Annotated in this window: 51 protein-coding genes, 1 tRNA gene and 1 rRNA gene (1 of these 53 cut by a window edge); 34 read left to right on the top strand and 19 right to left on the bottom strand. The window is 71.9% G+C overall.

What is annotated here, in order from left to right; genetic code table 11:
• From A5481_RS00665 to A5481_RS00645, 5 genes are all read left to right on the top strand, one after another.
• Positions 1-805, top strand: partial view of a GGDEF domain-containing response regulator gene (locus A5481_RS00665; protein ID WP_048433254.1) — the 3' portion only. The gene continues 98 nt to the left of window position 1, outside the view; the window shows 805 of its 903 coding nt (coding positions 99-903); the start codon falls outside the window, past its left edge; it ends in the stop codon at positions 803-805.
• Positions 806-1,243: 438 nt separating this feature from the next.
• On the top strand, positions 1,244-2,419 hold the full coding sequence (locus tag A5481_RS00660) for an extracellular solute-binding protein (RefSeq protein WP_048433253.1): 1,176 nt from the start codon (positions 1,244-1,246) through the stop codon (positions 2,417-2,419).
• Positions 2,420-2,468: 49 nt separating this feature from the next.
• Positions 2,469-3,536 carry an ABC transporter ATP-binding protein gene (locus A5481_RS00655; protein ID WP_048433252.1) on the top strand — a complete coding sequence of 356 codons (1,068 nt, stop codon included), beginning with the start codon at positions 2,469-2,471 and terminating at the stop codon, positions 3,534-3,536.
• Positions 3,533-4,456 carry an ABC transporter permease gene (locus A5481_RS00650; RefSeq protein WP_082173041.1) on the top strand — a complete coding sequence of 308 codons (924 nt, stop codon included), beginning with the start codon at positions 3,533-3,535 and terminating at the stop codon, positions 4,454-4,456. Before A5481_RS00655 ends, A5481_RS00650 begins: the two co-directional genes overlap by 4 nt.
• Positions 4,453-5,295, top strand: a complete 843-nt coding sequence (locus tag A5481_RS00645) for an ABC transporter permease (protein WP_048433251.1) — start codon at positions 4,453-4,455, stop codon at positions 5,293-5,295. Before A5481_RS00650 ends, A5481_RS00645 begins: the two co-directional genes overlap by 4 nt.
• 124 nt (positions 5,296-5,419) lie before the next feature.
• On the opposite strand, the gene A5481_RS00640 is transcribed toward A5481_RS00645, so the two are convergent.
• The 3 genes from A5481_RS00640 to A5481_RS00630 all read right to left on the bottom strand — a co-directional run bounded on the left by A5481_RS00640 (position 5,420) and on the right by A5481_RS00630 (position 9,132).
• Positions 5,420-7,039, bottom strand: a complete 1,620-nt coding sequence (locus A5481_RS00640; RefSeq protein WP_053082317.1) for an acyltransferase family protein — start codon at positions 7,037-7,039, stop codon at positions 5,420-5,422.
• Positions 7,040-7,318: 279 nt separating this feature from the next.
• Positions 7,319-7,966 (bottom strand): class I SAM-dependent methyltransferase, encoded by a 648-nt coding sequence (locus A5481_RS00635; RefSeq protein ID WP_048433250.1) that lies wholly within the window; start codon positions 7,964-7,966, stop codon positions 7,319-7,321.
• The gene (locus tag A5481_RS00630; RefSeq protein ID WP_048433249.1) at positions 7,966-9,132 is read right to left on the bottom strand and encodes a glycosyltransferase; all 1,167 of its coding nucleotides are present in this window, start codon (positions 9,130-9,132) and stop codon (positions 7,966-7,968) included. Before A5481_RS00630 ends, A5481_RS00635 begins: the two co-directional genes overlap by 1 nt.
• 142 nt (positions 9,133-9,274) lie before the next feature.
• Here A5481_RS00630 and A5481_RS00625 point away from each other — a divergent pair, with 142 nt between their 5' ends.
• On the top strand, positions 9,275-10,546 hold the full coding sequence (locus A5481_RS00625; RefSeq protein ID WP_048433248.1) for a DNA topoisomerase IB: 1,272 nt from the start codon (positions 9,275-9,277) through the stop codon (positions 10,544-10,546).
• A gap of 55 nt (positions 10,547-10,601) precedes the next feature.
• Here the strand turns inward: A5481_RS00625 and A5481_RS00620 are convergent, their stop codons facing one another.
• The 3 genes from A5481_RS00620 to A5481_RS00610 all read right to left on the bottom strand — a co-directional run bounded on the left by A5481_RS00620 (position 10,602) and on the right by A5481_RS00610 (position 13,201).
• Complete coding sequence (locus A5481_RS00620; RefSeq protein WP_048433247.1) at positions 10,602-11,261, bottom strand: LuxR C-terminal-related transcriptional regulator; 660 nt, start codon at positions 11,259-11,261, stop codon at positions 10,602-10,604.
• A gap of 268 nt (positions 11,262-11,529) precedes the next feature.
• Complete coding sequence (locus A5481_RS00615) at positions 11,530-11,997, bottom strand: GNAT family N-acetyltransferase (RefSeq protein WP_053082316.1); 468 nt, start codon at positions 11,995-11,997, stop codon at positions 11,530-11,532.
• A gap of 97 nt (positions 11,998-12,094) precedes the next feature.
• Positions 12,095-13,201, bottom strand: a complete 1,107-nt coding sequence (locus A5481_RS00610; RefSeq protein ID WP_048433245.1) for a quinone oxidoreductase family protein — start codon at positions 13,199-13,201, stop codon at positions 12,095-12,097.
• A 108-nt stretch (positions 13,202-13,309) separates the two neighbouring features.
• On the opposite strand from A5481_RS00610, the gene A5481_RS00605 reads away from it, so the two are divergent.
• Positions 13,310-14,089: a helix-turn-helix transcriptional regulator gene (locus A5481_RS00605; protein ID WP_048433244.1), complete on the top strand. Its 780-nt coding sequence runs from the start codon at positions 13,310-13,312 to the stop codon at positions 14,087-14,089.
• Positions 14,090-14,224: 135 nt separating this feature from the next.
• Here A5481_RS00605 and A5481_RS00600 read toward each other — a convergent pair whose 3' ends face one another.
• Positions 14,225-15,418 carry a patatin-like phospholipase family protein gene (locus A5481_RS00600; RefSeq protein WP_082173039.1) on the bottom strand — a complete coding sequence of 398 codons (1,194 nt, stop codon included), beginning with the start codon at positions 15,416-15,418 and terminating at the stop codon, positions 14,225-14,227.
• Between the two features lie 357 nt (positions 15,419-15,775).
• On the opposite strand from A5481_RS00600, the gene ispG reads away from it, so the two are divergent.
• The 20 genes from ispG (at position 15,776) to lpxB (ending at position 38,688) form a co-directional block, all read left to right on the top strand.
• Positions 15,776-17,077: a flavodoxin-dependent (E)-4-hydroxy-3-methylbut-2-enyl-diphosphate synthase gene (gene ispG / locus A5481_RS00595; RefSeq protein ID WP_048433242.1), complete on the top strand. Its 1,302-nt coding sequence runs from the start codon at positions 15,776-15,778 to the stop codon at positions 17,075-17,077.
• Positions 17,078-17,240: 163 nt separating this feature from the next.
• Complete coding sequence (locus A5481_RS00590; RefSeq protein ID WP_048433241.1) at positions 17,241-19,214, top strand: potassium transporter Kup; 1,974 nt, start codon at positions 17,241-17,243, stop codon at positions 19,212-19,214.
• Positions 19,215-19,218: 4 nt separating this feature from the next.
• Positions 19,219-20,439, top strand: a complete 1,221-nt coding sequence (gene coaBC / locus A5481_RS00585; RefSeq protein ID WP_048433240.1) for a bifunctional phosphopantothenoylcysteine decarboxylase/phosphopantothenate--cysteine ligase CoaBC — start codon at positions 19,219-19,221, stop codon at positions 20,437-20,439.
• A 97-nt stretch (positions 20,440-20,536) separates the two neighbouring features.
• Entirely contained in the window at positions 20,537-20,743 is a 207-nt protein-coding gene (locus A5481_RS00580) for a hypothetical protein (protein WP_048433239.1), read from the top strand.
• A gap of 111 nt (positions 20,744-20,854) precedes the next feature.
• Positions 20,855-21,349, top strand: coding sequence for a cyanase (gene cynS, locus A5481_RS00575; RefSeq protein WP_048433238.1), 495 nt, complete (start codon positions 20,855-20,857; stop codon positions 21,347-21,349).
• Between the two features lie 110 nt (positions 21,350-21,459).
• Entirely contained in the window at positions 21,460-22,770 is a 1,311-nt protein-coding gene (locus A5481_RS00570; RefSeq protein WP_048437735.1) for an IS4 family transposase, read from the top strand.
• Positions 22,771-23,056: 286 nt separating this feature from the next.
• A complete protein-coding gene (locus tag A5481_RS00565) occupies positions 23,057-24,106 on the top strand; it encodes a 30S ribosomal protein S2 (protein ID WP_048434926.1) in 1,050 nt (349 codons plus the stop codon).
• A gap of 143 nt (positions 24,107-24,249) precedes the next feature.
• The gene (gene tsf / locus A5481_RS00560; protein WP_048434927.1) at positions 24,250-25,173 is read left to right on the top strand and encodes a translation elongation factor Ts; all 924 of its coding nucleotides are present in this window, start codon (positions 24,250-24,252) and stop codon (positions 25,171-25,173) included.
• Positions 25,174-25,384: 211 nt separating this feature from the next.
• On the top strand, positions 25,385-26,143 hold the full coding sequence (pyrH, locus tag A5481_RS00555) for a UMP kinase (protein ID WP_048434928.1): 759 nt from the start codon (positions 25,385-25,387) through the stop codon (positions 26,141-26,143).
• A 131-nt stretch (positions 26,144-26,274) separates the two neighbouring features.
• On the top strand, positions 26,275-26,838 hold the full coding sequence (frr, locus tag A5481_RS00550) for a ribosome recycling factor (RefSeq protein WP_048434929.1): 564 nt from the start codon (positions 26,275-26,277) through the stop codon (positions 26,836-26,838).
• A gap of 90 nt (positions 26,839-26,928) precedes the next feature.
• Entirely contained in the window at positions 26,929-27,726 is a 798-nt protein-coding gene (locus tag A5481_RS00545; RefSeq protein WP_082173207.1) for an isoprenyl transferase, read from the top strand.
• On the top strand, positions 27,726-28,604 hold the full coding sequence (locus A5481_RS00540) for a phosphatidate cytidylyltransferase (RefSeq protein WP_048434930.1): 879 nt from the start codon (positions 27,726-27,728) through the stop codon (positions 28,602-28,604). The genes A5481_RS00545 and A5481_RS00540 overlap by 1 nt, the downstream gene beginning before the upstream one ends.
• Positions 28,601-29,764, top strand: coding sequence for a 1-deoxy-D-xylulose-5-phosphate reductoisomerase (dxr, locus tag A5481_RS00535; protein WP_048434931.1), 1,164 nt, complete (start codon positions 28,601-28,603; stop codon positions 29,762-29,764). The genes A5481_RS00540 and dxr overlap by 4 nt, the downstream gene beginning before the upstream one ends.
• 141 nt (positions 29,765-29,905) lie before the next feature.
• Complete coding sequence (gene rseP / locus A5481_RS00530) at positions 29,906-31,066, top strand: RIP metalloprotease RseP (protein WP_048434932.1); 1,161 nt, start codon at positions 29,906-29,908, stop codon at positions 31,064-31,066.
• Positions 31,067-31,451: 385 nt separating this feature from the next.
• The gene (gene bamA / locus A5481_RS00525; RefSeq protein WP_048434933.1) at positions 31,452-33,992 is read left to right on the top strand and encodes an outer membrane protein assembly factor BamA; all 2,541 of its coding nucleotides are present in this window, start codon (positions 31,452-31,454) and stop codon (positions 33,990-33,992) included.
• Between the two features lie 163 nt (positions 33,993-34,155).
• On the top strand, positions 34,156-35,211 hold the full coding sequence (gene lpxD / locus A5481_RS00520) for a UDP-3-O-(3-hydroxymyristoyl)glucosamine N-acyltransferase (RefSeq protein WP_048434934.1): 1,056 nt from the start codon (positions 34,156-34,158) through the stop codon (positions 35,209-35,211).
• A gap of 115 nt (positions 35,212-35,326) precedes the next feature.
• Entirely contained in the window at positions 35,327-35,782 is a 456-nt protein-coding gene (gene fabZ, locus A5481_RS00515) for a 3-hydroxyacyl-ACP dehydratase FabZ (RefSeq protein WP_395413591.1), read from the top strand.
• Positions 35,779-36,597, top strand: coding sequence for an acyl-ACP--UDP-N-acetylglucosamine O-acyltransferase (gene lpxA / locus A5481_RS00510; protein WP_048434936.1), 819 nt, complete (start codon positions 35,779-35,781; stop codon positions 36,595-36,597). The genes fabZ and lpxA overlap by 4 nt, the downstream gene beginning before the upstream one ends.
• 13 nt (positions 36,598-36,610) lie before the next feature.
• Positions 36,611-37,510, top strand: coding sequence for an LpxI family protein (locus A5481_RS00505; protein WP_048434937.1), 900 nt, complete (start codon positions 36,611-36,613; stop codon positions 37,508-37,510).
• Positions 37,507-38,688, top strand: coding sequence for a lipid-A-disaccharide synthase (gene lpxB, locus A5481_RS00500; protein WP_048434938.1), 1,182 nt, complete (start codon positions 37,507-37,509; stop codon positions 38,686-38,688). The genes A5481_RS00505 and lpxB overlap by 4 nt, the downstream gene beginning before the upstream one ends.
• On the opposite strand, the gene A5481_RS00495 is transcribed toward lpxB, so the two are convergent.
• Positions 38,675-39,202, bottom strand: a complete 528-nt coding sequence (locus A5481_RS00495; protein ID WP_048434939.1) for a peroxiredoxin — start codon at positions 39,200-39,202, stop codon at positions 38,675-38,677. The two genes, lpxB and A5481_RS00495, sit on opposite strands and share 14 nt — an antisense overlap.
• A gap of 374 nt (positions 39,203-39,576) precedes the next feature.
• Here A5481_RS00495 and A5481_RS00490 point away from each other — a divergent pair, with 374 nt between their 5' ends.
• A complete protein-coding gene (locus tag A5481_RS00490; protein WP_082984879.1) occupies positions 39,577-41,199 on the top strand; it encodes a hybrid sensor histidine kinase/response regulator in 1,623 nt (540 codons plus the stop codon).
• A 37-nt stretch (positions 41,200-41,236) separates the two neighbouring features.
• Here A5481_RS00490 and A5481_RS35815 read toward each other — a convergent pair whose 3' ends face one another.
• On the bottom strand, positions 41,237-42,085 hold the full coding sequence (locus A5481_RS35815; protein WP_156655603.1) for a GNAT family N-acetyltransferase: 849 nt from the start codon (positions 42,083-42,085) through the stop codon (positions 41,237-41,239).
• Positions 42,086-42,603: 518 nt separating this feature from the next.
• Between A5481_RS35815 and A5481_RS33185 the strand changes: the two genes are divergently transcribed.
• Entirely contained in the window at positions 42,604-42,765 is a 162-nt protein-coding gene (locus A5481_RS33185) for a hypothetical protein (RefSeq protein WP_156311909.1), read from the top strand.
• A 254-nt stretch (positions 42,766-43,019) separates the two neighbouring features.
• Here the strand turns inward: A5481_RS33185 and A5481_RS00480 are convergent, their stop codons facing one another.
• From A5481_RS00480 to A5481_RS00470, 3 genes are all read right to left on the bottom strand, one after another.
• Positions 43,020-43,562: a hypothetical protein gene (locus A5481_RS00480; protein WP_048434940.1), complete on the bottom strand. Its 543-nt coding sequence runs from the start codon at positions 43,560-43,562 to the stop codon at positions 43,020-43,022.
• A 22-nt stretch (positions 43,563-43,584) separates the two neighbouring features.
• Complete coding sequence (locus A5481_RS00475; protein ID WP_048434941.1) at positions 43,585-44,757, bottom strand: zinc-dependent alcohol dehydrogenase; 1,173 nt, start codon at positions 44,755-44,757, stop codon at positions 43,585-43,587.
• 162 nt (positions 44,758-44,919) lie between these two features.
• Positions 44,920-45,837: a 50S ribosomal protein L11 methyltransferase gene (locus tag A5481_RS00470; protein WP_048434942.1), complete on the bottom strand. Its 918-nt coding sequence runs from the start codon at positions 45,835-45,837 to the stop codon at positions 44,920-44,922.
• Between the two features lie 235 nt (positions 45,838-46,072).
• Between A5481_RS00470 and A5481_RS00465 the strand changes: the two genes are divergently transcribed.
• Positions 46,073-46,309 carry a hypothetical protein gene (locus A5481_RS00465; RefSeq protein ID WP_048434943.1) on the top strand — a complete coding sequence of 79 codons (237 nt, stop codon included), beginning with the start codon at positions 46,073-46,075 and terminating at the stop codon, positions 46,307-46,309.
• A gap of 98 nt (positions 46,310-46,407) precedes the next feature.
• On the opposite strand, the gene A5481_RS00460 is transcribed toward A5481_RS00465, so the two are convergent.
• The 4 genes from A5481_RS00460 to A5481_RS00445 all read right to left on the bottom strand — a co-directional run bounded on the left by A5481_RS00460 (position 46,408) and on the right by A5481_RS00445 (position 51,442).
• Positions 46,408-47,184 (bottom strand): SDR family oxidoreductase, encoded by a 777-nt coding sequence (locus tag A5481_RS00460; protein ID WP_048434944.1) that lies wholly within the window; start codon positions 47,182-47,184, stop codon positions 46,408-46,410.
• A gap of 446 nt (positions 47,185-47,630) precedes the next feature.
• Positions 47,631-49,352, bottom strand: a complete 1,722-nt coding sequence (locus tag A5481_RS00455) for a sensor domain-containing diguanylate cyclase (protein WP_048434945.1) — start codon at positions 49,350-49,352, stop codon at positions 47,631-47,633.
• A gap of 109 nt (positions 49,353-49,461) precedes the next feature.
• Complete coding sequence (locus A5481_RS00450; protein ID WP_048434946.1) at positions 49,462-49,701, bottom strand: hypothetical protein; 240 nt, start codon at positions 49,699-49,701, stop codon at positions 49,462-49,464.
• Positions 49,702-49,867: 166 nt separating this feature from the next.
• Positions 49,868-51,442: a tannase/feruloyl esterase family alpha/beta hydrolase gene (locus A5481_RS00445; RefSeq protein WP_082173208.1), complete on the bottom strand. Its 1,575-nt coding sequence runs from the start codon at positions 51,440-51,442 to the stop codon at positions 49,868-49,870.
• A gap of 103 nt (positions 51,443-51,545) precedes the next feature.
• Between A5481_RS00445 and A5481_RS00440 the strand changes: the two genes are divergently transcribed.
• Positions 51,546-53,183 carry a GMC family oxidoreductase gene (locus A5481_RS00440; RefSeq protein ID WP_048434947.1) on the top strand — a complete coding sequence of 546 codons (1,638 nt, stop codon included), beginning with the start codon at positions 51,546-51,548 and terminating at the stop codon, positions 53,181-53,183.
• A gap of 1 nt (position 53,184) precedes the next feature.
• Here A5481_RS00440 and A5481_RS00435 read toward each other — a convergent pair whose 3' ends face one another.
• Positions 53,185-53,475 (bottom strand): ribbon-helix-helix domain-containing protein, encoded by a 291-nt coding sequence (locus tag A5481_RS00435; protein ID WP_048434948.1) that lies wholly within the window; start codon positions 53,473-53,475, stop codon positions 53,185-53,187.
• A 200-nt stretch (positions 53,476-53,675) separates the two neighbouring features.
• Between A5481_RS00435 and A5481_RS00430 the strand changes: the two genes are divergently transcribed.
• From A5481_RS00430 to A5481_RS00420, 3 genes are all read left to right on the top strand, one after another.
• On the top strand, positions 53,676-55,148 hold the full coding sequence (locus A5481_RS00430) for an amino acid permease (protein ID WP_048434949.1): 1,473 nt from the start codon (positions 53,676-53,678) through the stop codon (positions 55,146-55,148).
• 83 nt (positions 55,149-55,231) lie between these two features.
• Entirely contained in the window at positions 55,232-55,630 is a 399-nt protein-coding gene (locus A5481_RS00425; protein WP_048434950.1) for a (R)-mandelonitrile lyase, read from the top strand.
• 10 nt (positions 55,631-55,640) lie between these two features.
• On the top strand, positions 55,641-55,871 hold the full coding sequence (locus A5481_RS00420) for a tautomerase family protein (protein WP_048434951.1): 231 nt from the start codon (positions 55,641-55,643) through the stop codon (positions 55,869-55,871).
• Between the two features lie 47 nt (positions 55,872-55,918).
• Here the strand turns inward: A5481_RS00420 and A5481_RS00415 are convergent.
• Positions 55,919-55,995: transfer RNA gene (locus tag A5481_RS00415), tRNA-Met, on the bottom strand.
• Between the two features lie 42 nt (positions 55,996-56,037).
• Positions 56,038-56,153 (bottom strand): 5S ribosomal RNA (gene rrf, locus A5481_RS00410).
• Between the last annotated feature and the right edge of the window lie 50 nt (positions 56,154-56,203).

Below are 56,203 nucleotides of genomic sequence, written 5' to 3'. Positions count from 1 at the left end.
GCGCGAGGCGCTCGATTTCGTCACCGACAACGCCTCGGTCACGGCGCTGATCACCAGCCTCGAGGTCCGGCCCCTCGGCGGCCTCGAACTGTGCTGGTCGGCGCGCCTGCTCGCGGATGCGCACCGGCCGCTCTACATCATCACGATGTCGTCGGCCCGCAACGCCCGCAACCTGGCGGAGGCGCTCGACAGCGGCTCGGACGACTTCATCGACAAGCCCCCGGGCCCGGAGGAGCTCTACGCCCGCCTGCGCGCCGCCGAGCGGATGACCGGGATGCAGCGCGAGCTGATCCGGCTCGCCGAGACCGACGCGCTCACCGGGCTCCTCAACCGCCGCGCCTTCCTGCAACGGGCCGGCGAGGCGGCCGACCGGGCCGGCGCCCACGGCCGGCTGTCGATGATCCTCGTCGACATCGATCACTTCAAGGCCGTCAACGACCAGCACGGCCACGATGTCGGCGACACGGCGATCCGCGGCGTCGCGCAGGAACTGCTGACGGAAGCCGGCGGCATCGCCGGGCGCCTCGGCGGCGAGGAATTCGCCCTGGCGCTTCCCGGGCGCAGCCTGGAGGAGGCCGAGGCCGCCGCCGGCCGCCTGCGGCTGCGCTGCACGCAGCTGCGCTTCAAGGGCCAGCGCGGACCGGTCCAGCTCACCGCGAGCTTCGGCGTCAGCACCTGGTCGGAAGGCGAGACCGTGGGCGGCCTGCTCAAGCGCGCCGACATCGCGCTCTACGAGGCCAAGACGACGGGCCGCAACCGCGTCGTCTCGGCCGCCACCGACCTGATCCTGGCGCGGGCGGGGTAAGGCGGCGCTTCGCCCGATCGGGCGAAGGCGGCCCTGCTCGCGACGGTCGATCGAGCACCAGCCCCTGCCCGGGTCGCGCAACCGGTCCCGCGCCCCTGCGACCGCCCGGCCCACGCAAGACGGGCGCCGCTGGATCGGCGGACGCACCGTTCCGAGCGGGACGCGAGGCGAAGCCGGCAGGCGCCGCCGGCGACGTCGCGAGATCGCCCGGATCGCATCCTCCGCATGCGGGCGCGGAGCAGCGGGCGTCGTCGAGCCGGCCGCCCCCGGATCGGCGGCCAGGTCCGCCTCCCTCAGCCCGGCGTCCGCCTCCCTCGGCCCGGCGCTCCATCAGGCTTGACGCGCTGAAATATTAGTGCACCAATGGATGGCGAGCGCGGCGCGGAGCGTCGCCGAACGCGGGCCGGCAGAGCCTGCGCGCCAGGAACCGGGGGAAACATGACGATCACACGCCGCAGCGCGGTCGCGGGTCTCGCGGCCGGGACCGGTCTCGCCCTCTCCGGGCGGGCCTTCGCGCAGCTTCCCCTGCCGAAATCCCCCGTCGTCGTCACGGTGGTCGACGTCGCCGGCAACCTCGCCCTGACCCAGAAGGCGATCGAAGCCTATCGCCGGGCGAAGCCCGGGATCGTCTCGCGCTTCGCCTTCACCAAGGCCCCGGCGCCGGAGCTGCCCTCGAAGCTCAAGGCGCAGCAGGCCGCCGGCCGGGTCGACATCGACCTCGTCCTCACCGGGACCGACGGCATCGCGGCCGGCATCGAGCAGAAGCTCTGGGTCGACCTGAAGCCCTATGCCGGCCAGCTGCCGAAGCCCGCCGACATCTACCAGCCGGCGGCGCTCCGGCTGAACGGCCTGGCGCAGGACCAGGGCCTGTGCGTCGCCTGGTACCCGTCGGGGCCCCTGATCGAGTACATGCCCGACCGGGTGAAGACGGTGCCGACCAGCGCCGAGGAGCTCCTGGCCTGGGCGCGCCAGAACAAGGGCAAGTTCATGTATGCCCGCCCGGCCAATTCCGGCCCCGGCCGCACCTGGATCATGGGCCTGCCCTACATCCTCGGCGACACGAACCCGGCCGACCCGGACAAGGGCTGGGACAAGACCTGGGAGTATCTCAAGGCGATCGGCGAGACGGTCGACTACTACCCGGGCGGCACCTCGCAGACGATGAAGGAGCTCGGCGAGGGCAGCCGCGACATCGTCGTCTCGACCACCGGCTGGGACATCAATCCCCGCGTGCTCGGCGTCGTGCCGGCGGAGGCCAAGGTCGGCGCCCTGAAGAACTTCCGCTGGGTCGCCGACGCCCACTACATGGCGGTGCCGAAGGGCGTGCCCGAGGAGAAGCTCGCGGTCATCCTCGACCTGATGGCCTTCCTGCTCCAGCCGGCGCAGCAGGCCTACACCTACGACGAGGGCTACTTCTATCCCGGCCCGGCCGTGAAGGGCGTCACCCTCGACATGGCCCCGCCGGAGAGCCGCGCGGCGCTCAAGGAGTTCGGCCGGCCGGAATACGACACGATGATCGCCGACCACCCGATCGAGATGCCGCTCGACGCCGACAAGCTGGTGGTGGCGTTCCGGCGCTGGGACGAGCAGGTCGGTTCCGGCAAGAAGCGGTAGCAGCCGGCCGGAGCCCGCAAAGAGGCCCGGGGGCAGGGGAGACGAGGGAATGCCAGGCCATCACGAGGCGCCGCAGGATCTGCGCTTGAGCGGCCTGAGCCGCCGGTTCGGCGCGATGACCGCGCTCGACGGGCTCGACCTGACGATCAAGGGGGGCGAGTTCGTCGCCCTGCTCGGGCCGTCGGGCTGCGGCAAGTCGACGGCGCTCAACTGCATCGCCGGGCTCCTGCCGCTCACCGGCGGGTCGATCCATCTCGGCGAGCGCCGCATCGACCGGCTGAAGCCCGAGGAGCGCGGCTTCGGCATGGTGTTCCAGAGCTACGCGCTCTTTCCCCACATGACCGTGGCGAAGAACGTCGGCTTCGGCCTCGCCATGCGGGGCATCAAGGGGGCGGACGCCGCCCGCCGGGTCGACGACGCGCTGGCGCTGGTGCGGCTGCAATCGCAGGCCGCGAAGCTCCCGGGCCAGATGTCCGGCGGCCAGCAGCAGCGGGTCGCCATCGCCCGGGCGATCGTGATCGAGCCGCCGGTCGTGCTGATGGACGAGCCCCTGTCGAACCTCGACGCCAAGCTGCGGCTCGAGATGCGGGCCGAGATCCGCCGCATCCACGACGCCATCGGCTCGACCACGATCTACGTCACCCACGACCAGGACGAGGCCCTGTCGATGGCCGACCGCATCGTGGTGATGCGCGACGGGCGCATCCGCCAGGTCGGCACGCCGGAGGACCTCTACGAGCGGCCGGCCCATCCGGACGTCGCCGACTTCATGGGCTTCCGCAACCGCCTGCGCGGCCGGGCCCTCGCGGTCAGCGGCGACCGGGCCGAGGTCGAGATCTGCGGCACCCGCCTCGCCGGCACCCTGCGCGAGAGCCTGACCCCCGGCGCCCCCGCGGTCGCGGCGATCCGCCCGGAGGACCTGGTGCCGGCCGCCGAGGGCCTGCCGGCCCGGGTCGCCAGCGTCGAGTATCGCGGCCGGGCCTTCTTCGGCACCGCCGTGGCGCAGGACGGAACCGAGCTGTTCTTCCGCTCCGACCGCGCGGTGGCGCAGGACGAGACCCTGCGCCTCGCCGCCGCCTCGCCCCGGGTGCTGGTCTTCCCCGGGGAGGCCGCGTGAGCTCGGCCTCGCTCCCCGCCTCCGCGCCGGCCGCGCCCCGGAGCGAGCGGCCGCCGCTCTCCGTGCGCCTCGCGGCCCGCGGCCTCGACGGCACCACGCTCCTGGTGCTGCCGGCCCTCCTGGCGATCCTCGGCCTGTTCGTCTATCCCTTCGCCTACGGCCTCGTCCTGTCGCTGCAGCCGAAGGCCGGCGCCTTCTGGGCGAACTACGCCCGCTTCTTCTCCGACCCGTTCCTGTACGACACGATCGGCGCCACCTTGCGCCTCGCGCTGCCCGTGACCGTGCTCAACCTCGCGCTCGCGGTGCCGATCGCGCTCCGGGTGCGGCTGATGCGGCATCAGCGCCTGCTCACCACGATCCTGGTCCTGCCGATCACGCTCGGCACCGTGCTGGTGGCGGAGGGCCTGCTCAACTTCCTCGGGCCGCAGGGCTGGTTCAACCGCTCGCTGATCTGGCTCGGGGTGATCGCCGGCCCGCTCAAGCTCACCAACAACTACTGGGGCGTCTTCGCCTCGCTCCTCATCACCGGCTTCCCGTTCGCCTTCCTGCTCACCCTGTCCTCGGTCACCGGCATCGATCCGGCGCTGGAACAGGCGGCGGCGACCCACGGCGCCAATGCCTGGCAGCGCTTCACGCGGGTGATCCTGCCGCTGATCCTGCCGGGGCTCGCCGTCACCTTCTGCCTGTCCTTCGTCCAGGCCTTCTCGGTCTTCCCCTCGGCGGTGCTGCTCGGGGCGCCGGCGGGCGCGACGCGGGTGATCTCGATCGCGGCCTACCAGGCGGCGTTCGAAGACTACGACTACTCGCTCGCCTCGGCGATCGCGATGATCATGGGCGCGGTGCAGCTCGCGATCGTGGCGGCCCTGCTCTGGGCGCGCACGCTGCTCTACACGGGCCCGGTCGGAGGCACCAAGGGATGATCCGCGACACCGGCCTCTCCTCGCGCCTGTGGCGGATGGCGGTCTGGGCCGTCACGCTGCTGTTCTGCCTCAACCTGCTGGCGATGATCGCCGCGGTGGTGCTCAACTCCTTCGCCACGCGCTGGCTCGGCACCTGGCTGCCGCTCGGCTTCACCACCCGCTGGTACGCCTCGGCCTGGGACGAGTTCCAGCTCGGCGACGTGCTGGTGGTGACCCTCCAGGTGGTGTTCCTGGTCGTGCTGCTCTCCGGCGCCCTCGGGGTCACGGCGGCCTACGCCCTGGCGCGGCGCGACTTTCCGGGCAAGCGGCTGGTGATGCTGGTCTTCCTGCTGCCGCTGCTCGTGCCCCCGATCACCTACGGCATCCCGCTCGCCACCGTGCTGTACCAGGCGGGCCTGGCCGGTACGCTGTGGGGCGTGGTGCTGGCCAACCTCGTGCCGAGCGTGCCCTTCGTGGTGCTGGTGATGATCCCGTTCATCGAGCAGATCGACCCCCGCATCGAGGCGGCCGCCCGGGTCTTCGGCGCCGGCACGCGCCAGCTCTTCCTGCGGGTGCTCCTGCCGCTGCTGATCCCCGGCATCCTGGCCGCCCTGCTCCTGGTGCTGGTGCGCACCATCGCGATGTTCGAGCTGACCTTCCTGGTCGCCGGGCCGACGAGCCAGACCCTGGTGGTGGCGCTCTACTACGCGGTCTTCGCCGCCGGCGTCCGGGCCGGGCAGTCGATCGACGCGATGGCGGTGGTCTACATGGCGCTGACGCTGGTCTGGCTCGTCGTCGCGCTGCGCTTCGTCAACCCGACGCAGATCGTGGCCAGGGCGAAGCAGCCGGCGGCGCATTGAGCCGCGGGCGACGGGACGAGCGGGGCATCGGCATTCCGGGCCGCCGATGCCGGTTGTCGTCATGGGCCTTGGCCCGGCCCGGCCTGGCCCGCGGTGTCGCCCGCCGGCCCCGTGGTCTCGTTTCTCAACGATCATCCGGGCGTCGTAGAGCCGCCCGCGGGACGGGGAGGGACGCCATCGCACCGGAGGGGCCGACGACGACGGCGACGGTGTTCTCCACGCTGCAGACGTCCGCGGGTAAGCGGAGGCGGTAGCCGACGCGCTGCGTCCCCAGGGCCTCGTAGCCCGGCTGCCCGGCGAGGTCCCGGCGCAGGCGGCGCGGCCTGTCGAGGACGACGAGGCGCCCGCCGCAGAAGAGCGCGAGATGCATCCCCGGACCGGCCGCCGCGTCGAATGCGTGGGCCGTCATCAGGTACTCGCTCGCGGAGATGCGCTCCATCGCCTCCACGCCGGCCCGCAGGGTCGGGGAAGGCGCAAGGCCGCCCCGGGCGATCGAGGCGTCGGCCGCCGCGACGGAGTCCCACGATCCTTGGGCGACGGCGCGGCGGGCCCGGCTCTCGGCCCAGTCGTTGCGCGCCGTCTCGATGCTGCCCCAGAGGGCGCAGCCCCCGAAGACGACCAGGAAGGCGGCCAGGGCCCGCTTCAGCGCGGCCGGCGTCAGGACGTCGATCCGCCGCCGCAGGCGCCGGTACAGCGCCACGTCGACGGGGCCGAGGAGGGCCGCGGCCGTGAGGGCTCCCGCAAGAGAGACGACCGCGTAGGCGGCGCCCGACCAGTGCGGCGGGCAAGCCCAGTTCGCCAGCATCAGCACCGGCGGATGGATGAGGTAGAGCACGTAGCTCGCATCGCCGAGCGCGATCAGCCCGCGTGCCGCGGCACCTCGCCGGCGGACCGGCGCCGCCGTGACGGCGGCGCCCACGATCAGCACGGCGGCGATGCCGCCGAGCCAGCGCGCGGCGGCGGTATCGACGAAGAAGCAGGCGGCCGCGAAGGGCAGGGCGAGGATCGCCGTCGCGGGACGGATCCAGCCCGTCGCGATCAGCCGCGGCAGCAGCAGCCCGCCGGCGAACGGCGCGCAGGCCGCCGTGACCGGCACGAGGTAGAGTGGCGGCGGCATCATGTTGCGGCTGTCGGGCGGCAGCAGCGGGAATGCGACCGCGAGCAGGACGAGCCAGGCCGCCGCGACCGGCACGAGGCGCCGTGCCCGGCCCGTCGCGGCGAGCACGAACAGCCCGATATAGAAGGTCAGCTCGAGGACGAGGGTCCATTCCACGTTGAGCGGGGAGCTGCGCTGCCCTGCGGGCGCCAGCGACAGGGCCAGCACCGAGATGCCGCCGAGGTCGAGGCCCAGGGCCGCGAACAGGCCGGCGAACAGGGCGATCACCGCGAAGTAGGTCGGGAAGATGCGGCTCACCCGATGCGCCAGGAAGACCAGGGGCGGATCGCGGGCGATCATCCGGGCCATCAGGAACCCGGACAGGGCGAAGAAGATCGCGACGCCCCACACCCCCATCAGCCCGTCCAGGGCGGCGAAGGGCCTCTCGGCGCCGCGCAGGGTCTGCCCGTAGACCGCGACGTGGTGGATGAGGACGAGGCTCGCCGCGAGGGCGCGCAGGAGCTGGAGGTTCGTGAGCTCTCCGCCCGCCCGCGCGATGCCCGCGGGCGACGGCGCGGCCGCCACCGATGCGTCGCGAGGCGTAACCGTGACGATGCCGGGGAGATCCCGGTTGAGGCCGATGGACATCGCTGGCATTTCGCAGGTGGTGCGCACGCGGCGCCGTCCTGCGCAGTCAGACCTTGGAAAATATCGGAAACAAGACACATCCCCGTCGACGGGTGCTTATCTCAACCTGAATGGCAATTCTGCAACAGCGAGGGTTCGACGATCTCGACAGTTGCGGGCGGCATGTCTGCCGGTGCCGGCGAGCGCTTGACTACCGCTTCGCGATGAACCCTCGGTTCGAGGCGAACAGGCTCCCAGACGATCGCGCCGGTCGGGCTCCGCTCCGAGCGGGCGACGCCGTCACCCCCGGAACCGCCACACCCCCGTCCGCTTGATCTCGGAATCCTCCAGCGCCCGGGTCACCGGCACCGCGTAGGTCGCGAGGGTCTCCAGCTTCTCCTTCGGCAGGTAGGCCCGGCCGGGGTCGCCCAGCAGCACCCGGGTGCCGCGGGCGTGGAGGCCCGCCAGCCAGTCGCCGACCTTCGCGGCGAGGTCGCGCTCGTAGAAGATGTCGGCGGCGAGCACGCAGTCCCAGCCCTCGTCGCGGCCGATCAGGTCGGCGCCCTTCGCGGCGATGCGGTCGGCGACGCCGTTCTCGGCCGCGTTGAGGCCGATCGCCGCGAGCGCGAAGGGATCGAGGTCGCTCGCCTCGACCGACGCCGCCCCGGCCATCGCCGCCGCGATGGCGACGAGGCCCGAGCCGGAGGCGAAGTCGAGGACGCGGGCGCCCGCGACGGTCTCGGGGTTCTCCAGCACGTAGGCCGCGAGCGCCTGCCCGCCGGCCCAGGCGAAGGCCCAGAACGGCGGCGGCAGGCCGATCTCGCCCAGTTCCTCCTCGGTGCGGCCCCACAGGTCCGTCGCCTCGTCGGCGACGTGCAGGCGGATCGCGGGGGCGTGGGGCACCGGGCGGAGCGCGGTGTGGGTGCGGATGAAGGCGACCGGGTCCATCAGGCGAGCTCCGCGTAGAGCCGGAGCACCTCGTCCGTCACCGCCGCCTCGGTGAAGCCGCCCTCGACGATGCGGGCCCGGGCCGCCGCGCCCATCCGGGCGACGAGGGCCGGATCGGCGGCGAGCCGCACCATCGCGGCGGCGAGCGCGGCGGGATCGTCCGGCGGCACGACCAGGCCCTCGATCCCGTCCCGCACCAGGGTCCGGCAGCCCGGCACGTCGGTGGTGAGGATCGCCCGGCCGCTCGCCGCGGCTTCGAGCAGGGCGCGCGGCAATCCCTCGCCGCCGCGCGAGGGCAGGCAGGCGACGTGGGCCCGGGCGAGGGCCCCGGCGACGTCCCCGGTCGAGCCGTGCCAGACCACGCCGTCCCGCGACCAGTCGCGCAGGGTGGATTCCGGGATCGCCCGGCGATTCGAGGGATCGGGGGCGCCGTAGAGCCCGAGCTCCAGGCTCGCACCCTGGCCTTCCGCGCGCCGCGCCGCCTCCACGGCGGTATCGACCCCCTTCGACCACAGCATGCGGGCGGTCAGCGCGATCCGCAGCGGCGGCCCGGGCGGCAGGGGCGCCGGCTCCCAGGCCTCCGGGTCGATGCCGGCGCCGCCGACCACCGTGACCCGCGGCCCCGCCGGATCGAGGCCGAGCAGCCGGGCGTCGTCCGGGTTCTCGAACAGGTAGCGGGTGCGCGCGGTCTCCAGGGGGCCGCGGATCAGCAGGCGCAGGCCGGTGCGGGCGAGGCGCCCGGCCCGGTCCTGCCGGGCGCCGATCAGACCGAGGCCGGTGAGCGCGTAGACCCGGGACGGGATGCCGGCGAGCATCGCCGCCGCGCCGCCGACCAGGATGCCGCGCAGGGCGATGCAGTGGACGATGTCGGCCTTCAGGGCCTTGAGGATCGCCGCGAGCTGGCCGGCGGCGTAGCCCGCCGCCATCGGGTTGAGGCTCGACCGCTCGGCCTCCAGCGCCACCACCCGGGCGCCGGTCGCGGCGATCGCGTCCCGGTGCGCCCGCACGCGGGTGACGACCGAGACCGGGTGGCCGGCCGCCACCGCGGCGCGGGCCATCGGCAGGAAGTGCGAGGCGAAGAACCAATCCTCGGTGACCACGAAGGCGACGTGGGCCTTGACGACCTGCGCCCGCTTGCCGTCCCGCGCCGCGTCCTGTGGCTGCACCGATCCGTCTCCCGCTTCGTCGCCCCCTCCCTAACCCGCAGCGTCGCCCGGGGATACCGGCCCGATACCCCGCCGCCGCAGGAACCGGCGCGGCCGGGCGCCGGTTGACCCCGACCGGAACCCCGTGAGGTTGGAAACGCCCATGCTGTCGGATCCCGAGATGGCGGAATCGGCCGCCGAGGATCGCGTCGACACCCGCGACGCCGCCCGCGAGGCGGGCCTGGCTTACGTCAGCGACGAGGAGCCGGGCCTGCGCCGCAAGCGCAACGGGCGCGGCTTCGCCTACGTCGATGCGAACGGGGCGAAGGTGCGGGACGAGCGGACCCTCGCGCGGGTCAAGGCGCTGGCGATCCCGCCGGCCTATACCGACGTGTGGATCTGCCGCCACGCCAACGGCCACATCCAGGCGACCGGGCGCGATGCCCGCGGCCGCAAGCAGTACCGCTACCATCCCGAGTTCCGCCAGGCGCGCGAGAGCACCAAGTTCGCCCACATGATGAGCTTCGCGGAGGTGCTGCCGGGCCTGCGCGCCACCGTGCAGGAGCACATGGCCCGGCGCGGGCTGCCGCGCGAGAAGGTGCTGGCCACCGTCGTGCACCTGCTCGAGACCACCCTGATCCGCGTCGGCAACGACGATTACGCCAAGCAGAACAAGAGCTACGGCCTCACCACCCTGCGCGACCCGCATGTCCGGATCGAGGGCAGGGAGCTGAGGTTCCGCTTCAAGGGCAAGAGCAACAAGGTCTGGGAACTCGCGGTCCACGACCGGCGGGTGGCGAAGATCGTCAAGGCCTGCCAGGACCTGCCCGGCCAGGAGCTGTTCCAGTACCTCGACGAGGACGGAGTGCAGCGCGACGTGACCTCGGCCGACGTGAACGCCTACCTGCGCGAGATCACCGGCCGCGACATCACCGCCAAGGATTTCCGCACCTGGTCCGGCACCGTGCTCGCCGCGATGGCCCTGCGCGAGTTCGCGTCCTTCGACACCCAGGCGGTGGCCAAGCGCAACGTGCGGGAGGCGATCGAGCGGGTGGCGGAGCGGCTCGGCAACACGCCGACGATCTGCCGCAAGTGCTACGTCCACCCGGAGATCCTGGGCTGCTACCTCGAGGGCGAGCTGCTGCTCCAGGTCAAGGACGAGGTCGAGGCGGCGCTGCGCGAGGACATCGCCCGCCTGCGGCCCGAGGAGACGGCGGTGCTCGCCCTGCTCCAGGGGCGCCTCGCCCGGATCGAGGCGAAGGGCAAAGGCCGGGCGACGCGCGCCGAGGCAGCATCGGCCAAGACGGGTCCTGCCAAGGACAAGACGAGTCCCGCCAAGAAGAGGCCGAGTCCCGCCGAGAAGGGTCCCGCGACAGGACGCTCGGTCAAGGGCGGCACCCGGGCCGGCAGGACGGCGGCCCGCAAGGCCGCCTGATCGCGTATCCCGGCCCGATATTCCGGCGGTCCCCCGGGACCGCCGATCTCGCGCTTCAGTGCGGAACGGCGCGGTGAGCCTCGTGACCGACGCGCCGCAGCGGCCGCGCCTCGCCCTCGAGCACCGGCGCGAGGCCGATCTGGCGGGCGAGCTGCACCAGGTCCTTGAGCCGGCCGGTCTTGGTCTTGCGGCGCAGGTTGAGCCGGTGGGTCTCGACCGTGCGCACGCTGACCGTGAGGCGGCGGGCGACCTCCTTGTTGCTGAAGCCGGCGCTGAGGAAGCGCAGCACCTCGGCCTCCCGCGGGGTGAGGCCCAGGCTCTCGGCCGCCGCCTCGGGGGCCGGGCCGTCCGGCTCGCCCTCGTGCAGCGGCAGGCCGCGGGCGAGCGCCAGGATCGTCGCGCAGATCTCGCGCGGGGGCGCGCAGCGGGCCACGAAGGCGTCGGCGCCGGCCACTGCGAGCCGGCCGATCTCCGCCGCGTCGGCGGCCTGGAACGCCACCAGGATGCGGGCCTCCGGCGCCCGCTCGCGCAGGGACGCGATGGCGGCCGGGCCGATCGCCGGCGCGAAGGCCAGGACGACGCACGGACGGCCCGGATCCTCCAGCTCCTCCTCGCCCACGGTCAGCAGGGCCGGGGCGTGTTCCAGCGTCGCCCGGAAGGCGGCGCCGAGATCCGACGGCTCGTTGATGATCAGAACCCTGACGGCGTCACTCATGCCGCTTGCCTCCGTCCCAGCGCGATACAGGCGCGGTGCCCATGGAGGAGTCCGAACAAGCTCCGTTCCACCTCGGTCGATGCGGGGCGGCTTCGCCCCCGATGCGGGGCGCGGCGGCAGTGCGCCCGAGGGGAAGAATGCCTAGGTAGACCGACTCCGCGGCGGGATGTCGCGGCTGAGGGGCTTCGTGCGCCGCGCGGCCCGGATGAAGCGGCCCGCCCGCCCGAACCAGTTTGGAACGCGGGCCTCGGTAATTTCCCGCATTGGGTCAGGCGGCGACGGCGCGTTCCAGGAACAGGCTGACCGGCAGGGCGCGGTAGGGCGGGAACGGCCCGCGCGGCGCGAAGCCCGCCCGACGGTAGAGCGCCCGGGCCTCGACGTTGCCGACGCCGACCTCAAGAACGATCCTCCCGGCGCCGAGGCGGCGAGCCTGCGCCTCGGCGCCTCGCACCAGCGCCGTGCCGACGCCCCGTCCCCGGGCCCGCGCGGCGACGATCAGCCGTTTCAGCTCGACCTCGCCGCCGCCGCGCTCGATGACCGCGCAGAGGCCGAGCGCCGCTCCGTCGATCCGTGCGACCAGGAGATGGATGCCCGATCCCGCCAGGCTGTCGGCGGTGACCGGCCGGCGCGGTGCGGCCGGATAGAGCCGCGCCGCGACGGCCTCCGCCTCGGCCAGCAGGGCCGTCACGTCCTCCTGCAGGGGCGTTTCCACCTCGATGATCGCGGCTGCCGTCATCGATCGAGCCTGAAGCATCGTCCGATCGCGTGGCAATCGGAAAAATGCGTCGGCCGCGCGCGAGGGTGGCCGGAGGGCGCCGCGACCCGATGGTGCGTCAGCCGGTACCGTTCTCCCGCCCCGACCCGGGCCGCAGCACGGTCAGGCGGAACGGCCCGCCGGTCGCGGCCGCATGCGCGACGGCCTCGTTCGCCGCATTGAGCGGGAAGTCCGTCACGGCATACTCCTCGAGCCGCAGCAGGCCCGAGCGGACGAGGGCGGCCAGGCGGCCCACCGCGTCCGGCGGGTACATCCACTTCCCCCGCACCGTGACGTCGTTGCGCATGATCCACGGATAGGGCAGCGCCAGGTCGTCGCCGCCGAGCATGCCGACGCCGCCCATCAGCACCGCCCGCCCGCCGGGCCGCACGGTCATCACGGCGGCGCGCACGACCCGGGCGTCGACCGAGGGCGGCAGGATGTCGAGGACGCAGTCGATCGGGCCGGGGGCGGCCGCCGTCATGCGGGCGCGGTCGGTCGCCTCGTCGCCGGTCAGCGCCACGGGGCGGATCCGGTCGCCGAAGCGCCGGACGAGATCCTCGAGGACGGCCGCGTTGCGGCCCGGGGCGACGATGCAGGCCGCCCCCATGGCGAGGCCGACCGCGACGGCGGCGCTGCCGAAATGACCGGTCGCGCCGCTCACCAGCAGGGTCTCGCCCGCCCGCAGATCCGCCGCCAGCAGGCCGCCATAGGGGACCAGCAGGGTGGTGAGCGCACACCAGTGCCCGGCCTGCGCCTCGGCGATCGGGCCGATCCGGATCGCGTTCTCGGTCGGCACCCGCACCCGCTCGGCGAAGGCGCCGTGCCGGTGATGATCCTGGAGCCTCTGCCCGCCCTCGCCCCGCGCGCTCCAGCCCTGAAGCACGATGTCGGGCATGACGGCGTCGTCGCGTGCGCGTACGGTGGGATCGCAGAACACCCAGTCGCCGGCGCGCAGCACCGTCGCGTCGGGCCCGACCGTCCGCACCCGGCCGATCGCCCCGCAACCGGGGATGACCGGCGGCGGCAGGAGGTACCGGCGGGCGCCGGAGAAGACCTCGTCGGCGTAGGCCAGGACCGGGGCGGCGACGACGTCGACGATCGCCTCGCCGGTCCCGATCACCGGATCGGGCACCGTGTCGACGACCAGCGGCGATCCGAACGCCGTGAGCACAGCAGCTTTCATCTCTCTCGTCTCCGGACAGGACGAGGGCAGGATGACGCCCGTGCGGCGCGCGGGAAGGACTGGTACGATCCTGGGATCAGGCGGCCCACCCTCGCGCAAGAGGCTCCCGTGAGCGATTCCCGGCAGAAGGCCTTCGGCGATTTCCTGCGGGCGCGCCGGGCCCAGCTCGATCCGGCCGCCCTGGCGCTTCCGTCGATGCGCCGCCGCCGCACGCCGGGCCTGCGCCGCGAGGAGGTCGCCGAGCGCGCCGGCATCGGCATCGACTGGTACGTGCGCCTGGAGCAGGGGCGCGACGTCAGCCCCTCGGCCACCACCGTCGATGCCCTGGCCCGCGCCCTGTGCCTCGGCGAGGCCGAGCACGCGCATCTGCGCGCCCTCGCAGGCGACGGCCGGCCGCGCGCCTTCGTCCGCGAGGCGGTGCCGCCGACGATCCGGCGCCTCGTCGCGGGGCTGGCGCAACCGGCCTACGTCACAGGCCGGCGCTGGGACCTGCTGGCCTGGAACGAGGCCGCCGCCGACCTCTTCGGCTTCGACGCCCTGCTCGACGAGGAGCGCAACATCCTGCTCTTCGTCCTTACCGATCCGCGGGCGCAGGCCCTGTTCGGGCCGGCCTGGGCCGAGGAGGCGCAGCGCATGGTGGCGCAGTTCCGCGCCGTCCACGACCTCTCGGCGGCGGACCCGGCCTTCGTCGATCTCCTCGATCGCCTGAGCGCCGGCTGCCCGCTCTTCGCCGCGTGGTGGCAGGCGCACGAGGTGCGCGGCGGGGGATCCGGCCGCAAGGTGCTGCACCACCCCCGGCGCGGCCGGCTCGCCTTCGACTACGCGACCTTCCTGGCGACCGGCGACCCCGCCCTCAAGCTCGCGATCTACGGACCGGCCGAATCCTGATGCGCCGACGCCGGAAAAAACGAGACCTTGCGGGCTCGGCCAGCGCCTTCGAACGGACCCGTCCGAAGGCGCGGCGGTATCACCCGGCCCGCGCCAGGATCAGGTCGGGGGCAGCCGGGACGAGGCGGTTCCGCCTCACGTGTACATCGCCTTGAGATCGAGCGTGCTCTCGCGCCCGATCGCGTCGTAGTTCTCGGCGAGCCAGGCCTTGGCCGCCTCCCGCCCGGCATCGCGCAGGTGGAGGAAGAACGGCCATTGCGCCCTGAGCCGCGAGGAGGCCGAGGCGTCGTCGAGGGCGCCGCCGCTGCCGTCGATGCGGTGGAGCAGCACCTGCTTGTAGGCGTTCGAGCGCCCGAGCACGCCGTCCTCGATCAGGTCGTCGACGAAGTCGATCGCCCGCAATTCGCGCAGCAGGTTGGCGTTGAAGGTGATCTCGTTGAGCCGGTCGCGGATCTCGGCCGGGCTGCGCGGGGTCTCGCGGCGCTCGACCGGGTTGATCTGGACCAGCAGGATGTCGGGGGAGCGGGCGCCGTGATAGAGCGGATAGAGCGGCGGGTTGCCGAGATAGCCGCCGTCCCAGTGCGGCACGCCGTCGATCTCGACCGCCTGGAACACCGTCGGCAGGCAGGCCGAGGCCATCAGGTGGTCGACCGTGAGGTCCGGCCGCTCGAACACCGCCATCTTGCCGGTCCACACGTTGGTCGCGGAGATGAACAGGTCGGCCGGTCCGTCCCGGCGCAACGCCTCGAAATCGACCGTGTCGGAGAGTGCCCGCTTCAGCGGGTTGATGTTGAGCGGATTGGTCACGTAGGGGCTGGCGACGGCGTTCCAGAACGCGCCGACCGGCGTCTTCTTCCAGAAGCCCATCACCCCGTCGACGAAGGTCTGCTGCGCCCGCGGCAGGTCGGCGTCGAGGCTGACCTCGCGCCAGAACGCCTCCAGGCGGGCGCGGGCGCCGTCGGGGCCGCCGCGCAGCCAGCCGTCGACCATCACGACGGCGTTCATGGCGCCGGCGCTGGCCCCGGTGATCGCCTCGAAGGCGAGGCGCCCGTCCTCGATCAGGGCGTCGAGCACGCCCCAGGTGAAGGCGCCGTGGGCGCCGCCGCCCTGCAGTGCGAGCGCGATCGGCTTCTCGGCCCGGGGGCCGACGAGGCCGCGGCCGAGAGGACCGGACGCGGCCTGGGGGCCTGCGGCGGCCTGTAGGCCTGCGGCGGCCTTGGGGCCTGCGGCGGCCTGGGGGCCATCGGCGGCTTGCGGCGGCAAGGACGGGAGGGGCTCGCGGTCGCCCGCGCTCCGGTCCGGTTCGTGGAGAGAGGCTGAATCCGTCATGCCGGAGATGTGGTGCGCTGCACCGCAAAAGCCAAATGGTGCGATGCAACGTCGCGTGGTTCGGCCTTCGGGGCACCGGCGTCACGCGCTTGACGCGCGGGGCCGGCATCCTCAGCTAAGGCAACGCCCCGGCGAGGCGGGGACGAGGATCCGGCCAAGGTTTCGGAAACGATGTCGCGGCACTCCGCACGGGACGGCTCTACTCCGTTGATCGCGCCGGGCTTTCATGCACGGCAGACGATTTCCACCGCGCCCGGAAATGCTCTAGACGGGGGGCACGCCGCGCTCGCCGCGACCCGACCTTAGACCCTCGCACGCGCCACACGTCTCCTGCGAACGACCCCCTGAAGGTATCCGATGGAAGCCATGGAAGCCCTCGCCCCGGCGGACAACACCGCCCCCGAGATCGCCGGCCCGAGCCCCCGGCACCGCACCGTCGGCGTCCGGATCGGCGAGGGCGAGGGCGCGGTGGTGATGGGCGGCGGCGCCCCGATCGTCGTGCAGTCGATGACCAACACCGACACCGCCGACATCGACGCCACCGTGGCGCAGGTCGCGGCGCTCGCCCGGGCCGGCTCCGAGGTCGTACGCATCACCGTCGACCGCGACGAGGCGGCGTCCGCCGTGCCGAAGATCCGCGAGCGCCTCGACCGCATCGGCGTCCACGTCCCGCTCGTCGGCGACTTCCACTATATCGGCCACAAGCTCCTGACCGACCATCCGGCCTGCGCCGAGGCGCTGGCCAAGTACCGGATCAACCCGGGCAACGTCGGCTTCAAGGAGAAGAAGGACCTGCAGTTCGGCACCATCGTCGAGCAGGCCGCCCGCTACGGCAAGGCGGTGCGCATCGGCGCCAACTGGGGCTCCCTCGACGAGGCGCTCCTCACCCACATGATGGACGAGAACGCCAACTCGGCGAAGCCGCGCGACGCCCGCGCGGTGATGCGCGAGGCGATGGTGCAGTCCGCCCTCCTCTCCGCCGACCGGGCGGTGGAGATCGGCCTGCCGAAGGAGCGCATCGTGCTCTCGGCCAAGGTCTCGGCGGTGCAGGACCTGATCGCGGTCTACCGCGAGGTGGCGCGCCGCTCCGACTACGCCATCCATCTCGGCCTGACCGAGGCCGGCATGGGCACCAAGGGCATCGTGGCGGCCTCCGCGGCGATCGGGGTGCTGCTCCAGGAGGGCATCGGCGACACGATCCGCTACTCCCTGACCCCGGAGCCGGGCGGCGACCGCACCGTCGAGGTGAAGGTGGCCCAGGAGCTGCTCCAGACGATGGGCTTCCGCACCTTCGTGCCGCTGGTGGCCGCCTGCCCGGGCTGCGGCCGCACCACCTCGACGGTGTTCCAGGAGCTCGCCCGCGACATCCAGAACTGGATCACCACCTCGATGCCGGAATGGCGCAAGACCTATCCGGGGGTCGAGGGGCTGAACGTCGCCGTGATGGGCTGCATCGTCAACGGTCCGGGCGAGTCGAAGCACGCCGACATCGGCATCTCGCTCCCCGGCACCGGCGAGACCCCGACCGCCCCGGTCTTCATCGACGGCAAGAAGGCGATGACCCTGCGCGGCCCGACGCTGGCCAAGGACTTCGAGGGCATCGTCGTCGACTACATCGAGCGCCGCTTCGGCCAAGGACGCCGCAGCGCCGCGGAGTAAGGCACGGCACGTAGCCGGGGCCGGTTGCCGGCGGGGCAGGCGCACGCCGCCTTGCGCCCCCCCGGGCTCGTGCTACAATCTCGCCACAATCGGGCCCGCCACCCGGCCCATCAGCGCGCTTGGCGGCAATCCCGGCCGCCCGCGGGCGCATCCCCGAACAGACATGACACAGTCGACCGCACCCACGGGCGGACCCGTCGCGCCGCCCGAATCCCTCACCCCGCAGAGCGGCGGCCCGCCGACCAAGGCGGGCAGCGTCGACGAGGCCGAGGGAGGCCACGGCCACGCCAAGGCGAGCTTCTGGACCCTGTTCCTCGGCTCCGTCGGCGTCGTCTACGGCGATATCGGCACCAGCCCGCTCTACGCCTTCCGCGAGGCGCTCAGCCCCGGCCGCGCCGACGGCGTGCTCACCGGCGAGGAGGTGCTGGGCACCGTCTCGCTGCTGCTCTGGGCCCTCGTGCTCATCGTCACCATCAAGTACGTCCTCCTGCTGCTGCAGATGGACAACAAGGGCGAGGGCGGCATCCTCTCGCTGATGGCGCTCGCCCGCAAGGCGCTCGGCGGCTCGCACATCGTGTTCATGCTGGGCCTGTTCGGCGCCGCCCTGTTCTACGGCGACGCGATCATCACCCCGGCGATCTCGGTCCTGTCGGCGGTGGAGGGCCTGAAGCTCGTCACCCCGGCCCTCGACCATTACGTGCTGCCGATCACCATCGCGATCATCCTGCCGCTGTTCCTGGTCCAGAGCCGCGGCACCGCCCGGATGGCGACGTTCTTCGGCCCGATCATGCTGGTGTGGTTCTCGGTACTGATGCTCGCGGCCCTGCCGCACATCGCCCGCACGCCGCAGGTCCTGTGGGCGCTCAATCCCTGGCACGCGGTGCATTACCTGCTCGGCCACGGCACCGGGGCGCTGGTCGCGCTCGGCGCGGTGTTCCTGGCGGTGACCGGGGCCGAGGCCCTGTTCGCCGATCTCGGCCATTTCGGCCGCCGGCCGATCCAGACCGCCTGGATCGCCCTCGTCGGCCCGTCGCTCGCCATCAACTACCTCGGCCAGGCCGCCCTGGTGCTGGCCAACCCCGACGTCACCGACCCGTTCTTCCAGCTCGTCCCCGAATGGGGCCTGCTGCCGATGGTGCTGCTCGCGACGGCCGCCACCGTCATCGCCAGCCAGGCGGTGATCACCGGCGCCTTCTCGCTCTCGCGCCAGGCGGTGCAGCTCGGCCTGCTGCCGCGGCTCGAGATCCGCCACACCTCGGAGGCGCATTCGGGGCAGATCTACCTGCCGCAGATCAACACGCTGCTGATGCTCGGCGTGGTGATCCTGGTAGTGCTGTTCCGCTCCTCCTCGGCGCTCGCCTCGGCCTACGGCATCGCCGTCACCGGCACGATGCTGATCACCGCCGGCCTCGCCTTCCTGGTGCTGTGGCGGGTGTGGCAATGGTCGCCGCTGGCCGCCGGCGCCGCGATGGTGCCGTTCATCGCCGTCGAGCTGCTGTTCCTGGCCTCGAACCTGCTCAAGGTCTTCGAGGGCGGCTACATGCCCCTGCTGCTCGCCGGCTGCCTCGTGCTGCTGATGTGGACCTGGGTGCGCGGCGTCACCATCCTGTTCAACAAGACCCGCAAGACCGACGTGCCGCTGACCGAGCTCGTCGCCATGCTGGAGAAGAGCCCGCCGCACCACGTCCGCGGCACGGCGGTGTTCCTCACCAGCGATCCCGAGACTGCGCCGGCGGCGCTCCTGCACAACCTGAAGCACAACAAGGTGCTGCACGAGAAGAACGTCGTGCTCACCGTCAAGACCATCGACCTGCCGCGCCTCAACGACGCCGACCGGGTCCGGATCGAGCCGATGGGCCCGCATTTCTGGAAGGTCGTGATGAAGTTCGGCTACATGGAATCGCCGAACATCCCGAGGGGCCTGGCGCTCCTGCGCAAGCAGGGCTTCAAGTTCGACATCATGGCGACGTCGTTCTTCCTGTCGCGGCGCTCGATCCGCCCGGCGGCGCAATCCGGCATGCCGCTGTGGCAGGACCGGGTGTTCATCACGCTCGCCCGCAACGCCAACGACGCGACGGACTTCTTCCAGATCCCGACCGGGCGGGTGGTCGAGGTCGGCACCCAGGTGACGGTGTAGGCGGATGGGCGCCCTCGACGGCAGACGGGTGCTCCTCGTCATCGGGGGCGGCATCGCGGCCTACAAGGCGCTGGATCTGATCCGGCGCCTGCGCGAGCGCGGCGCCGCGGTGCGCTGCGTGCTCACCAAGGGCGCGCAGGAATTCGTGACCCCGCTCGCCGCCGCGGCGCTCAGCGGGCAGCGCGCCCATACCGACCTGTTCGACCGGGCCGACGAGGCCGATATCGGCCACATCAAGCTCGCCCGCGACGCCGACGCCGTGGTGGTGGCGCCGGCCACCGCCAACACGCTCGCCCGCATGGCCGGCGGCCACGCGCCGGACCTCGCCTCGACGGTGCTGCTCGCCACCACCCTGCCGATCCTGATCGCGCCGGCGATGAACGTGCGGATGTGGCTGCACCCGGCGACGCAGCGCAACCTCGCCCTGCTCAAGGGCGACGGCGTCGCGGTGGTCGGCCCCAACGTGGGCCGGATGGCCGAGGCCGAGACCGGTCCCGGCCGGATGGCCGAGCCCGACGAGATCGCCGACGCGGTGGAGGCCCTGCTGGGGGGAGCGCCCGAGGAGAAGCCCCTCTCGGGCCGCCACCTCCTCGTCACCTCCGGGCCGACCCACGAGCCGATCGACCCGGTGCGCTACCTCGCCAACCGTTCCTCGGGCAAGCAGGGCCACGCGATCGCGGCGGCGGCCGCCGCCGCGGGCGCCCGGGTGACCCTGGTCTCGGGGCCCGTCACCCTGCCCGATCCCCCCGGCGTCGCGGTGGTGCGGGTCGAGACCGCCCGCGAGATGCTGGAGGCGGTCGAGGCGGCGTTGCCCGCCGACATCGCGGTCTTCGCCGCCGCCGTCGCCGACTGGCGCCCGGCCGCCTTCGGCGACCAGAAGATCAAGAAGGGGCCGGAGGGGCCCCCTCCCCTCGCGCTGACCGAGAACCCCGACATCCTGGCGACGATCGCGCGCCGGACCGAGGGACGGCCGCCCCTGGTGGTGGGCTTCGCCGCCGAGACCACCGACGTGATCGCCCATGCCCGGGCCAAGATCGCCCGCAAGGGTTGCGACCTCATCGTCGCCAACGACGTCTCGGCGGCGACCGGCGTGATGGGGGGCGACCGCAACAGCGTCCACCTGATCGGCCGCGACGGCAGCCTCGAGACCTGGCCGACGATGGGCAAGGACGAGGTGGCGCGCCGCCTCGTCGCGCGGCTCGGGCAACACGCCGCCTCGCCCTGAGGCAAGATACCGCCGGTCCGGCGGTGGGCACCCGCGGATCCGGCATTATCTCTCCGCCTCCCCACCGGGAGATCCCCTCCCCGACCGGGAGGCCGCCTTGCCCACCATCCTCGTCGTCACGCTGATCTGCGCCTCGTCCCTGGCGGCGAAGGACTGCACCCGCGACACCGCCCAGGACGTCATCACCCACCCGGCCCACTCGCCGCAGGAATGCATGCTGCTCGGGCCCGCCATCGCGGCCGGTTCGGGCCGCGGCACCGAGGCCGGCACCTACGTCAAGACACTGTGCGAGCAGCGGCGCTAGGCCACACGGCTCCGGCCCGCCCACCTCTCCCACTGGCACGCGCATTGCCCACCGTGCCCGACCCCGCACCGGTCCCGGCCGGTCGGCGCGTCCTCGCCAAGGGAGAGAGCCATGAAGCGCGACGACCTTACGGAAAAGCTTCTCGACATCAAGCGCGAGAAGGGCTGGACCTGGAAGCACATCCAGGACGAGATCGGCGGCCTCTCGCCGATCCTGATCACCGCCGCCTGCATGGGCCAGATGAAGCTGCCCAAGGCGCAGGCCGCGAAGGCCGCCGCCCTGTTCGGCCTCTCGGCGGCCGAGGAGCGGATGCTCAACGAGGCGCCCTATCGCGGCTCGATCCCGCACATGCCGCCGACCGATCCGCTGATCTACCGCTTCTACGAGCTGGTGATGGTCTACGGCACCACCTGGAAGGAGCTGATCCAGGAGGAGTTCGGCGACGGGATCATGTCGGCGATCGACTTCAACATGACGATGGAGCGCGAGCCCAACAACAAGGGCGACCGGGTGAAGATGCAGATGTCGGGCAAGTTCCTGCCCTACAAGTACTACGGCAACGAGGAGGGCGTGCCGGAATACGGCTTCAAGGAGCATGCCTTTTAAGGTACGAATACCGTAATTATATCCTTGCAATGTCTGAAGCATTGCAAGGCTCCGATCCGGTCTGGTCTGCCGTCATCGAACGGTTCGAGAAGTATGCGCCGACGAGCCTGATGGCCCGCACGGCCCTGGAACACGCGCTGCCCGCTGGCTGGATCGACGAGGTGTTCGAGCAGAACCGACACTGGCAATACACGCGGGAGTTGCTGTTCTCGACCGTCGTCAGGCTGATGATGCTCGTGGCGCTCGGCTTGCGCTCGTCCCTGCATGCGGCGGCCCGCGAAGCCGAAGACCTGACCGTCTCGCTTCCCGCCCTCTATGACAAGGTCAACCGGACCGAACCCGCGCTACTGCGCGCCCTCGTGCGCGGCAGCGCGGCTCGACTGGCGCCGGTCATGGCCGCGGCGGGCACCGGCCATCCGAGCCTGCCGGGGTTTGCGATGCGCGTGCTGGACGGCAACCATCTGCCCGGCAGCGAGAAGCGTCTGAAGCCATTGCGGGCGCTTCGCGGCGCCGCCCTGCCAGGGCTGACCCTGGTGGTCTACGATCCCGATACCGGCCTGGCCGTCGACCTGGTGGCAGCCGAAGATGCCTATGCCGACGAGCGAGCGCTGGCTCGGGCCCTCCTGGACGGCGCCGCGCCCGGTCAGGTCTGGGTCGCCGACCGGCACTTCTGCGTCCGGCCGTGGCTGGAGGGTCTGGTCGCGGCGCGCAGCCACTTCGTGGTGCGCCAGCACGGCAACCATCCCCGCCTGGGCGAACAAGGGGAATGGCAGGAGAGCGGGGCCTGCGAGACCGGCTTGCTGCGCGAGCAGAGCATCACCCTGGAGGGGAGCCAGATCCCCTGGCGACGCATCGCGCTCAGCCTGACGGAGCCGACCACGGAGGGCGATCGGACGATCTGGCTGTGGAGCAACCTGCCCGCGAGCGTCAGTGCGGCACAGATCGCGCAGGTGTATCGGCGACGCTGGCGGGTCGAGGGACTGTTCCTGCGCCTGGAGCGGGTGCTGCACAGCGAGGCCGGCCGCCTGGGTCGGCCGCGGGCGGCGCTTCTGGGATTTGCGTCTGCGGTTCTGGCTCACAACGTGCTGAGCCTGTTGAGCGCCTGCATCGAGCAGGTGCACGGGTCCGAGCCGCGGGTCTCGGTGTTCCACCTGGGCCGCCAGATCGGTGCCGGCTACGAGGGCCTGATGGTAGCGCTGGGTCACGGCGCCGTGTTGACGGGGCGGGAGGATGCAGCCGGCGTCGCAGCCCGCTTGCTGGCGTTGGCGGAGCGGGTCGACGTTGGGCGGATTGCAACCAGCCCGCGTGGTCCCAAGCGCAAGGTCGACAAGCCCTACGTGGCCGCGACCGTGGCCCGGGAGCACGTATCCACCGCCAGGGTGCTCGAAAAGGCTAAGCTAATGGCCAAGAAAGCACCTTAAAAGGCATGGCTTCAAGGAGCCGTAGGATCGCCCGCCCGCGGCGGCAGGCGGGCACCCGGTCGCGGCCGGAACGGAGCGGGCGGCGCGGGCGGCCGGAGCCGGCGGCGCCTTGCCATCCCACCCCCGATCGGATAAAGGCCCGCCCATCCCACACGCGGAGCCGGCCTCATGCCTGAATGAGGCGTTTCCGGTGGCCGGTCGCCTCCTTGGTTCCTGTCTCTCGGCAAGTCCCTCGTCGGCCCGGTCGCTTCCTCCGCGGCGGTGACAACCGGAGAGAACAAAGACCATGGCCCTTCCCGACTTCTCCATGCGCCAGCTGCTCGAGGCCGGCTCGCACTTCGGCCACCAGGCGCACCGCTGGAACCCGAAGATGCAGTCGTACATCTTCGGCACCCGCAACAACATCCACATCATCGACCTCGCCCAGACCGTGCCGGCGCTCGCCCAGGCGCTGCAGGCGGTGAGCGACACCGTCGCCAAGGGCGGCCGCGTGCTGTTCGTCGGCACCAAGCGCCAGGCGGCCGACACCATCGCGGACGCAGCCAAGCGCTCGGCCCAGTACTACGTGAACTCGCGCTGGCTCGGCGGCACGCTGACCAACTGGAAGACCATCTCGGGCTCGATCCAGCGCCTGCGCAAGGTCGACGAGACCCTCGCCGGCGGCGGCCAGGGCCTCACCAAGAAGGAGCGCCTGATGCTGTCCCGCGAGAAGGACAAGCTCGAGAAGGCGCTCGGCGGCATCAAGGACATGGGCGGCGTGCCCGACCTGCTGTTCGTGATCGACACCAACAAGGAGCAGCTGGCGATCAAGGAGGCGAACCGCCTCAAGATCCCGGTGGCGGCCATCGTCGACACCAACTGCAACCCGGACGGCATCACCTACGTGGTCCCGGCCAACGACGACGCCGGCCGCGCCATCGCGCTCTACTGCGACCTCGTCGCCCGCGCGGCGATCGACGGCATCTCCCGCGGCCAGGGTGCGCTCGGCATCGATCTCGGCGAGTCCGAGGAGCCGATGGCCGAGGAGCTGCCGGCGCTGGCCAACGAGCCCGAGGTGGTGCCGGTCGACGTCACCGAGCCGTATGTCGGCGAGCCCTTCGAGCTGCTGGCCGCCCCGCGCGGCGCCCCGGACGACCTGACCAAGCTCACGGGCGTCGGCCCGCAGCTGGTGCAGAAGCTCAACGACGCCGGCATCTACCACTACTGGCAGATCGCCGCGATGACCCCCGAGGACATCGCCAAGGTCGACGGCGAGCTGAAGCTCAACGGCCGCTTCGAGCGCGACGGCTGGGTGAACCAGGCCCGCGGCTTCGTCGAGGCCGCCGCCGCGGCGTAACGCCGGCACGCCTCCCACGCGGGGACGTTGGTCCCCGCGGACCTGACGCTTCAAAGCCCGGCGCCGCCACGGCGCCGGGTTCCCTTTATCCGCCGACCGGCGCCCTCAGCGAGCGCCGGGGCGCCAATCGAGAGGATCCCACGATGGCCAACATCACGGCAGCGATGGTCAAGGAGCTGCGCGAGAAGACCGGCGCGGGCATGATGGACTGCAAGTCGGCCCTCAACGAGACCGCCGGCGACCTCGAGGCGGCCGTGGACTGGCTGCGCAAGAAGGGCCTCGCCAAGGCCGCCAAGAAGGCCGGCCGCGTCGCCGCCGAGGGCCTGGTCGCGGTCGAGTCCGCCGGCCACCACGCCGCGGTGCTCGAGGTGAACTCCGAGACCGACTTCGTCGCCCGCAACGACGGCTTCCAGGCCTTCGTCCGCGAGGCCGCCAAGCTCGCGCTCACCGCCGGCGACAGCATCGAGACCCTCGAGGCCGCCAAGTTCCCGGGCGCCGAGACCACGGTGAAGGACAAGCTGCAGGAGCTGATCGCCACCATCGGCGAGAACATGACGCTTCGCCGCGTCGCCAAGCTGTCGGTCGAGAAGGGCGTCATCGCCTCCTACGTGCACGGCCAGGTCTCCGAGGGTCTCGGCAAGATCGGCGTGCTCGTCGCCCTCGAGTCGGCCGGCGACGTGACGGTGCTGAGCCAGCTCGGCCGCCAGATCGCCATGCACGTCGCGGCGACCAACCCGGTGGCGCTGGACGCCTCGGGCGTCGACGCCGGCACGGTCGAGCGCGAGAGCAACATCCTGCGCGAGAAGAACGCCGGCAAGCCGGACCACGTGCTGGCCAAGATCGTCGAGAGCGGCCTGAAGAGCTACTACAAGGAGGTCACCCTCCTCGATCAGCCCTTCGTCCACGACTCGTCGAAGACCGTCTCCCAGGTGCTCAAGGAGGCCGAGGGCAAGGCCGGCGGCCCGGTGAAGCTCACCGGCTTCGTCCGCTACGCGCTCGGCGAGGGCATCGAGAAGGAAGAGGCCCCGGACTTCGCCGCCGAGGTCGCGGCCGCGGCCAAGGGCTGAACCGCACGACCGGCGCATCGCGCGACGGTCGAGGAGGGGGGCCGCCTTGCGCGGCCCCCCTTTTTCGTTGTCCGCCCCCCGTCCTTCGAGGGTATCGATTCAGGCCTGACGGCGCCTCGACGGGCCGGGATCGACAGGCTAGAACCCGGCCGACTCGTAACGACCCTTGACGCCGACAGCGGCCGCCCCATGGGCGGCCAGAGGAGCGCCCATGCCGCAACATCCCGTGTCGGACCCTGCCTCGCCGGATCGGGGATCGCCGTCCATCCGCCGGGTGCTGGTGAAGCTCTCCGGCGAGGCGCTCGCCGCGCCGGACGGCTACTGGCTGCACCCGCCGACACTCGCGGCGCTCGCCGACGACATCGCCCGGGCGGTGGACAAGGGATTCCAGATCGCCCTGGTGGTCGGCGGCGGCAACGTGATCCGCGGCGCCCGGGTCTCGGCGGCGGGCTGGATCGACCGCGCCACGGGCGATTCCCTCGGCATGATGGCGACGGTGATGAACTCGCTCGCGCTCGAGACCGCGCTCAACGCCGCCGGCGTCACCGCCCGCACCATGTCGGCGGTGTCGATGCCGACGATCTGCGAGACCTATGCCCGCCAGCCGGCCCTGCACCACCTCGACAAGGGCCAGGTCGTGGTGCTGGCCGGCGGCACCGGCAACCCGTACTTCACCACCGACACCGCCGCGGTCCTGCGCGCCGCCGAGCTGAAATGCGACGCGGTGCTGAAGGCGACCCAGGTCGACGGCGTCTACTCCGCCGACCCGAAGACCAACCCGGACGCGGTGCGCTACGAGCGCCTGAGCCACGACGAGGCGATCGCCCGCGACCTCAAGGTGATGGACACCGCCGCCTTCGCGCTCGCCCGCGACGGCGGGCTGCCGCTGATCGTCGGCTCGGTCCACGCGCCGAGCTCGGTGACGGCGATCCTCACCGGCGCCGCGCCCTCGACCCTGGTGGCACCGTAAAAACCGGAACGGACGCCGGCCCCGACGATTTGCGGCAGGTCGGGTTTTGGTTCATTGAAGCCCGACCGGGGCGGGCCCGCCAGGGTCCCGCCTCCTCCCCCTCTTCTCACGATGCCTCGGGACGCGCAGGAATGCCTACCCCCTCCTTCGACCTCAACGACATCAAGCGGCGCATGCAGGGCGCGATCAACTCGCTCAAGCACGACCTCGGCTCGCTGCGCACCGGGCGTGCCACCCCCTCGCTCCTCGACCCGATCCAGGTCGACGCCTACGGCGCCGCGATGTCGATGGCGCAGGTCGCGACGATCAGCGTGCCGGAGCCGCGCCTCCTCAGCGTCTCGGTCTGGGACCGCGGCATGGTGGCGGCGGTCGAGAAGGCGATCCGCGAATCCGATCTCGGCCTCAACCCGATGACGGAAGGCCAGACCATCCGCCTGCGCATCCCCGAGATGAACGAGCAGCGCCGCAAGGAGATGGTCAAGGTCGCGCACAAGTATGCCGAGGAGGCCCGCGTCGCGGTCCGCCACGTGCGCCGCGACGGTCTCGACCTGCTGAAGAAGCTCGAGAAGGACGGCGCCATCAGCCAGGACGACGAGAAGCGCCAGGCCGACCAGGTGCAGAAGGCGACCGACCAGCACATCGCCGAGGTCGACCAGACCCTGGCGTCGAAGGAAAAGGAGATCATGCAGGTCTGACACGGACCGGCATGACTGTTCTAGGATAGTTGGAACGAGCGCGTGGGGAGCGCGGAGCCGGAACGCGGCTCCGCCGGGGTCAGGGCCAGCATGGCAGGCGACAGCGAGACGGTGACCCTGCTGGAGGCAGGCCAGGCCGAGGCCCAGCAGGCGGCGTGCTCCGGGCCGCCGCCCGGCACGATGCCGACCCACGTCGCCATCATCATGGACGGCAACGGCCGCTGGGCCGCCCGGCGCGGGCTGCCCCGGGTCGAGGGCCATCGCCGCGGGGTCGAGGCGGTGCGTCGCGCCGTGCGCTCGGCGATCGACCTGCGGATCCCCTATCTCACGATCTACAGCTTCTCGTCGGAGAACTGGCGCCGGCCCGCCGCCGAGGTGGCGGACCTGATGGGCCTGCTCAAGCTGTTCGTGCGCCGCGACCTCGCCGACCTGCACGCCAACGGCGTGCGGGTGCGGATCATCGGCGAGCGCGACGGCCTGCCCGGCGACATCGCCGGCCTGCTGCGCGAGGCCGAGGAGCGCACCGCCCGCAACACCAGGCTGACCCTGGTGGTGGCGTTCAATTACGGCGGGCGCCAGGAGATCCTGCGCGCGGTGCGCACGCTCGCCGCGGCGGTCGCCGACGGGCGGCTCGCCCCGGAGGCGATCGACGCCGCGGCGATGACGGGGGCGCTCGACACCGACGGCATCCCCGATCCCGACCTCGTCATCCGCACCTCCGGCGAGCAGCGAGTCTCGAACTTCCTCACCTGGCAAACCGCCTATTCCGAGTTCGTGTTCGTGCCGGATTTCTGGCCGGACTTCGACCACGCCGCCTTCCTCGCGGCGATCGGCGAGTTCCAGAGCCGCGACCGCCGCTTCGGCGGCCTCAGCGCCCGGGCGGGCTGATGGCGGGCTCGAACGGAACGAACCTCCGGGGAACCGAGAAGCCGACCGGCCGGCCGGCCTGGCCCGCGACGGAACTCGGCGCGCGCACCGTGTCGGCCGTCGTGCTCGGCCTCCTGGTGCTCGGCGCCACCCTCAACGGCGGCTGGATCTTCGCGGTGGTCTGGTTCCTCGCCGGGCTCGCAGTGGTGGGCGAGTGGCTCGCCATCACCCGGACCGCGCCGCACCGGCCGCTGCTCGCCATCGCCGGCCTCGTGCTGGCAGGGGCGGTGGCGGGCGCGCGGCTGCCGATCGCCCTCCCCTGGCTCGTCGGCACCGTCGCGCTCGGCCTTGGCGCCCTGACGCTCCTCGCCCGGCCGGCCGCGGGCCGGATCTGGGCGCCGGCGGCCCTCGCCTGCGCCCTCGTGGTCGCCCTGGTGCCGGTGCTGTTGCGCGACGATCCGCGCATCGGGCTCGCCGGGCCGCTCTGGCTGTTCGGCGTGGTCTGGACCACCGACATCGCCGCCTACTTCACCGGCCGGTCGCTCGGCGGCCCGAAGCTGTGGCCGGCGGTGAGCCCGAAGAAGACCTGGTCGGGCTTCTGCGGCGGCCTCCTCGGGGCGACGATCGTCGGCGGCGCGGTGGCGGCCGGCGCGCGGCATCTCGGCGCCACCGAGGCGCTGTCGCTGCCGCTCGCCTGCGCCTTGTCGGCTCTCGCCTCGGTGATGAGCCAGGGCGGCGACCTCGCCGAATCGGCCCTCAAGCGCGCCTACGGCGCCAAGGATTCCGGCCGCCTGATCCCGGGCCATGGCGGCGTGATGGACCGTCTCGACGGCTTCTTCGCCGTGGCCCTCCTCGCCGGCCTCCTGCTCGTCGGCCTCACTCTCACGGGACATCCATGACCCTCACCGTCTCCGTCCTGGGCGCGACCGGCTCGATCGGGCGCTCGACCGCCGACCTGCTCGACCAGCACCGGGACCGCTTCCGGGTCGGCGCGGTGGCGGGCGGTCGCGACGCGGCGGCGCTCGCCCGCGTCGCCCGCGCGCTGAAGGCCGAGTTCGCGGCGATCGCCGATCCCGACGGGCTGCCGGCGCTTCGCGACGCGCTGTCGGGCTCCGGCATCGCCTGCGGCGCCGGCCCGTCCGCGGTGATCGAGGCGGCGACCCGGGACGCCGACATCGTGGTGGCGGCGGTGAGCGGGGCGGCGGGCCTCGCGCCCACCTGCGCGGCGATCCGCCAGGGCCGCACCGTGGCGCTCGCCAACAAGGAGAGCCTGGTCTGCGCCGGCGACGCCTTCATGCGCGACGCCAGGAAGTTCGGCGCCCGCCTGCTGCCGATGGATTCCGAGCACAACGCGCTCGAGCAGTCGATCGGCACCGGCCGGATCGACGACGTCACCCGGATGACCATCACCGCCTCAGGGGGACCGTTCCGGACCGCGAGCCGCGAGCGGATCGCCGCGGCGAGCGCCGCGGACGCCGCCGCCCACCCGACCTGGTCGATGGGCATGAAGATCAACATCGATTCGGCCACCCTGATGAACAAGGGGCTGGAGCTGATCGAGGCCCACCACCTGTTCGGCATCGAGGCCGAGCGCCTCGACGCCGTGGTGCACCCGCAATCGATCGTCCACGCCCTCGTCACCTGGCGCGACGGCGCGGTGACGGCCGGGCTCTACGTCCCCGACATGCGGGTGCCGATCTCCCACTGCCTCGGCCTCGGCGACCGCCTGTCGATCGCCCGCGGCAAGCCCCTCGACCTCGCAGGCATCGGCAGCCTCACCTTCGAGCGCCCGGACGAGGAGCGCTTCCCCTGCCTGCGCATCGCCAAGGCCGCGCTCGCCGCCGGGGCGGCGCAGCCGACGGTGATGAACGCGGCGAACGAGATCGCGGTCGCGGCCTTCATCGCCGAGAAGATCCGCTTCTACGACATCGCCGCCCTGGTCGAGCGGGCCTGCGAGCACTTCGCGGCCCGCTTCCCCACGGCGCCCGCCGACGTCGAGGAGGCGCTCGCCATCGACGCCGAGGTACGCCGCTGGAGCCAAGACGCGCTCGCCGCCTGACCGCCGCCTTCAGCTTCCGTTAAGTTAACCCTCGGCCGTTCGACGCCCTGTTCGCAGGCGCTCCGAGCCTGTATGAGGAGGGGTCGGATAGGCGGCCGCGCCGGGTGAGGTGAGATCCCGCCGCGCCGCATCGAGGTGACCATGGATCTGCTCAACGTCGTCGGCGGTGCGACGACGAACCTGCTCGGCTACATCGTGCCGTTCCTGTTCGTCCTCACCGTCGTGGTGTTCATCCACGAGCTCGGCCACTTCCTGGTCGGGCGCTGGTGCGGCGTCGGGGTGACCAGCTTCTCGATCGGCTTCGGACCCGAGCTCGTCGGCTTCAACGACCGCCGCGGCACCCGCTGGAAGCTCTCGGCGATCCCGCTCGGCGGCTACGTCAAGTTCGTCGGCGACATGAACGGCGCCAGCGTGCCCGACACGGACGCGGCCGCGCGCATGGATCCCGCCGAGCGGGCGGTGAGCTTCCACGCCCAGAACGTCTGGAAGCGGGTCGCCATCGTGGCGGCGGGGCCGGTCGCGAACTTCCTCCTCGCCATCGCGGTCTTCGCCGGCGCGGTCTACGCCACCGGCCGCTACGAGGTGGCGCCCCGGGTCTCGGCGGTGCAGCCGGGCAGCGCGGCGGAGCGGGCCGGCTTCCAGCCCGGCGACGTGGTGCTGACGATCAACGGCAGCGCCATCCACAACTTCGCCGACATGCAGCGCACCGTCTCGGGCGCCGCGGGCGACCGCCTCGCCTTCACGGTCGAGCGCGGCGGCGTCACCACGCCGCTCACCGCGACGCCGGACGCCTACGAGGAGAAGACCCCGTTCGGGACCCAGCGCATCGGGCGCCTCGGCATCCAGGGCCCGCGCGACGCCGCCGAGGTCAAGCTGGTGCGCTACGGCGCCCTCGACTCGCTCAAGATCGGCGTCACCGAGACCTACTTCGTCGTCGACCGCACCTTCAGCTACATCGGCAAGCTGATCACCGGCCGCGAATCCGCCGACCAGCTCTCCGGCCCGATGGGCATCGCCCGGGTCTCGGGGCAGGCCGCCAAGGTCGGCGGCATCGGCGCCCTCGTCGGGCTGATCGCGGTGCTGTCGGTCTCGATCGGGCTCATCAACCTGTTCCCGGTCCCGATGCTCGATGGCGGCCACCTGATGTTCTACGCCGTCGAGATCGTGCGCGGCCGCCCCCTGAGCGAGCGGGCGCAGGAGATCGGCTTCCGCATCGGCCTCGCCCTGGTGCTGATGCTGATGCTGTTCGCGACCTGGAACGACATCCTGCATATCGGCGCCTCGTTCAACCGCGGCACCTGACGGCCGGGCACGCCCTCCCGGGCCACCGGATTCCTGGATCACGAAGAGCCGCCCGCGCATGAAGCGGGCGGCTCTTCGCGCGATTCCACCCCGGCCGATCGCCCGGTCGATCGGTGCAATTTTCTTAAAATGCGTGCCATTCCGGGGCGTTCGCTCCCGCCCGCCCTTCACCGCACGCTGACCTTACGGTGTGAAAAGCGTGGCCGCAGCCCGTGACAGGAAGGCAACGTCTGGGCAAAATCCCGGTCTGCTGGGAGCGTGGCGTTTGCTTCGCCAGGGATTCCCGATAGAAGCGGGGCTTAGGACCAGGGGCCTTCGCCTTCGCGAGAAGGCGATCGCCTACGGGTGCAAACCCGTACCGACAAAAAATGAGACGGGCCATTTGATGATGTCGATGACGGGTAAGCGCCGGCGTGCGTCGGCGAAGGGCGCCATTGTCATGGCCGCCACCATCGCCGCCAGCGGCAGCGCCTTCGCGCAGCAGATCGTCGTTCAGGGTAACTCCCGGATCGACCCGGATACGGTCCGTTCCTACGTGGTCGGCGTGTCGCCCGAGGAGGGCCGCCGCAACCTGATCGCCAGCGGCATGTTCTCCGACGTGCGCGTGTCGCATAGCGGCGGCCGCATCGTGGTGTCGGTGCGCGAGAACAACACGATCAACCGCGTCTTCTTCGAGGGCAACAAGAAGGTCGAGAAGGGGACGCTCGAGGGCATCGTCGAGTCGAAGTCGCGCGGCCCCTACAGCCAGGCGACCGTGAACTCCGACCTCGAGCGCATCCGCGAGGTCTACCGCCGCGCCGGCCGCGGCCTGGCCAAGGTGTCGGTGCGCACCGTCGACCTGCCGAACGGCCGCGTCGACGTGGTCTACACCATCGACGAGGGCGACAAGACCGGCGTCAAGGAAATCAAGTTCGTCGGCAACCAGGTCTACTCGGACGGCCGGCTCAAGGACCTGATGACGCTGTCGGAGATGAACCTCCTCAGCTTCGTCAAGACCTCGGACGTCTACGATCCCGACCGGCTCGCCAACGACCTCGACCTGATCCGGCGCTACTACCTGAAGAACGGCTACGCCGACTTCCGGATCGCCTCGGCCGATTCGCGCTTCGACGACGCCGCCGGCGGCTGGATCATCACCATCACGGTCGAGGAAGGCCAGCAGTACCGCGTCGGCGCGGTCTCGGTCGATTCCCGCATCCCGGGCGTCGACGGCACCGTGCTGCGCGACGAGCTGCGCACCGGCGTCGGCGACGTCTACAACGCCGAGGACGTCGAGAAGACCCTGACCGGCGTCACCACCACGGTGGCGCGCAACGGGCATCCCTTCGCCCAGGTCCGCCCGACCGGCGAGCGCGACCGCGCCACCGGCACCGTCGCCCTCGGCTACATCGTCGAGGACGGGCCGAAGGTCTACATCGAGCGCATCAACGTGCGCGGCAACACCCGCACCCGCGACTACGTCGTGCGGCGCGAGCTCGACCTCACCGAGGGCGACGCCTACAACCGCGTGCTGGTCGACCGGGCCGAGCGCCGGCTGAACGGCCTCGGCTTCTTCAAGAAGGTGCGGTTCTCCAACGAGCCCGGCTCCGCCCCCGACCGCGTCGTCGTGAACATCGACGTCGAGGATCAACCGACCGGCTCGTTCTCGGTCGCCGGCGGCTACTCGACGGCGGACGGGATCATCGGCGAGGTCTCGGTCTCGGAGTCGAACTTCCTCGGTCGCGGCCAGTACGTCCGCCTCGCCGGCACCGCCGGCCAGTACACCCGCGGCGTCGACTTCTCGTTCACCGAGCCGTATTTCCTCGGCTACCGCCTCGCGGCCGGCTTCGACGTCTTCAACAAGTACAGCGACCAGACCCGCTACTCGCGCTACGTGACCGACGTGGTCGGCGGCCAGCTCCGCCTCGGCCTGCCGATCACCGAGGAGTTCGGCATCACGCTGCGCTACTCGATCTACAACACCGACCTGAAGATCCCGAACACGCTCAAGCGGCCGTACAACGACTGCTCGGTGCCGATCCCGGGCTACACCCAGGTCTACGATCCGGGCACGATCCTCAACGGCCAGAACGTCGGCGGCCTGGCCCAGTACCCGCGCTGCGCCTATGACGGCGAGGCCTCGATCGCGCTCAAGGAGGCGGTCGGCTCGACGCTGACCTCGCTCGCCGGCGTGACGCTCGCCTACTCGACCCTCGACAACCTGCAGCTGCCGCGCAACGGCTTCTACGGCGAGTTGAAGCCCGAATATGCCGGCATCGGCGGCGACTCGAAGTTCTTCCGCGTCACCGGCGAGGCCCGCTACTACAAGGAGCTGTACGAGGACGTCGTCGGCTTCGTGAAGTTCCAGGGCGGCCACGTCCTGCCGACCGAGGGCAACTCGCTCCGCGTCACCGACCAGTTCTTCCTCGGCCCGTCGCTGGTCCGCGGCTTCGCGCCGAACGGCATCGGCCCGCGCGACGTCGGTTCGGCCGACGCCCGCTCGAACGCGATCGGCGGCACGACCTATGTCGGCGCCTCGGTCGAGGTGCAGTTCCCGATCTGGGGCCTGCCCCGCGACCTCGGCCTGAAGGGCGCGGTCTTCGCCGATGCCGGTACGCTGTTCGGCTACAAGGGCCGCCGCACCTTCGACGTCAACGGCGACGGCTTCATCAACGGCTTCAGCCCGACCGGCGGCTGCAACTTCAACGCGCTCAACATCGGCGTCGAGCCGGAATGCGTGAACGTCCGCGACAAGCAGACGATCCGCTCGTCGGTCGGTGCGTCGATCCTGTGGAACTCGCCGCTCGGCCCGATCCGCTTCGACTACGCCTACGCCCTCTCGAAGGACGAGGGCCAGAAGGTCTTCGGCGCAGACGGCACCTATTACGGTCGGGTCGGCAAGGACCAGACGCAGGCGTTCCGCTTCTCGGGCGGCTCGCGCTTCTAAGGACTTCTCCCGGCGGGCGCCGACGGCGCCCGCCCACCGAATCGACGGCCGCGGGGCGCTCCCGCGGCCGTTTTCGTTTGTGCCCTCCGGCGCGAGCCGCTAGTCCGGGCGCCCTCCCCTCGGCGGGCCGGTCCGGCCCGCCAGGCCCCAGCGGATGCAGGCGATGTCGGAACCGGTCTTCTTCCCCCTCGCGGGCCCCGTCCCCCTGCGCGAGGTCGCGGCGCTCTCCGGCGCCGCCCTGCCGCCCGAGGCCGACGGCGAGGCGGTGATCCGCGCGGCGGCGCCGCTCGAGAGCGCCGGCCCGGACGAGCTGGCCTACATGGACAACGCCAAGTACACCGAAGCCCTCGGGACGACCCGGGCCCGCGCCTGCCTGGTCTCGCCGCGCTTCGCCGCCCGGGTGCCGGCCGGCACGATCGCGCTCGTCACGCCGCAGCCCTACCGGGGCTTCGCGAAGGTCCTGGCGCGCCTGTTCCCGAGCGCCGCCCGCCCGACCTCGCTGTTTGCCGCCACCGGGGTCTCGCCCGGCTCCTTCGTCCATCCGACCGCCCGGCTCGAGCCCGGCGTGATCGTCGATCCCGGCGTGGTGATCGGGCCGGAGGCCGAGATCGGCGCCGAGACGGTGCTGGCGGCGGGCTGCGTCATCGGCCCGGGCGTGCGGATCGGGCGCGGTTGCGCCATCGGGGCGAACGCCTCGGTGCTGCACGCCTTCCTGGGGAATCGGGTGATCGTGCATGGCGGCGCCCGCATCGGCCAGGACGGGTTCGGCTTCGCCATGGGTCCGGGAGGCCACCTCAAGGTGCCGCAGGTCGGCCGGGTCATCATCCAGGACGACGTCGAGATCGGCGCCAACACCACCATCGACCGCGGCGCCAGCCGCGACACCGTGGTGGGCGAGGGCACCAAGATCGACAACCTGGTGCAGATCGCCCACAACGTCGTCATCGGCCGCCACTGCGTGATCGTCGCCCAGGTCGGCATCTCGGGCTCGACGACGCTCGAGGATTACGTCGTGCTCGGCGGGCAGGTCGGGGTGGTGGGCCACCTGCGTATCGGCATGGGCGCGCAGATCGCCGGATCGAGCAACATCAACAAGGACGTGCCGGCCGGCGCCCGCTGGGGCGGCACCCCGGCGAAGCCCGTGCGCGAGTGGTTCCGCGAGATGACGACGCTCAAGAACCTCGCGGCGCGCGCCCGCGACGAGGGCAGCGAGGGCTGACGCCCCGTTCCCGCCGCAAAAGGCTTGCATCCGCCGCGCTTCTCGCCAAAGACGGCGCACCGACGACCGGCGCGTATCCGGGGCAGCCACGAGGGAGCCTGACACCATGACCGAGATGCCTGCCGAGCTGGGTACGGCCGACATCCTGCGGGTGATGGAGCTCCTGCCCCACCGCTACCCGTTCCTGATGATCGACAAGATCGTGCAGATCGACCGGGACGAGAGCTGCATCGGCATCAAGAACGTCACGATCAACGAGCCGCACTTCACCGGCCACTTCCCGGCAGCCCCGGTCTTCCCGGGCGTGCTGCTGATCGAGGGCATGGCCCAGACCGCCGGCGCGATCTGTTGCGCCCACAAGCTCAAGGGCGACGCCAAGCCGAGCAAGGTCTTCTTCATGACCATCGACAAGGCGAAGTTCCGCAAGCCGGTCGTGCCGGGCGACGTGGTCGAGTACCACATGCGCAAGACCAGCAACCGCCGCTTCATGTGGTGGTTCAAGGGCGAGGCCAAGGTGAACGGCGTGCTGGTGGCCGAGGCCGAGATCGGCGCGATGCTGGTGACGGAATGAGCGATCCTCTCGAGACCCGCATCCACCCGAGCGCGGTGGTCGAGGACGGCGCGGTCCTCGGCGCCGGCGTCGAGATCGGGCCGTTCTGCCATGTCGGACCGCAGGCTGAGCTCGGCGACGGCGTCAGGCTCGTCAGCCACGTCGTCGTGGCCGGCCGCACCACGGTCGGCCCGCGCACCCGGATCTACCCCTTCGCGTCGATCGGCCACCCGCCGCAGGACCTGAAGTTCCGCGGCGAGGACTCGACCCTGACGATCGGGGCCGATTGCCAGATCCGCGAGGGCGTGACGATGAATCCCGGCACCGCCGGCGGCGGGCTGGCGACGGTGGTGGGCGATGCCTGCGCCTTCCTCGCCAACAGCCATGTCGGCCACGATTGCCGCATCGGCAACCACGTGGTGTTCTCCAACAACGTGATGCTGGCCGGCCATTGCCAGGTCGGCGACTACGCGATCCTCGGCGGCGGCGCCGCGGTGATCCAGTTCGCCCGGGTCGGCGCGCATTCCTTCGTCGGCGGCCTGTCGGGCCTCGAGAACGACCTGATCCCCTACGGCATGGCGGTCGGCAACCGCGCCCACCTGTCGGGGCTCAACATCATCGGGCTGCAGCGCCGCGGCTTCTCCCGCGAGGAGATCCACGCGCTGCGCCGCGCCTACCGCCTGCTGTTCGCCCTCGAAGGCACCCTGATGGAGCGGGTCGAGGACGTGGCGGCGGAATTCGACCAGCACCCGATCGTGCAGGAGATCCTGGCCTTCATCCGCGAGGGCGGCAAGCGCTCGGTCTGCACCCCGCGCGAGGCCCCGGGTCCCGCGTGACGGGGCCCGCGTGATGGCCGAAGCGGCGGCGCGCGCCGAGACCGGTACCGGCCCGGTCGCGATCGTCGCCGGGGCCGGCCGGCTGCCGCTCCTCATCGCCGCGTCCCTCGATCGCGCCGGGCGCGCCTGCCGGGTGCTGGCGATCCGCGGCTTCGCCGATCCGGCGACGCGGCGGCGGGCCGATGCCACGGTCGACCTCCTCGACGTGCGCGGCGCCCTCGAGACCTTGTGCGCCTGGGCGCCCGCCGGCGTGACGCTCGCCGGCGCCGTGGCGCGGCCGAGCCCGGCCGCCCTCCTCAACACGATGGCCGCCTACCGCAACCGCGAGGCGCTGCGCTCGCTGGCCTCGGGCGGCGACGACCACCTGCTGCGCGGCGTGCTGGCGCTCCTGGAGGAGCACGGCCTGCAGGTGCTCGGCGTGCGCGACCTCGCCCCCGACCTGATGGCGCCGGCCGGCCGCTTCGGGCGCGTGAGCCCCGACGAGGCGGCGGAGGCCTCGGTCGCGTCCGGCCGGGCGCTGCTCGCCGGCCTGTCGCCGCACGACGTGGGACAAGCCGCCGTGGTGGCGAGCCGGCGGGTGCTGGCGGTCGAGGGGCCGGAGGGCACCGACCGGATGCTGGCCCGGGCCCGGGCGCTCGCCCGCCGCCCGCTCGGCCTCGGCCGCCCGCCCGCCGCGATGGTGCTGGTCAAGCGCGCGAAGGACGGCCAGGACCTGCGGGTCGATCTGCCGGCGATCGGCCCGCGCACGGTGAAGCGGGCGGCGCAGGCCGGCTGCCTCGGCATCGCGGTCGGGGCCGGCGACACCCTGGTGCTCGACCGGCCCGAGACGGTGGCCCTCGCCGATCGCCTCGGCCTCTTCCTCCTCGGCTTGCCTGCTGATTCGTTGCCGCCCGACCCGGAGTCCCCTCGTTGAGCGAGCGTCCCCTCACGATCTGGCTCGTCGCGGGCGAGGAATCCGGCGACCAGCTCGGCGCCAAGCTGATCCGCTCCCTGCGCGCCGTCTCGGGCAGCCCGCTCGCCCTCTCCGGCGTCGGCGGCGACGCGATGGCGGCGGAGGGCATGGCTTCGCTGTTCCCGCTCGAGGACGTGGCGGTGATCGGCTACCTCGCGGTGGCCGCCCGCATCCGCCTCCTGATGCGGCGCATCCGCCAGACCGTGCGGGCCTGCGTGGCGGCCCGGCCCGACGTGCTCGTCATCATCGACAGCCCGGGCTTCACCCACGCGGTGGCGAGCCGGGTGCGCCGGCAGCTGCCGGACCTCGCCGTGGTCGATTACGTCAGCCCGAGCGTCTGGGCCTGGCGGCCGTGGCGGGCGAAGACCATGCGCGGCTACATCGACCACGTGCTCGCCCTGCTGCCGTTCGAGCCCGACGCCCATCGCCGCCTCGGCGGGCCGGCCTGCACCTATGTCGGCCACCCGCTGATCGAGCGCCTGGGCGAATTGCGCCCCGGCCCGGCCGAGATCGCGGCGCGCCAGGCCCCCGAACCGGTGCTCGCGGTGCTGCCGGGCTCGCGCCGCACCGAGATCGAGCGCCTGATGCCGATCTTCGGCGCCACCCTCGCCGCCCTGCGGGCGCAGGGCCACGCCTTCACGGTCGAGCTGCCGGCGGTCGCCCGCCACCGCGCCCTGGTCGCGCGTCTCGCCGCCGCCTGGACGGTGCCCGCACGCCTGGTCGACGGCGAGGCGGACAAGCTCGCGACCTTCCGGCGCGCGCGCGCCGCGCTCGCGGCGTCGGGCACCGTGACGCTCGAACTGGCGCTTTCCGGCGTGCCGATGGCGGTGGCCTACCAGGTGCCGAAGATCGAGGAGGTGATCGTGCGCCGCCTGATCCAGGTGCCGACGATCGTGCTGCCGAACCTGATCCTCGGCGAGAACGCCATCCCCGAGCTGATCCAGGCCGAGTGCACCCCGGAGCGGCTCGCCGCGGCGCTCGGGCCCCTCCTGCCCGACGGGCCGGCCCGGGCGGCGCAGGAGGCGGCGCTCGCCCGCCTCGACGCGACGATGCGGCTGCCCGACGGCGACGATCCGAGCCGCAGCGCCGCCCGGATCGTGCTGGCCGCGGCCGGACGGCGCGCCGTCACCGCGCCTTGAGATAGGCGAGCATCGTCCCGGCATCCGAGACCGCGAGGCCGACCCCGGGCGGGTCGTCGCGAAAGCCGGGCTCGATGAACATCTTGGCGATCGTGCCGTCCACGACATGCATGGAATAGCGCCAGCTGCGCATCCCCATTCCCTGCCGGCCGCGCCTGACCAGCATGCCCATCTGGCGCGTGAAGTCGGCATTGCCGTCGGGCAGCATGAACACCCGCTCGATGCTCTTGGAGCGGGCCCACTGGAACATCACGAAGGCGTCGTTGACCGACAGGCAGATCACCTGATCGATGCCGAGGGCGGCGAAGTCGTCGGCATGCTGCTCGTAGCCCGGCAGGTGGTCGTCGGAGCAGGCCGGCGTGAAGGCGCCGGGGAGCGCGAACAGCACGATGTTGCGGCCGCCGAACACCTCCGCCGAGGTGAGGTCCTTCCACTCGAACGGGTTGGGTCCAGCGAGGGCGTCGTTCCTGACGCGGGTGTGGAAGGTCACGTCCGGAACGGTGGCGGGCTGCATGGAAACCTCGCGGGCGAGCGAAACGGGCGCCACGAACCTACCTTCCGGGCAGGGCGGCCGCCACGGGGAAAATCACCGGGGCCGGTCGGCAGACGGTGCGGCGGCGCCGGCCCGCGGCGTGGCGCCGACGAAGCAACGCCGCCCGGCCGGGACCGCATCGGGACCGATCTCCCGTAATCGTCCGGGGGCCGCTCCGCGTGCCCCGGCCGCACCCGGATCGTTCCGCGACAACAACGCGGCATAGTCGCGCAACTAAAAAATCGCACACCATCTATTCGCCCAGATTGATATTTTTTCCTCGTGCCTATCTCCTGGCCGGAAGAGAGCCGGACCGCGTTGCCGTGTGGTTCAGCCAGCGGCACGGGGGCTTTCGGATGGTGGACATATCGGAGAAGCCGGATCTCGGCGGCCTCGGGCCGGCCGTCACCGCGCGCGGGCCGGTCGACGTCACCGACACCCATTCGGACATCTTCTTCGCCGCGGTCGAGACGACGCGGATGCCGATGATCGTCACCGATCCGCACCAGCCGGACAACCCGATCGTCTTCGCCAACCAGGCCTTCCTGCGCATGACCGGCTACACGCCGGAGGAGCTGGTCGGCACCAATTGCCGCTTCCTGCAGGGTCCCGAGACCGACCGCGAGACGGTGTCGGAGGTACGTCGCGCCATCGCCGAGCGCAAGGAGATCGCGACCGAGATCCTGAACTACCGCAAGGACGGCTCGACCTTCTGGAACGCGCTGTTCGTCTCCCCGGTCTACGACAAGAAGGGCGCCCTGGTCTATTTCTTCGGCTCGCAGCTCGACGTGTCGCGACGGCGCGACGCCGAGCAGGCCCTGCACCAGGCCCAGAAGATGGAGGCGCTGGGCCAGCTCACCGGCGGCATCGCGCACGACTTCAACAACCTGCTCCAGGTCATCAGCGGCTACACCGACGTGGTGCTGGCGCTCGCCGAGCATCCGCGGATCGACGCGACCCGGCTGCTGGGCGCCGGCCAGGCGATCCGCGCCGCGACCGACCGGGCGGCGCGGCTGACCCACCAGCTCCTCGCCTTCGCCCGCAAGCAGCGCCTCGACGGTCGGGCGCTCAACCTCAACACCCTCGTGCGCGGCATGAACGAGATCACCGGGCGCACGCTCGGCGACCACATCGTCGTCGAGACGGACCTCGCGCCCGAATTGTGGAACTGCCGCATCGACCCGACCCAGGCCGAGGTGGCCCTGCTCAACGTGCTCCTCAACGCCCGCGACGCGATGCCGGGCGGCGGCACGGTGACGATCCGGACCGAGAACGTGACCATCGACGACGAGATGGCCCTGCTGCTGATGGTGCGGCCGGGCGCTTACGCGGTGGTGCAGATGCAGGATACCGGCCTCGGCATGCCGCCGGAGATCCTGGCGCGGGTGATGGAGCCGTTCTTCACCACCAAGGAGGAGGGGCGCGGCACGGGCCTCGGCCTCGCGATGGTGTACGGCTTCGCCAGGCAATCGGGCGGCACGGTGCGGATCACCTCCGAGATCGGGCACGGCACCACCGTGCGCCTGCTGTTTCCCGCCACCGACCAGGCAGTGGTCGCCGAGCGCCGTCCCGCCCCGCGCTCCGTCGACCGGAGCGGCACCGAGACGATCCTGGTGGTCGACGACCGCCCGGACGTCGCCGAGACCGCCCGGGTGATCCTGGACGATTTCGGCTACACCGTGCTCGTCGCCCACGGCCCCCGGGAGGCGCTGGACATGCTCGACACCGGCGGCAAGGTCGACCTCCTGTTCTCCGACCTCATCATGCCCGGCGGCATGAACGGCGTGCTGCTCGCCCGCGCCGCCCGCGAGCGCCAGCCGCGGATCAAGGTGCTGCTCACCACCGGCTACGCCGAGGCCTCGATCGAGCGGACCGATGCCGGCGGCAGCGAGTTCGAGATCCTCAACAAGCCCTACCGCCGGATGGAGCTGGCCCGCCGGGTGCGGCTGACCCTCGACGGGCCGACGGGGGTGGGGTAGCGGGCGGGGCGGGCCCGGGCTGTCGCCCCGCCTCCGTTCAGAGCGCCTTGGTGAAGTAGACCCCGACCCCGCCCCGGAACGGCTCCTCGCGCTCGATGACGAAGCCGGCCCGCCGGTAGAACTCGACGTTGCCGGCGAATGCCTGGTTCGTTCCGAGCTTGATCGCGGTGTGACCGAGTTCGCGCGCGACCGCCTCGGCCCGCCGCAGCATCGCCCGGCCGAGTCCCCGGCCGTGATGGTCCGGGGACACGGCCAGGTTCTCGACCCAGAGATGATCGGCCCGCGGGATCGTCTCGACGAGCGCCGCGAGCGCGCCGTCCCGCTCCATGAGGTCGAAGCGGTGAAGGCGCACCGCCCGTGCGTAGTCCGCCGTCATCGGTACGGGCTCCCGGCCGATCACCGGCACCCACTTCGCGTAGGCTGCCCGCACCAGGGCCCGGATCGCCGGGACGTCCGCCTTCGTCGCGGGGCGGACGGCCTCGACATCCGATGCGGCCGCAACCGCCGTCACCTCGACCTCGACCAGCGCATCCGGCCGTGCCAGCCCCGCCACGATGATCACTGTGACGGCGGCGGGCCTGTCGGACGCCCAGCGCGCCCGGCGCACCTGCCCGAGTTCCGGAAGGTCGGCGGGGCGTGTCAGGAAGAACGTCGCCTTGGCGACCTGCGCCAGCCCCAGGCCGGAGGCAGCGAGCAGCGCCTCGACGTTGTCCATCGCCTGCCCGAGCTGGCGGGAAAAGTCCTCGCGCATCAGGCCGTCCGGCGCGACGCCGAACTGGCCGGAGACGAACAGGGTGCGGCCGGCCGGCGCCTCGCGGGCATGGGTGTAGATCGGGCGGAACGCCTCCGGCACGGTCCAGACGGTCGGCGGGTTGATGCTCGTCACGGTCGTTCGCCTTGCTTGCGCCCCGGCCCCGAGGGATCGGGCTCCAACCGCACGGGGCAGGTGACGCCCCGCCGCGCCCACGGCCGCGAGGCTCGGGAGGACGCGATCCGGTCTGGGTGCAAGCGAGCGGCGCGGGGGCCGCTCAAGCTGGCGAGGCGCTACACGCCCCCGTCCCGCCGACCGCGTCGGACGCGGCGTCGGCCTCGGACGGTCATCGTCGGGCGGGTCGGGCTCATGCGGGGAAGCTAGAGCGGATTGTCCACGGCGGCAACGGATACGCGCCGAGCCTTCGGATCCACCATCCCTGGAGCCCGGACGACCGCACCGGCCTCGAGCTGCATGATCGACGCGATGGTCGCCGACAGACCTTTTTCAATCCCATGCGACGTCGCTCGGGCCTCGACGGAATGTCGCGCCCTACGCCGCTCAGTCGTGCGGTTCGCCCAGGAACCCACCTTCCGATCATATGTTATCAGATCACTCACCGCGGCGTACCGCAGATCACGGGAGATACGAGAATGGCGGACAAGAAGCAGCAGTCTCAATCGACCAATACTGATCATACCCGCCACAATCACAAGAATCCCGAGACGCCGAACCAGGGCACCGTGCAGCATTCGGATGACGGCCGGCTGAAGGAGAACCGCGACAAGGGCATCCATCGCGGCGACAAGGAGTAGGATCCGGGCGCGAGCCGGGACGAGAGGGCCGCCGCGAGGCGGCCCTTTTCTTTGGCCTCGACGATGCCGAACCCCTCGACATCGTCCCGGGGCCGCGCAAGCGGAGCCCGGGATCGATGACCGCTGACGATCCAGGACGAAGCGGGGCGGGGCGGGCACCGCCTCGTTCTCCAAGGCCGGCGGTCATGATCCCGGGTCCTCGTCCTCGACGAGCCCCGGGACGACGTCGCGAGCCCCGAAGGCTCCCGACGTCCTCAGGCCGCCGGACGCCCGTCGCGCCAGGGGCGCAAGGCGTCCGGGATGCGGAAGTCGCGCGGCACCGCGAAATCGCGGGCGGCGCCGTGGGCGGCCGCGAGGCCGCCCGGGAAGCCGCTGCGGTGATGGTACTCGTACCGCCCCGGCGGCGGCAGGCGCTTGTCGGCCGTGAGGCCCTGGACGCAGACGATGTCGGCCAGCGTCACGCCCGCCACCGCGGCGGTGGCGAGCGCGAGGCTGCCGGCGCGGGGGTTGTCGCCCTCGAAGCCGGTCGCCAGGGTGGCGAGGTCGAGGGCGTCGCCCGCGACCCGTCCCCAGATCCACGGCGTCGGGTCGTGGCTCATCAGGATCGCCGCGCCGGTGGCGACCTCGCGGGCGCCGTAGGCCTGGACCAGGGCCTCGCGGCCCTCGAGCCCGAGCGCGCGGCAGAGGGCGCGCGGCGCCAGGATCTCGGCGAGGCCGAGCCCGATCGAGAACCAGCCGAGGCCGCGGGCGAGGGCATCGTGCGCGGAGCGGGAGCGGGGATTCACGGTTCTGGTCATGACTGGATTCCTGGCTCCCCCCTCACGGCCGGATCATCACCTTGATGCAGCCGTCCTGCTTGTCGCGGAACGTGCGGTACATCTCCGGCCCCTGCTCCAGCCCCACCGTGTGGGTGATGACGAAGGACGGGTCGATCTGCCCCTCCTCGATCCGCCGCAGCAGGTCGTCGGACCAGCGGTTGACGTGGGTCTGGCCCATCCGGAAGGTCAGGCCCTTGTTCATCGCCGCGCCGAACGGCACCTTGTCGATCAGCCCGCCATAGACGCCGGGGATCGACAGGACGCCGGCCGGGCGGCAGGCCATGATCATCTGGCGCAGCACGTGCGGCCGGTCGCTCTCCAGCATCACCGCCTGCTTGGCGCGGTCGTAGATCGCGTCGAGCGAGGTGGTGGCGTGCGCCTCCATCCCGACCGAGTCGATGCACTTCTCCGGCCCCTTGCCGTCGGTCATGTCGTTGAGCTTGGCCACGACGTTCGATTCCGCGTCGAGGTCGATCGTCTCGGCGCCGCCGGCCCGGGCCATGGTCAGGCGCTCGGGCACCCGGTCGATGGCGATGACGCGCCTGGCGCCGAGCAGGATCGCCGAGCGGATCGCCATCTGGCCGACGGGGCCGCAGCCCCAGATCGCCACCGTGTCCTCCGGCTGGATGTCGCACTGCACCGCCGCCTGCCAGCCGGTCGGGAAGATGTCGGAGAGGAAGAGCAGCTTCTCGTCCGGGATGCCGTTGGGCACCTTGATGTGGGTGGCATCGGCATACGGCACCCGCAGGTACTCGGCCTGGCCGCCGGCATAGCCGCCGGTGAGGTGGGTGTAGCCGAACAGGCCCGCGGTGGTGTGGCCGAAGGCGGTCTCGGCAAGCTTGGCGTTGCGGTTGGTGCGCTCGCAGACCGAGAAGTTGCCGCGCCGGCACTGCTCGCACTGGCCGCAGATGATGGTGAACGGCACCACGATCCGGTCGCCGACCTTCAACGCCTTGTTGTCGCGTCCGACCTCGACCACCTCGCCCATGGTCTCGTGGCCCATGATGTCGCCCGACTTCATGCCCGGCATGAAGTGGTCGTAGAGGTGCAGGTCGGAGCCGCAGATGGCGCAGGAGGTCACCTTGATGATCGCGTCGCGCCCGTCCTCGATCGTCGGATCGGGAACCGTGTCGCAGCGGATATCCGCCGTGCCGTGCCAGACGAGGGCTTTCATCGCTGATCCGTCTCCGGGCTCTTCGTGCCGCGGACGGACCGGGATTGGCCTTCTCGCGCGCACGGGCCGGCCGCCGGCAGGGATGCATATACTCCCCACCGGTAGGCGGCGATGCCGGGACAACCGATCAGCGTTGGGCCTGTTCCTTGACGCCCGATGCCCTCAGCGCGGGCGGGGCGCCGCGCCGCCGCGGCGCAGCTCCAGGGTCGCCCAGCCCTCGATCAGCCGGCGGCGGCGCAGGCGGAAGCCTTGCGCGGCGTAGGCCGAGAGCACGCCCGGCACGTCGCGGGGGATCAGGCCGGAGAGGACGAGGGTGCCGTCCGTCGCCACCGCGCGGGCGAGGCTGGGGGCGAGCCGCATCAGCGGCCGGGCCAGGATGTTGGCGAAGACGAGGTCGTAGCCGCGGGCGACGCGGGCGAGCGGATGGCGCAGGCCCGGCGCCTCGTAGAACGCCATCAGGTTGGCGAGCCCGTTGAAGGCGGCGTTGGTGCGGGCGGTCGCGACCGCCTCCGGGTCGAGGTCGCCGGCGATGACCTTCGTGTGCAGCAGCCGCGCGGCGGCGAGGCCGAGGATGCCGGTGCCGGTGCCGACGTCGAGGACGCGCTGCGGCCGGCGCCGCTTCACCTCGTCGACGAGGGCCCGGAGGCAGCCGAGCGTGGTGCCGTGGTGCCCGGTACCGAAGGCGAGGGCCGCCTCGATCTCGATCGGCAGGTCGTTCGGCTGCACCCGCTCGCGGTCGTGCGAGCCGTGGACCAGGATGCGGCCGGCCCGGACGGGCTTGAGGCCCTCGAGCGAGGCGCGCACCCAGTCCTGCTGGTCGATCGCCGCGAAGACCGCCTCGTCGGCCGCGTCGCCGACGATCGGGCGGATCAGCTCGCGCACCACCTCCTCGTCGGGCTCCTGCGAGAAGTAGGCTTCGAGGTGCCAGGTCCGGCCGTCCTCGGCCTCGAAGGCGGCGACCGCCGTCTCGGTCGGGTCGAAGACCTCGCCGATGAGGTCCGTCATGGCGCGGGCCGCGCGCTCGTTGGTATCGAGACGCAGCACGTGGGTCGGGCGATGGGGCGGCAGGCCTTCGAGCATGCCTGGCGCCATAGCATCCGCGCCGCCCGCCGTCACCGCCCCGTCACGCCGACGCGGCATCTCTCGCGGCGCGGCGCGCTCCGCGGCCCGCGCCGGCCCCGCCCGACGGTGTGGCACCGGCGACACGGTGGCTCCGGCGCCGGGACAGCACCGCATGTCGTCGGGGAACCGGCGCACCGGGTCGGCGTTCATAGCGGCGCCGGTCGCCAGAAGCCGGCCGTTGAAGGATCGAACGATGCGTACCCGAGTTCGCGAGCAGGTTCGGCCGGACGAGTCCGCCGCCCCCGCTCTGACTCCCGTGCGGGAACTCCCCGCGCTCAGGGATGCCACGACTTGGCGCCGCGCGGCGCCGCTCACCGCCGAGGATACGGCCCTGCCGGGCCGCATGCTCATGCTGCTCAGCCGGCTCCACCGGAGCGAGCTGCGGCTGAAGGCCGAGGCCGACGCCGCCGCGGAACCGCAGGGCGCCTGAACCGACCGGGCCTCACCCGTGCCCCGGATGGTCGCCGGCCGATCATCCGGGGCACCCGATCACCGGGATCGCCCCTCGCGTTCCGCGCCTTCCGGACGTCACGCACCCAGCCGCGATCCCAGGCGGGCATCCGGCACGTAGCCGCGATTCCACGCCGGGCTGATCACCACCTCGTTGAGGCAGACGTGCTTCGGGCGCGTCGCCACGAACAGGATCAGCGCCGCCATGTCGTCGGGCTGGAGCATGCGGGCGCGGTCCTCGGCGCTCACCGGCACCGGGCGCTTGTCGAGGATCGGCGTCGCCACCTCGGCCGGGCACAGGACCGTCGAGCGGATCCCGTTGACGCACTCCTCCATGTTGATGCTGTGGCTCATCGCCACCACGGCGTGCTTGGCCGCGGTATAGGCCGGGCCGCTCACCGGGCTGACGTACCGCCCGGCCCACGACGCGGTGTGGATCAGCACGCCGTCGCCCTGCGCCCGCATCAGCGGCAGCACCGCCAGCGAGGCGTAGAAGGCGCTCGACAGGTTGGCCTCGATCACCCCTTGCGCGCCCTCCGGCGACAGGGCGTCCCAGCGCCGCTCGCGCACGTTGCTGCCGGCATTGCTCACCAGCACGTCGAGCCGGCCGAAGCGCGCGGCGATCTCCGCGACGATGCCCTGGATGCGGCCGGCATCGGTGACGTCGCCGGGCGCGACCGCGGCCTCGCCGCCGGAGGCCGCGATGCGACCGGCCAGCGTGCGCAGCGGCTCCTCCCGGCGCCCGGTGAGCACCACGCGGGCCCCCGCCCCGGCGAGGGCCAGGGCCGCCGCCTCGCCGATGCCGCTGCCCGCGCCCGTCACCCAGGCGACCTTTCCGGCCAGGGTCTCGGTCATGGTCGTCTCCTCCCCGTTCTTGCCGGCCGCCGACCTTCCGCCGCGCGGCCGTCATGCCTGTCTGCCAAGGCAGGGCGGCGGGGCGCAAGCCCGCCGGGAAGGTCGTCGAGGGGGAAGAAGGCGATTCGTTCGGGATAGGACGACAATCCGAATCAAAGCGGCCCCCACGCAGCCGGATGCCGCGTGGAAGCCGCCGCACGCTCACGCATGGGCCAGTCGCGCAAAGCTGCGCATCGCCCCCATCAGTGCAGGTAACCCAGGAATAACAGGATCAGGATGATCGGAATCGGTATGCCGATCAACCACAGCAACCCACCTTTCATCATCGATGCCTCCATAACTCCATGAATACTCTGTAAGATCATAAACGGAGCGTAGCGCCTTCGGTTCCTGCCATCGTGACGGCGGGACCCGCGGACGGTGCGGGGCCGGCGCGTCCGACCCGCTCACGCCGCCCGCTCGACCGCCCCGGTCCCGGCCGCAACGCTGACCCGGTCGCGCCCGCACGCCTTGGCCTCGTAGAGCGCCGCGTCGGCGCGGGCGATCGCCGCCTGGATGTCGGGATCGCACCGCGCGACGGTCGCGACGCCTATGCTGACGGTGACCGGGATGGCGCTGCCCGCCGGGGCGATCTCCGCCGCCCGCGCGGCGGCGCAGAGGCGCTCGGCGATCTGCACCGCCTCGCTCGCGCCGAGGCCGACGAGCAGCACCACGAATTCCTCGCCGCCGAAGCGCGCGACGGTATCGGCCTCGCGCACGGCGTCCGCCAGCAGGGCGCCGACATGGCGGATCACCGCGTCGCCGGCATCGTGCCCGTGCTGGTCGTTGACGCGCTTGAAGTGGTCGATGTCGACGACGAGCACCGCGACCCGGCAGCGGCCGCCGCGCGCCTGCGCGAAGGCGTCCTCGGCGGGGGCCGCGAAGCCGCGGCGGTTGCGCAGCCCGGTGAGCACGTCGGTGCCGGCGACCTGGCGCAGGTCCTCGATCTGGCGCCGGTAGAACGCCGCGGCCCGGGTCGAGCGGAGGGCGGCGTCGCTGAGCTCGCGCTCCGCGGCGCCGATCCGGCGCAGCAGCGAGCGCAGGGCCGCCGAGAGCGCGACGAATTCCCGTGCCCCGTCGAGGCGCGGCAGCGTCGTGGCGTCGGCCTCGCGGCCGAACCGGTCCGCGGCCGCCGTCATCCGCCGCAGCGGCGCCGCGGCGCGGCGGCCGAGCCCCCAGGCGAGGGCGACGCCGACGAGCGCGATCCCGGCGCCGAGGCCGAGCAGCGCCTGGACCGAGCGCTGCACCGGCGCCAGGGCCTGCGCCTCCGGAAGGGCCGCCACGACGATCCAGCCGAGGCCGGGATCGCCGGCCGCGATCCCGCTGCCCTCGCCCGTCGCCGCCGAGGCGAAGCCGGCCAGCACCGTCTCGTCCCCGATCACCGCGGCGAAGCGGCCGCGCCCCTGCTCGACCATGGCGCCGATGCGCGCCGGCCCGAACGGCGTGGTGCCGAGATGCGGCCCCAGGATCACGCGGCCCTGCCGGTCGAGCACCCACAGGTCGGTGCCGGGCCGGCCCTCGTCGAGGAGGCGGCGGCGCGCCCGGATGGCCCAGTCCCAGCTCAGGTGGCCGCCGAGCACCCCGATGACGCGGCCGCCGGCATCGCGCACCGGCACCGCGAGGTCGACGAGGCGCAGCGGCTCGGGCTCGGACCGCACGAGGAGGCCGTTCAGCAGCGCCGCCTCGTGCACGTCGCCGACATTGGGCCTCGTCAGCCCGGTCTCGAACCAGGCCCGCCCGCTCATCGCCAGGCCCTCGAGCATGCCCTGCGTGCCGACCCGCACCCGCCCGTCCGGCGCGACGAAGCCGAGCCAGGCATAGTCCGGCGCCGTGGTGCGCATGGCCGTGAGGACGCCGCGGATCGTCGTCGCGTCGGCCCCCCAGCGCTCGCGCAGGGGGTCGAGGCCGGCGACGACCTGGATCTCGCGGAAGCGCTCGCGCAGGGTGGTGTCGAGGCTCTCGGCCATGCCGCCGGCGAGGCGGGCGAGGCGCGCCTCGGCCAGCCGGAGGGCGCTCCGGCGTTCGAGCCACACGGCGCCGCCCACCGTCGCCCCCACCAGGGCGAGGCAGAGCAGGCCGACCAGCGCGGCGAGCTGGTGCTCGAACCGAAGCCGATTCCTGAACGCCACGACGCCCCTCCGCGCGAACGAAGGGCCGTTCTCCCGCCTCTCCCGTAACGATCGGTTCAGGCGATCGCTCGCATTCGACCGATCGCACCGTCTCCTTGAGGAAAGTTTCCTAATCCTCGGCGGCCGGGCGGCGGCCCTGGCTGTGGAGGCGGCGCTCCCGCGCCCCGCGCTCGGCGGCGTCGGTGAGGTGGGTGATGAGGGCGCCGGCGGTGCCGAGGGGGATCAGCAGGAAGACCGTGCCGCCATCCGGCCCGCTCACCTCGGCCGCCAGGGTGTCGCCGCCGTCGATGGTGCTGACGGCGGTGATGCTGGTGATCGAGAGAACCCTGGGTCGCGCGTCGTCGGTCATGCCTGCCACTCTCCTGCGGCACAGATGCCATGACAGCAGCCACGCACAAATCCTAACATGATGCGAACGGGAAGGAATTCGACCGCTGTGCCGAGACGGTCGCCCTAGGCCGACCGGCCAGGGGCCGGTCGGTGCCGCCGGCCGGGGGCGGCCGCGGCCGCTCGCCTCACGGCGCCGCGCAGGTAAGGCCGCCCCCCTCGGCGCGCGCGACCTGCGGGTAGGCGCAGACCGGCCGCGACCACAGGACCGCCCCTCCGGCATCGCGCTTCGTCGCCACGAGCTCGCGCGGCGCCTCGCCGGCCTCGACCCAGCGCTCGAGCGCGGTCAGCGGATCGATGCCGGTATCGGCGATGCCCGGCCCCTCGGTGCCGATGCCGCAATGGTCCATGCCCGGCACCATGAACAGGCGCGCGGTGTCCCTGAGCGCGTCGAGGCCGCCGGCCGCCGCACCCTTGGGGGCCATCCCCTTGGGGGCCATCCCCTTGGCCAGCGCCTCGTAGAACGCGACGCTCATGAACGGCGTCACCAGCGGGTCGGCCCAGCCGTGGTAGATCAGGAGCTTGCCGCCGGCATCGCGAAAGGGCGCGAGATCGGCCGCAGGCCGCACCGTCCCGGCCGCCGGGTCGTAGGTGGCGGCGTTGTAGACCTGCGCCTGCGCCGCCATCCGGGCCGGATCGGCGGCGAAATCGAAATCCGTCACGCGGTAGGCCGGCCCGGGCGAGGGCCAGAACGCCATGTAGCGCAGGAAGTCGGCGGAGAAGAGCGGCAGGATCGCCGGCGCGTTGCCGAGCCCGGTGAGCCAGCGCGGCCAATGCGCCTCCGAGCCGAGCGGGATGCCGCCCGGATAGAGCTGGCGGCCGGCGCCGTCCGTCGGACCGGCATACCACTTCTCCACCACCCCGAGTTCGGCCTCGCTCAGGCACGTGTCCGAGGTGACGCCGGTGCAGCGGAGCGACGACGGCGTGAAGCCGCATTGCCGCGGATCGGCGACGAGACCCGCGCTCTCCTTGGTTCCGCAGGCCGCAGCCACCGCGTCCGCCACCAGCTTGACCCGGGGCGTCGTCAGGATCGGCTTGCCGTCGGCGCCGGTATTCGCCTTCGTGACCCAGGCGAAGGTGGTGGCGACGAGGCCGGTATAGTCGAGGGCCGGCGCCCCGCTGACGATCCCGTCGAAGTCCTTCGGGTATTTCAGCGCCTCCATCGCCGCCATGCGGCCGCCGGTGGAGCAGCCGGCGAAGTAGGATTTCTGTTGCGGCCGGTCGTAGAAGGCGCGCACCAGCACCTTGCTGACCCGGGCGGTCTCGGTCACCGCGCGCTGGCCCCAGTCCATCCGGGCGACGAGATCGCCGGCGGCCCAGCGCCCGTCGACCGAGCCGGTGCCCCAATGGCCCGAATCCATCGTCGAGGCGGCGTAGCCCCGGCGCAGGCCGTAATTCATCGCGTTGGTGAAGCCGGGCGCGTCGGAATTCAGGCCGCCGCAGAACCCGCCGCAGCCGGTGCCGTAATACTTGCCGTTCCAGTTCTGCAGCGGCAGGCGCACCTCGAAGCTGATCGCCGGCCGCACCGTGCCGAGCACCCGGCAATAGGCCGGCAGGTCGCCCGCGGCCGGCACTTCCGCGGCGGAGTGGAGGTTCACCGCCTCGATCCTGAGGTTGGCGAGCGCCCCGCACTCGCCAGCGAGCGCCGGTGCCGCCAACAGGCCGGCGGCCATGCCGACCGCGATCCCCACTCTCCGTCGCATCGTCCCCTCCCGGCTTTTCGAGGAGCTTAGCCGCAACCCCTTGCGCCGTCGCCAGCGGAATGCGCTAAACCCGCCGGAACGAGAGATCAGGGCGGGACGCGCGATGGCAGGCACCACGGCCGGCGACGGGTTCGAGGATTTCGGCACCTACGACTACATCGTGGTCGGGGCGGGTTCGGCGGGCTGCGTGCTGGCCAACCGGCTCTCGGCCGATCACCGCCGGCGGGTCCTGGTGCTGGAGGCGGGCGGGCGCGACAACTGGATCTGGTTCCACATCCCGGCCGGCTACCTCTTCGCCATCGGCAACAAGCGGGCCGACTGGCTGTTCACCACGCAGGCCGAAGCCGGCCTGAACGGGCGCCAGCTCGCCTATCCGCGCGGCAAGGTCATCGGCGGCTCGTCGGCCATCAACGCGATGATCTACATGCGCGGCCAGGCCGCCGATTACGACGGCTGGCGCCAGCTCGGCCTCGAGGGCTGGGGCTGGGACGACGTGCTGCCACATTTCCTCAGGCACGAGGACCACATCGCGCCGCCCAACGGCTTCCACCGCTCCGGCGGCGAGTGGCGCGTCGAGCCGCCGCGGATCCGCTGGGCGATCCTCGACGCGATCCGCGACGCGGCGGAGGCCGCCGGGATCCCGAAGATCCCGGACTTCAACACCGGCGACAACGAGGGCTCGTCCTATTTCCAGGTCAACCAGCGCAGGGGCCGGCGCTGGAGCGCGGCCCGCGGCTTCCTGAAACCCGCGCTGGCCCGCCCGAACCTGCGGCTCGAGACCGGGATCCACGTCGAGCGGGTGCTGATCGAGGACGGCCGCGCCGCCGGCGTGGTGTTCGCGCGCGGCGGGCAGCGCTTCCTCGCCCGGGCGACCGGCGAGGTCGTGCTGTCGGCCGGCGCCGTCGCGACGCCGAAGCTCCTGGAACTCTCCGGCATCGGCGACGGGGCGCGGCTCCGGGACCTCGGGATCGACGTCGCGCACCACGCGCCGGGTGTGGGCGAGAACCTCCAGGACCACCTGCAGATCCGCCCGGTCTACAAGGTGACCGGCGTACCGACCCTCAACCTGACCTACGCCAACCTCGTCAAGCGCGGCTGGATGGGCGTCGAATACGCGCTGTTCCGCACCGGACCGCTCACCATGGCGCCGAGCCAGGTCGGGGTGTTCACCCGCTCCTCGCCCGATTACGCCACCGCCAACCTCGAATACCACTTCCAGCCGCTCTCGCTCGACAAGTGGGGCGAGGGCCTGCACCCGTTCGGGGCCTTCACGGCGAGCGTCTGCAACCTGCGCCCGTCGAGCCGCGGCAGCGTGCACGCCGCGAGCCCCGACCCGCTCGCGCCCCCGGAGATCCGCCCGAACTACCTCTCGACCGAGGAGGACCGCCGGGTGGCGGTGGATTCGCTGAAGCTGACCCGCCGCATCGTCGCCCAGGCGCCGCTCGCCCGCTACCGGCCCGAGGAGCACCTGCCGGGGCCGGGCATCGCGAGCGATGCCGAGCTGCTCAAGGCCGCCGGCGACCTCGGCACCACGATCTTCCATCCCGTCGGCACCGCCCGGATGGGGGCCGACCACGATGCCGGCGCGGTGCTCGACGCGCGCCTGCGGGTGCGCGGGATCCGGGGCTTGAGGGTCGCCGACGCCTCGGCGATGCCGCGCATCACCTCGGGCAACACCAACTCGCCGACGATCATGCTCGCCGAGAAGGGCGCCGCGATGATCCTGGAGGACGCGCGGTGAGCTACTCCGCGGCCATCAGCACCGGCGCCCGCTGGCCCTGCGACAGGTAGATCAGGCAGGAACAGCGCAGGAGCGAGGCGAAGTTGCGCACCTCGCCGTGGCGCTCCAACACCTCGTCATGCAGCTTGGTGGCGAACTTCGCCACGCTCAATCCCTCCTGGCGGGCGATCTCCTCCAGGATGCCCCAGAACGCGGTCTCGAGGCGCAGGGAGGTGCAGTGCCCGCCGATCCGCAGCGAGCGCGTCTCGTAGGCATAGCGCTCCGGCGTCTGCTCGGCGAAAATCCGGCACATTGGGGGCTCCTCCCTGGCTGTTGCGCGAAGAATATTGAAGTCCGGCGCCGATCGGCAAGCGGCCGATGCGTCGCGGGCGAGACGATCGCGGTGCAGTATTTTCCCCGCACGACCACGGTGCGTATCCGCGACAAACGCGCATCGTCCGTGCAGCCTTGGCGGTGACGCTGCGTTTAATCCCGAAGATCCGGGAGGACGCGATGGCGCAGGAGACATTGTCCGAGGGGCTGATGCGGACGAAACCGATCGACCGCCTGCGGCAGGACGCCGAAGGCGGTGGTCACGGCCTCGAGCGGACGATGGGCCCGTGGAGCCTGGTCGGGCTCGGCATTGGGGCGATCATCGGCGCCGGCCTGTTCTCGCTGACCGGTATCGCCGCGGCGGAGAATGCCGGCCCCGCGGTGGTGATCTCCTTCGCCATCGCGGCGATCGGCTGCGCGCTCGCCGGCATGTGCTACAGCGAGCTCGCCAGCATGATCCCGGTCTCGGGCAGCGCCTACACCTATGCCTACGCCACGATGGGCGAGTTCGTCGCCTGGATCATCGGCTGGGACCTGGTGCTCGAATACGCGGTCGGCGCCGCCACGGTGTCGGTGAGCTGGTCGAAATACGTCGCGACGCTGCTGCAGGACTGGGGCATCACCCTGCCGCCGCGCCTGCTCCACTCGCCGTTCGAGACGGTGCAGCTCGCCGACGGCTCGAGCGTCCACGGTCTCGTCAACCTGCCGGCGGTGCTGATCCTGTGCCTGATCTCGCTGCTGCTGATGCGGGGCGTGCGCGAATCGACCCGGGTCAACGGCGTGATCGTGGTCGTGAAGGTCGCGGTGGTGCTCGCCGTCGTCGGCGTCGGCCTGTTCTACGTCAAGGCGCAGAACTACGTGCCGTTCATCCCCGAGAACACCGGCACCTTCGGCGAGTACGGCTGGAGCGGCATCATGCGGGCCGCCGGCGTGGTGTTCTTCGCCTATATCGGCTTCGACGCGGTCTCGACGGCGGCGCAGGAGGTCAAGAACCCGCAGCGCACGATGATGGTCGGCATCCTCGGCTCGCTCGCGATCTGCACCGTGCTCTACATCGCCTTCGCGGCGGTGCTGACCGGCCTCGTCCCCTACGCCCAGATGAAGGGCGATGCGGCGCCTGTCGCCACCGCCATCAAGCAGACGCCGTTCCCCTGGCTCCAGAGCCTGGTGACGCTCGGGGTCATCGCCGGCTTCACCACCGTGATGCTGGTGCTGCTCTACGGCCAGTCGCGGGTATTCTACGCCATGGCGAACGACCGGCTGCTGCCGAAATTCTTCGCCGCGGTCCACCCGACCTGGCGCACGCCGTACCGCTCGAACCTGTTCTTCATGGTGTTCGCGGCGCTCCTCGGCGGGCTCACGCCGATCAGCACGCTCGGCCACATGACCAGCATCGGCACGCTGCTCGCCTTCATCATCGTCTGCGCCGGCGTCGTCATCATGCGGCGCACCCACCCGGACGAGCCGCGCGGCTACCGCGCGCCGCTGGTGCCGTTCGTGCCGGCGGCCGGCATCCTGGTCTGCCTCGCGATGATGCTCTCCCTCGACGGCGAGACCTGGCTGCGGCTGGTGGTCTGGCTGGCGATCGGGCTCGCGATCTATTTCGGCTACGGCCGGCGCCACAGCCGCGTCGGCCGCGAGGCGGCGCGCTGACCACTCCCCTCCCCCTGGCGACGCGGCCCGGGACTGGGTTAAGGCAGTCCGATCCCGCGCGGCACGCGCCAGGAGGTCATGTCATGGAGATTCACCGGAGCGGATCCCGTCCGTCGCAGACGGGCTCCGCCGAGTACTTCACCGGCCGCGTGCGGATCGACCCGCTGATGAGCCCGCCGGACCCGGCCCGCGTCGCCGGCGCCCACGTCACCTTCGAGCCGGGCGCGCGGACGGCCTGGCACACCCACCCCCTCGGCCAGACCCTGATCGTCACCGCCGGTCTCGGCTGGGCTCAGGAAGAGGGCGGTGCGATCGAGGAGATCCGCCCCGGCGACGTGGTGTGGTTCCCGCCCGGGGTGCGGCACTGGCACGGCGCGAGCGCCGCCACCGGCATGAGCCACATCGCCATCCAGGAGAAGCAGGACGGCAGCGCCGTGACCTGGCTCGAACCCGTGACCGACGCCGAATACGGCGCGCGATAAAGGACCCGCCATGCCGCACGTCATCGTCAAGCTCTATGCCGGCCGCAGCGACGAGCAGAAGCAGCGCATCGCCGACGAGGTCACCAAGGCCCTGATGAGTGCCGCGGGATCCTCGGAAGGCTCGATCTCGGTCGGGATCGAGGATGTCGAGCCGAGCGCCTGGACGTCGACCGTCTACGAACCCGACATCGCCGCCAAGGCCGAGACGATCTTCAAGAAGCCCGGCTACGCACCGGCGTAAGCGCGAAAACCCCCGCCGGGCGCGCCCGGCGGGGGTTTTCGTGTGGTTGGTTGCGGGGACAGGATTTGAACCTGTGACCTTCAGGTTATGAGCCTGACGAGCTACCGGGCTGCTCCACCCCGCGCCAGGGTGTTGTCGCGATGAGGGAAGGTGACGTGCTTGGCAGGTCTGGCGGTGACCGACTCTCCCGTGTCTTGAGACACAGTACCATAGGCGCTGGGGCGGTTAACGGCCGAGTTCGAGATGGGATCGAGTTCTGATCACCCCGCTCAGACCACCAGACCGGCCAAGCACGTTCGTCCGGCAAGCATTCGTCATCGTGTGTGGTTGTG

This window comes from Methylobacterium platani, assembly GCF_001653715.1.
GTDB classification, from domain to species: Bacteria; Pseudomonadota; Alphaproteobacteria; order Rhizobiales; family Beijerinckiaceae; genus Methylobacterium; species Methylobacterium platani.
Note: the sequence above shows the minus strand (reverse complement) of the source record. Positions and strands in the feature narration are given on the sequence as shown.

What these genes read in the sequence shown, in the direction of transcription:
- A5481_RS00660 (WP_048433253.1), top strand. Translation starts at nt 1,244, where the DNA reads ATGACGATCACACGCCGCAGCGCGGTCGCGGGTCTCGCGGCCGGGACC.
- A5481_RS00655 (WP_048433252.1), top strand. Translation starts at nt 2,469, where the DNA reads ATGCCAGGCCATCACGAGGCGCCGCAGGATCTGCGCTTGAGCGGCCTG.
- A5481_RS00645 (WP_048433251.1), top strand. Translation starts at nt 4,453, where the DNA reads ATGATCCGCGACACCGGCCTCTCCTCGCGCCTGTGGCGGATGGCGGTC.
- A5481_RS00640 (WP_053082317.1), bottom strand. Translation starts at nt 7,039, where the DNA reads ATGTCCATCGGCCTCAACCGGGATCTCCCCGGCATCGTCACGGTTACG.
- A5481_RS00635 (WP_048433250.1), bottom strand. Translation starts at nt 7,966, where the DNA reads ATGGACCCGGTCGCCTTCATCCGCACCCACACCGCGCTCCGCCCGGTG.
- A5481_RS00625 (WP_048433248.1), top strand. Translation starts at nt 9,275, where the DNA reads ATGCTGTCGGATCCCGAGATGGCGGAATCGGCCGCCGAGGATCGCGTC.
- A5481_RS00620 (WP_048433247.1), bottom strand. Translation starts at nt 11,261, where the DNA reads ATGAGTGACGCCGTCAGGGTTCTGATCATCAACGAGCCGTCGGATCTC.
- A5481_RS00615 (WP_053082316.1), bottom strand. Translation starts at nt 11,997, where the DNA reads ATGACGGCAGCCGCGATCATCGAGGTGGAAACGCCCCTGCAGGAGGAC.
- A5481_RS00610 (WP_048433245.1), bottom strand. Translation starts at nt 13,201, where the DNA reads ATGAAAGCTGCTGTGCTCACGGCGTTCGGATCGCCGCTGGTCGTCGAC.
- A5481_RS00600 (WP_082173039.1), bottom strand. Translation starts at nt 15,418, where the DNA reads ATGACGGATTCAGCCTCTCTCCACGAACCGGACCGGAGCGCGGGCGAC.
- ispG (WP_048433242.1), top strand. Translation starts at nt 15,776, where the DNA reads ATGGAAGCCATGGAAGCCCTCGCCCCGGCGGACAACACCGCCCCCGAG.
- A5481_RS00590 (WP_048433241.1), top strand. Translation starts at nt 17,241, where the DNA reads ATGACACAGTCGACCGCACCCACGGGCGGACCCGTCGCGCCGCCCGAA.
- coaBC (WP_048433240.1), top strand. Translation starts at nt 19,219, where the DNA reads ATGGGCGCCCTCGACGGCAGACGGGTGCTCCTCGTCATCGGGGGCGGC.
- cynS (WP_048433238.1), top strand. Translation starts at nt 20,855, where the DNA reads ATGAAGCGCGACGACCTTACGGAAAAGCTTCTCGACATCAAGCGCGAG.
- A5481_RS00570 (WP_048437735.1), top strand. Translation starts at nt 21,460, where the DNA reads ATGGCCCGCACGGCCCTGGAACACGCGCTGCCCGCTGGCTGGATCGAC.
- A5481_RS00565 (WP_048434926.1), top strand. Translation starts at nt 23,057, where the DNA reads ATGGCCCTTCCCGACTTCTCCATGCGCCAGCTGCTCGAGGCCGGCTCG.
- tsf (WP_048434927.1), top strand. Translation starts at nt 24,250, where the DNA reads ATGGCCAACATCACGGCAGCGATGGTCAAGGAGCTGCGCGAGAAGACC.
- pyrH (WP_048434928.1), top strand. Translation starts at nt 25,385, where the DNA reads ATGCCGCAACATCCCGTGTCGGACCCTGCCTCGCCGGATCGGGGATCG.
- frr (WP_048434929.1), top strand. Translation starts at nt 26,275, where the DNA reads ATGCCTACCCCCTCCTTCGACCTCAACGACATCAAGCGGCGCATGCAG.
- A5481_RS00545 (WP_082173207.1), top strand. Translation starts at nt 26,929, where the DNA reads ATGGCAGGCGACAGCGAGACGGTGACCCTGCTGGAGGCAGGCCAGGCC.
- A5481_RS00540 (WP_048434930.1), top strand. Translation starts at nt 27,726, where the DNA reads ATGGCGGGCTCGAACGGAACGAACCTCCGGGGAACCGAGAAGCCGACC.
- dxr (WP_048434931.1), top strand. Translation starts at nt 28,601, where the DNA reads ATGACCCTCACCGTCTCCGTCCTGGGCGCGACCGGCTCGATCGGGCGC.
- rseP (WP_048434932.1), top strand. Translation starts at nt 29,906, where the DNA reads ATGGATCTGCTCAACGTCGTCGGCGGTGCGACGACGAACCTGCTCGGC.
- bamA (WP_048434933.1), top strand. Translation starts at nt 31,452, where the DNA reads ATGATGTCGATGACGGGTAAGCGCCGGCGTGCGTCGGCGAAGGGCGCC.
- lpxD (WP_048434934.1), top strand. Translation starts at nt 34,156, where the DNA reads ATGTCGGAACCGGTCTTCTTCCCCCTCGCGGGCCCCGTCCCCCTGCGC.
- fabZ (WP_395413591.1), top strand. Translation starts at nt 35,327, where the DNA reads ATGCCTGCCGAGCTGGGTACGGCCGACATCCTGCGGGTGATGGAGCTC.
- lpxA (WP_048434936.1), top strand. Translation starts at nt 35,779, where the DNA reads ATGAGCGATCCTCTCGAGACCCGCATCCACCCGAGCGCGGTGGTCGAG.
- A5481_RS00505 (WP_048434937.1), top strand. Translation starts at nt 36,611, where the DNA reads ATGGCCGAAGCGGCGGCGCGCGCCGAGACCGGTACCGGCCCGGTCGCG.
- A5481_RS00495 (WP_048434939.1), bottom strand. Translation starts at nt 39,202, where the DNA reads ATGCAGCCCGCCACCGTTCCGGACGTGACCTTCCACACCCGCGTCAGG.
- A5481_RS00490 (WP_082984879.1), top strand. Translation starts at nt 39,577, where the DNA reads ATGGTGGACATATCGGAGAAGCCGGATCTCGGCGGCCTCGGGCCGGCC.
- A5481_RS33185 (WP_156311909.1), top strand. Translation starts at nt 42,604, where the DNA reads ATGGCGGACAAGAAGCAGCAGTCTCAATCGACCAATACTGATCATACC.
- A5481_RS00480 (WP_048434940.1), bottom strand. Translation starts at nt 43,562, where the DNA reads ATGACCAGAACCGTGAATCCCCGCTCCCGCTCCGCGCACGATGCCCTC.
- A5481_RS00475 (WP_048434941.1), bottom strand. Translation starts at nt 44,757, where the DNA reads ATGAAAGCCCTCGTCTGGCACGGCACGGCGGATATCCGCTGCGACACG.
- A5481_RS00470 (WP_048434942.1), bottom strand. Translation starts at nt 45,837, where the DNA reads ATGCTCGAAGGCCTGCCGCCCCATCGCCCGACCCACGTGCTGCGTCTC.
- A5481_RS00465 (WP_048434943.1), top strand. Translation starts at nt 46,073, where the DNA reads ATGCGTACCCGAGTTCGCGAGCAGGTTCGGCCGGACGAGTCCGCCGCC.
- A5481_RS00460 (WP_048434944.1), bottom strand. Translation starts at nt 47,184, where the DNA reads ATGACCGAGACCCTGGCCGGAAAGGTCGCCTGGGTGACGGGCGCGGGC.
- A5481_RS00450 (WP_048434946.1), bottom strand. Translation starts at nt 49,701, where the DNA reads ATGACCGACGACGCGCGACCCAGGGTTCTCTCGATCACCAGCATCACC.
- A5481_RS00445 (WP_082173208.1), bottom strand. Translation starts at nt 51,442, where the DNA reads ATGCGACGGAGAGTGGGGATCGCGGTCGGCATGGCCGCCGGCCTGTTG.
- A5481_RS00440 (WP_048434947.1), top strand. Translation starts at nt 51,546, where the DNA reads ATGGCAGGCACCACGGCCGGCGACGGGTTCGAGGATTTCGGCACCTAC.
- A5481_RS00435 (WP_048434948.1), bottom strand. Translation starts at nt 53,475, where the DNA reads ATGTGCCGGATTTTCGCCGAGCAGACGCCGGAGCGCTATGCCTACGAG.
- A5481_RS00430 (WP_048434949.1), top strand. Translation starts at nt 53,676, where the DNA reads ATGGCGCAGGAGACATTGTCCGAGGGGCTGATGCGGACGAAACCGATC.
- A5481_RS00425 (WP_048434950.1), top strand. Translation starts at nt 55,232, where the DNA reads ATGGAGATTCACCGGAGCGGATCCCGTCCGTCGCAGACGGGCTCCGCC.
- A5481_RS00420 (WP_048434951.1), top strand. Translation starts at nt 55,641, where the DNA reads ATGCCGCACGTCATCGTCAAGCTCTATGCCGGCCGCAGCGACGAGCAG.